This window comes from Priestia sp. SIMBA_032 (assembly GCF_046535215.1).
Taxonomy (GTDB): Bacteria; Bacillota; Bacilli; order Bacillales; family Bacillaceae_H; genus Priestia; species Priestia aryabhattai.
The window spans coordinates 57,672-115,342 of record NZ_JAWRXD010000010.1 but is presented as its reverse complement, the minus strand read 5'-3'; the positions used below and the strand labels follow the sequence as shown (position 1 = coordinate 115,342).

Below are 57,671 nucleotides of genomic sequence, written 5' to 3'. Positions count from 1 at the left end.
TTAATTATTAAAAATTTTAGATGTGATGCTTATAAAAAATTGTTATAGCCATATTGAGCATTGTTAAAGGGATATATGATTTAAATGGAGTAAATTCATTAGGGATTAGAGTCTGCCTGAGAGCAAAGATAATACATCCGTAAACTATGTAGATGAGCTTCTTAAGCTGGAGGTTTAAAGAGATAGCTTCTCTACCTTTCTAAATTGAGCCTCTTTCACAGGAACCCTAACCTATCTGACATAACTAAAAGTTCTGAGAAGATTCATATCGATCGAATTTCAAATTTCCAATGTAAAATAACAAAAAAGCTCTGCCTCCAATTTTATACTCATTTTGTGTTTCTCCTCTTATTGTTCTACTTAGAACGTTCGTAAAAGTGCTTAGTTTTCAGAAGACATCCGTAATTTTATTTAAAACTTAAACGGACAATAAAAATGTTAGATTTTTCATTCGAAAGAAAAGTCCGTAAAAGTATACTTTTACGGACAAGATATTTAAATCTATTATAAAATGTTAAAGTAATTATTATCGTTAATAAAAAAGAAAGCTACCCCATCGTTGCAGGACGGATAGCTTTTAGGGAATTTATATGTTTCTATTCATAGAAAAGTCTGAATAATTGTACAACAAATTTATAAATAAGGCAATATAGGACAACCTTGAGCATATTTATAAAAGGTGCACTTCTTATACATTAGTTTCTCATCCACCTACTGAGAAAACGTTAATCAATCAACAATGTATAAAAAGCTGCATACTCCGGAAAAAGGGCTCTTGGCAGAACCGTCCTGCATTAAGGGTCCTTTTTTATGATGTTTTCCGGAAAGAGTGATGAGGGTAACTAACTCTGTATGTTGTATATAGTTAAAACAAAAGTATTAAGCCTTTATTTCTTCGGCTAATTTTTGGATTAATTCTTTGGTGGTTAAAACTGTAGCAAACTCATTGTCTAAAGTAGCTAATGACACATTATGTATTTGTTCAGCTGAATAATACGTATTGTCTGCCCCTTTTATTGCAAATGCAGCTGTTGCATCTGATACTAAGTACGTTTCAAATCCTAAATTACCACTCATTCGAGTAGTAGTTGAGACACAATGTGGAGTTGTTAACCCTACTATTACAACCTTTTCTATTTGGTTTTCTTTTAAATATTTTTCAAGTCCAGTTCCTATAAATGCACTATTTACTTTCTTTTTAAAAATGGGTTCATTTTCAGCTGGGACTGCAATATCTTTAAAATCTGAACTTGGTTTACTAGGATGAAAAATCGAATGGTCGTTATCAGATAAGTGCTTAATATGTATAATTGGGTATTTCTTTTCTCTCCATGTCTTTAGCAGAACTTGAATATTGTCTTCAGCATTGAGATTATTTCTTATTCCCCACTTTTCATCTTCAAAAGCCCTTTGAACATCGATAATAATTAAAGCCGTATTGCTGAAATCTTTTCTCATATGTAATTCTCCTTAACTCTTTTCTACATATTTTAACATTTATGTTAGATTGGTGAATTGAAAATAAGAATTTTATTTAAGTATGTAAACTTCCTAGAAGCAGTATTATATTAGCTATTGGTGCATATTATATACACTTCGAAGAAGAATAGATTTCATAAGTTCAAGATATATAATATAAGATTTTAATTTGATATAATATTATTTTGAATTTTTTACCACAAAAATCAATAGGGGGATACAATCAAATGAGTAAAAGAAAGGCTTTGTTGCTTGTAGATGTTCAAAACATTATGTTTTCTTATCAAGGTGGGTCTTTATGGAATGAACAACAAGTACTTAAAAATATTATTTCTCTAAGGGAAAACGCGCACAAATCTAATATACCAATTATCTATATACAGCATACAGACCTCAGTTCCGATAGTATGCTTAGTAAAGGAAAAGTCACATGGGAAATCCATCGGGATGTTCGCCCCCTACCAACAGACACAGTTATTCAAAAATCTTCTTGGGACGCATTTTATCAAACAACTTTACATAAAAAACTGCAGGAACTTGAAATCGGAAAATTAGTCATTGCAGGTATGCAAACTGAATTTTGTTTGGATACTACTTGTAGAAGGGCATATAGCTTAGGGTACAAAGAGAATATCTTAGTAAAAGATGCCCATAGCACATTTGATACGGCTGTGCTTTCAGCTTCTAAAATAGTAGAACATCATAATAATATGCTAGGTGGCAGATTCGTTACATTAAAAGAAGTAAACGAAATTATATTTTAAGGTAACAAAAAAACAGGATTAGATATTGTCTAATCCTGTTTTTTTGTTAGCTTTGTGCTTTTGTAATATATGTTTTAACTGAAGGAGGTTGATATGTATTGAATTGATCTAATAAACCTTGTGGTTCTGTATCTACAAGAGCCATAGAACGATATTTTTCCTGTAGAAATTGTTCTTCCGTCATGTGATTAAATAAAGAAATAAGTGGTGTGTAATAATCATTAATATTTAATAATCCGCAAGGCTTCTGATGTAACCCTAACTGAGCCCATGTGAAAATCTCAAAGAATTCCTCTAGTGTACCTGGACCACCTGGTAATGTGATGAATCCATCTACAAGTTCAGCCATCTTGGCTTTTCTCTCGTGCATAGATTTAACAACGATAAGTTCTGACAGGTTTTTATGAGAAATTTCTCTTTCTTCAAGGAAAGTAGGCATGACGCCAATGACATGTCCGCCAGCTTCCAACACGGCATCAGCCACAGCACCCATTACTCCAACACTTGCTCCACCATATACAAGCGAAATATTACGTTTAGCAAGTTCTTTTCCCAGATTTTTTGCACCTTGAATATAAAGGTCAGATGCTCCATTACTTGATCCACAAAATACAGCTATTCGTTTCATAAAGATCCCCTCCTATGTAATCACCGTTATTGATTATACATAATAATGGATGATTTGGTAAACTTAGTTGAAGTTAAAAAAGGAAGGTGGAACCATTCAATGAACGTAACAGAATTTCAACAGTGGGTAAAGGACTACTACAAAATGAGAGGTTGGTCAGATTTAGATATCTTTATTCGAATTGGTTTTCTTGCTGAAGAAACAGGTGAAGTAGCAAGAGCTATTAGGGCTTTAGAAATCGGAAGGGATCGACCAGATGAAGTAACTGGAACTTTAGAAGAGAATAAGAAAGAACTAACGGAAGAACTAGGAGATGTGTTAGGTAACTTGATTGTTATTGCTAACAAATATGATATTTCTTTAGAAGAAATATTCAGTTCGCATAAAGAAAAGCTTGCAGAGCGTTATTCTACTAGATGAATATAGATGTGATAAAAGAAGGGAAAGTGAAGTCGTTTTATGAAAATTCATGATTTCATTTATGGATCTTTTCACTTAGAACCAGTCCTAGCAGAATTAATACATACTCGGCCCCTTCAGAGGCTGAAAAAGATCCATCAAGGTGGCGCAAGTTATTTAGTGAATCCAAAGTGGAATGTAACACGATTTGAACATTCTGTAGGTGTCATGCTATTGATTAGAAAATTAGGTGGCTCTATAGAAGAACAAATAGCTGGCTTATTACATGACGTTTCTCATACAGCTTTTTCTCATGTAATAGATTTTGTTTTAGATAATCCAGAACAGGATTTTCACGATCAAATATTTGAAAAAATAATTCAATCATCAGAAATCCCTTCTGTTTTACAAAAGCATGGGTTTAACCTCATGTCTATATTACCTATTGAGAAATGGTCCTTATTAGAACAACCTCTTCCTTTGCTGTGTTCAGACCGTATCGATTACACGCTTCGTGATTTATCTACCTATAATATGATTTCTTTAGACGATGCTTGTAAGTTTGTAGATGAATTAAGAGTGGTTAACGGTAAAGTTTGTTTAAAAACAATTGATCCAGCAGAATGGTTTGTTAAAGCTTATTATACAGAGGTCATTGACTTCTTTCTTCATCCATCAAATGTATATGGGTATGTCATACTAACGGATATATTAAAGATAGCAATGGCCAAGCAGATTATTCATATTGATGACTTATTATCAGATGATGAAACAGTTTGGAAAAAGTTAATTGACAGTACAGACCATGAAGTGCTACAAAAAATGAAAGATATAAGCAAAAAGGTGATAAATGATGAGGGAGATTACGACATACACCAAAAGAAAAAGGTTCGGATTATCGATCCCTTTGTGTTGGTAGGGAACGGCCGAATAAAGAAAGCAACAGAGCTCTCCACCAAAGTAAGAGAATTGAATGAGTATGCTCTAGAAAATTCCCTAAAAGGAACATTCGTTAGAGTTCTTAATACTTAGTAAAGAGAAAAGCACCTTATTTAGTCAAATAAGGTGCTTTTCTTACATGTGTGGCTGATCATAGCTGCTTTGTTGATAAAAGTGAAATATATACATGTACGTATCTAAAATATAGTATTAGGTTATAATTTGTCCAGTCAAAAGGTAAGCAAAATAAAAAGCTCCCTCGGTATGGCAGCGAGGGAACTTTTAAAAGGGTTTACACATATAACAAGTAACGAAAAATGACTGCAAATTAATATTATCATAATTTTCTCATAATGACCATTTTTTTTAGATTTTAGCATATGTATAAAAGGTGCGCTTTTTATACATTTTTAGGTCATTCATACCTACGGTAAAAGCCGTCATATCAAGGATGTATAAAAAGTCGCATAATCCGAAAAAAGAATCCTTGGCAGAAGCTTACTGCCTTAAGGATTCTTTTGCTTACTTGGTTCCTTGAAGAATGATTATGTTAACTAATTTTGCATATGATATACATTTTTTACTGTGTAATAATTTCCTTAAGATATTAGCCTAGGACCCGTACCATTTCTGCTTGCATACCTTTTTGGCCATTCACTACTACAAAAGTAACCTTTTGCCCTTCTTTTAAGCTTTTAATAACAACCCCTTCAGTCCCTTTAGTCCGTTCAATAGCTGTAAAATGGACAAAAAGATCAGGCCCATTTTCTGGTGTAATAAAGCCAAACCCTTTCTCATGATTGAACCACTTAACTGTTCCAACTTGCCTTTCTGCCATATAAATCTTCCCCCTAAAGTATCAGTATTTTTTTGTTTCGATAATGGTGATTATGTTAACTGATCTGTATATTGTATTCATCTCAAGCTTCTTTTTTAATAATAAAATAGTAAAAAGCAGAAATTCCCAAACTGACAAACATAATAGGTAGTACAATCATTGTATGTTCACCTTCTTTTTTATAAGGTTTGTTGGGATAGACGTTTCAGCTGCTACTGGCGAGTCAAAAAACACTCTCTTTAATTTTTTATATTCAAAGAAAAGCAAGGCTATACTCATACAAGTTAATAGGGTGGTAACAGAACGAGCTGGTATCTCAAAACAAAAGTCAAGAATAGTAATATTTACTGTGATAGGTAAGTAAATAATGTTCCCCAAAGTTGCTGTCTTTGGAATTACTAATAGTAAGGCTGCTGTTATTTCTCCAAAAGCAATAAAAAGATTATATGTATCCGAATATCCAAAGAAATGCCATGCTAATTGCATTGCTGAATCCTTTGTCGAGTCATATATAAAGTCGCCAGTAGAAAACTGACCTGGATAGATTTTGGCAATGCCGTAAATCAAGAAAGTTAATGCTAAAGACCATCTAAAAGTAGTAATAATCGTCATTCTAAGCTTTTTTAGAAATGTACTTCTATTCATCGGTTTTCCCACTTTCTGTTTCCGTTTTAATAAACCTATTTTGTATTTCTTTACTAGGAACGAGACAACTTTCTTTTTTCCCAAAGAATCGATATCGGTTCCTTGCAATAAAACGGTACACTTTATCTCTGATTTTTTTAGGTATTATCCAAAAGAGAACGAAGAACCTTATAGGTCCGGTAAGCTTATTTATGATATGTAAGATTGCTGTAGATTCAGTATATATTTGACCTTTATCAATTAAGATAATGGAATCCAATTGCTTATTATTCAGATTGTGATCTGCTATCAATGAGCATGCTAAATCTGATTGAAGAGACAAAAATTTAAATATCCCTTTAGGATCCCTTTTTATAACAAATTGAACCCAATGATTACATACGTTACAAATACCATCAAACATAACAATAGGTTGATTGTCTTTTTTAACCTTCAATATATTTCATTCCCTTATTTAATTGTAAATATTTTCTTCAATTAATTATAATACGAGATTTAATAAAGCTCACCTAACAATAATGTAAGATGGGCTTACAATTTTGTAAGATGAGCTTTTTTTTTGAAAAGAGTTCCTATAAGGGGTTTTATGGTGCGACAAGAAGTCGCTTTTATATAGTGTGGCTCACGCCACTGGTTTAGACGCAAAAACTATCCCCGTCCAAAACTGCGGGTCTGGTAACGGACTTGTGGGTTGCATGCGGAAATGCGGAAACAGAGAGTCAGTGCACGACTCGGAACACTGCTAGGGGAAGATGAGTATGGTGAACATTAGTGAAGGTTTGTAAGCTTCGTAAGTGTTAGCTCAGGATAGTGCACAGATTTACCTGGGTATTGGCAAGAGGAAAAGTAGATTCATAAAGCTGCTGTGACGCGTCCCGTATCTTGCCCGGAGTAAAGAACCCACCTAACCTCGTCGTATCTATAAGATGCGAAACTTGGTAAGCCCTTTGTCATCTGTGTAAACAGTAGGGTGACTGCAAAGTCAAACGATGTGGCAGAGGGTAAAGGATACGAGAGAAAGCAAATGCCATTATCTCGAAAGAGAACAGGAAAGCAGGAAACTGTATAACTGAATGGATACTATCGTCCTTACGGACAAACCCATGATAGGCCCGAAAGGGAGCCTACTTCTCGTTGGTCTCTCGTAGGAACATAAGGTTGTGGCTATCTTCTGACGAAAGAAACGTACTGTTATGTATACCTCCACTTGGAGCGTCGGCGTACGTTTTACTTACCGTTATGGTATGTGATGAAGATACGACAGCAAATGGACCTGCAATGGGAGGCTTGAGCCGTATGAGTTGAAAGGCTCACGTACGGTTCTTAGGGGAGTCAGGGGCAGTGATGCCCCTCGCTTACCCGACTTAACTAAAAATGTATGAAGTATACAGGCTATGATAGTGCAGATTATAAGAAAATAAGCTTCTTTTCATTGAAGGAATCCCTATTAAATTGTATGATAAATCTTATATTTTACATATATTCCAAAAAAGAGAAGAGGATTTATTTTGAGTACATTACCATTAGAAAATATCCAAGCAATATTTATAGATCGCGATGGAACCATTGGTGGAGATAATACTGTTCATTACCCAGGAGAATTTAGTTTGTTTCCCTTCACTAAAAAAATTATTGAAATTCTTAAAGAGAAAAATATTAAGATTTTATCTTTTACGAACCAGCCTGGTATTTCTAGAGGTGAAGCAAGTAAAGAGGATTTTATTAAAGAGTTAAAAGCATTTGGCTTTGATGGTATTTATGTATGTCCACATAGTCATACTGAGGGTTGTTCTTGTAGAAAGCCAGGGATAGGAATGCTTTTAAAAGCAGCAGATGATTAGAACTTAGATTTAACTAAATGCGTTGTTATTGGAGATCGTTGGACTGATATTGTAGCAGGATCAAAGGTAAAAGCTAAAACAATACTTGTGCAAACTGGGGCAGGACAGGAAGCCTTAAATGAACATAGGGAAAAATGGGAAGACATTGATCCAAGCTATATTGCAGAAGATTTAAATGATGGTATCAATTGGCTACTAAATAAATAAACCATAGAGTTCATTCTATGGTTTATTTATTTAACGGTTATTATGGTAACTAAAGTTATGTATTCTTTTTCTAATTCATTGAAAGTGACACCTTAGATTATTTGAAATCTGTCGCTTTTATTTTAAGTTAATCCATATACAATTTAATTTATCAAACAAATGTAGAGGATGTTATAAATGATGAATTCTTTATTTAGCCAAAATATTAAATTAGAAAATTCTAGAGTCTCAATAGTTCCTTTTGAAGAACAATATAGAGAGGGCCTAAAAGATATTATCTTTGATGAATCAATTTGGAGTTATATGGGTATGGTCGTTGAGACAGATCAAGACTTAAAAAATTATATAAATTCAACTTTATTGGAAAGAAATGAAGGTAAATCTTATCCTTTTATCATTATAGATAAAAAAACTAATTGTGTGGCAGGAAGCACAAGACTAGGAAACATAAATTTTCACAATAAAAGATTAGAAATTGGATGGACTTGGTATGGTAAGGAGTTCCAAGGAACTGGTTTAAATCATACTTGTAAATATGAACTTTTAAAATACATCTTTGAAGAAATGAAGTTTAATAGAGTCCAATTAAGTGCAGACATAGATAACATTCGTTCACAAAAAGCGATTTTAAAACTAGGTGCAAAACAGGAAGGTATTTTTAGAAATAATTACATAGATCAAAATGGAAATAAGCGTGATGATGTTTACTTTAGCATTATTTCTGATGAATGGATAAATGTAAAAGAAAAAAACTTTGTAGATTTTAATTTCTACCGATAATACCTGTTATGTAAACTAAAAAAGCATAAAGTATACTTTTACGGACGATGAATTTGATTCTGTTTCAAAACGTTAAAGGAATAAAGTCAAAAGTTCTCTTTGAATTGGTGGAATTTTTTTAATGTCACCAATTCAAAAAAGTAAATTAATCTTTTTTTGAAGAAAAACATCAAATATATGTATCTAATATGCAGAGAAACGCTCTCGTAGGAAATTATCTTTGGTTTAATCTATAACTTGTTTACTCAATACAAATTTCAGCGCTTTAGAAACTTTTATTTTCTTGTTATGACTTATTTTACTAAAAAAACCCAACTCATTTAATAGAACAACGTTAATCAAAGTCAGTTACGATAAAAGATATTCTAAGAAGTAAAAATAGTAATATCTTATAAATGAAAAAATGGAACTGGACATCATGTAGATACCCAGCTCCATTTTTTTAATTCATTTCACCGCCACCACTTACTGGAGTATAACTTCCTGTAATATAGGCACTGTCATCACTTGCATAAAAAGCAATGGCTTTAGCAATATCTTCAGGGCGACCCAGTCTTCCAAGTGGAAGAAAAGTTTCTTGTTGCTCTTTAAACTCTTTTGGTAAGTCAGCTGTAGCATCCGTCTCGACTAAACCTGGAGAAACAACGTTTGCTGTAATTCCTTGCATACCTACTTCTTGGGCAATATATCTCGCAAAACTATTAAGCCCCCCCTTGGATGTTCCATGTGCGATAAAAGCCGGAGCTGGATGGTTACTTAAGCCACTTGATACATACACAAGTTTTCCATACTTTTGCTTCTTCATATAAGGTAAGACTGCTTTAGTTGATACAAATGCAGCCTGAAGCTCATCATTTGTTTTTTGGATGAATTCTTCCCATTGCATATCTTCAAATGATTTTTTAGGGAAGCTCATACCTGCGTTATGAACGAGAATATCGATTGTCCCATATACTTTTACAGTCTCTTCTACGAGTTGACTCATTTGTTCCATATTTCTTGCATCAGCTTGTATAGCGATGGCTTGCCCACCTTTTTCTTGAATAGATGCTACAACTTCCTCTGCTGCAGCAGCACTTCTTGCATAGTTAACAACTACTTTTGCTCCACGTTGAGCTAGTAATTTAGCTGTTTCTGCACCGATTCCTCTACTAGATCCCGTTACAATAGCTACTTTATTTTTCATTTTTCCTCTCTCCTTCAGTGTTTTGATTGATTGAATTTTGTTACTTACTGTGTGTTATATAGATACATCGATTCGAAACACCTTCTAATGAATGTTTCGAATTGTGAAATCTCAAATTATCACGTCATGCTACTTGTTCTTCGTTTCTCTTCTTAGGAACCCAGAATGTGATAATAAGGCTAATAACAGCTATTCCAGCCATGATCCAAAAGATGTTATGAATGCCTGTTGCAAGAGAATGAGAAGCCACTTCTGATGAAGAATCTGTTGAGCCTCCTACATGTTGATTTAAGAATGTTCCTAGAACAGCTACGCCTAATGTCTGTCCGAATGTACGAACAAAGGTATTTGAAGAAGTCGCTACTCCTCTAAGGTTCCATCCCACTGCGGATTGTACCACGATGGTAAAGGTAGTAATGGACAATCCGAACCCGAATCCCATGACCAATATAATACCAAGCATCATCCATATAGGGGATGAGATAGTAATAAACGTTAAAGCAAATGAACCAAGTGCAACAAGACATACGCCAATAAGAGAAACTGGTTTAGGTCCTACTTTAATTAAGAATCGACTACCGATTGTTGCTCCAATTGGCCATCCAATTGACATGGGCAGTAAAATAAAACCTGAAAATGTAGCTCCTTTTAGAAGAACACTTTGAATCCATAAAGGAATATAGGTTGTCAACCCAATCAAAATAGCACTAGCTAAAAAAGAGACAAGGTTAGCTATTAAGATTTCACGATAGTGAAATAGCTTAACCGGAATGATTGGTTCCGTGTGTTTAATTTGAATACGTATAAAGACTGCAAGAAAAATGATAGTAATAATTAAAAGTACGTATGTCATCACAGAATTCCACTGAAAACTGCTCCCCCCAGCAAGAAGGAGGTAAAGTAGTGCTGTCGTTCCAATGGTAAATGTAATGGCTCCACCATAATCAATCTTTCTATCGTGCTTTTCAATTTTTTCTTCTAAATGCTTTCCAATAATCCACATCGATATTAGGCCAAACGGAAGATTAACAAAAAAGATCCAATGCCAACTGACATAATCGACTAAAAACCCTCCAACTAATGGTCCAAATAGTCCGGCTATCCCCCAAACTGAGCTAAATAATCCTTGGACCTTTGCTCGTTGTTCAAAGGTAAAAATATCCCCGATAATGGTAAATGTAATCGGAATAACCGCGCCAGCTCCAATTCCCTGAATCGCTCGAAATAAAATTAATTGTCCCATGGTTTGTGAAAGCCCACATAATAATGACCCAAGCAAAAATAAAGAAGTTCCTACTATAAAGACTTTTTTTCGACCAAACAGGTCAGCTAATTTACCAAAAATGGGGGTGGTAACAGCAGAAGTAAGTAAATATAAAGCAAATACCCAGCTAATAAGATCAATTCCCCCTAATTTTTTTACAATAGCTGGTGTTGCGGTACTCACAATGGTTGCTTCTATCGCAGATAAGAATGTAGCGATAAGTAAAGCACCTGTTATTTTACGTTGGTACGCGCTCATTCTTTTCTTCCTTTCTTTATATTTGATTCAAGAAGCAAGGAATTGACTAAACGTTCAAGCATATCATCAAACTGATCTAGCTCTTTCTCACTAAATTCTGCAAAGGTTGTATTGTTGCTCATTTCTGTTCGAGGCTTCATTTCCGCCATTGTTTCCTTACCTTTAGAGGTAATCCCAACTCTTGTTATACGTTTATCATTTGAGTCGGTCCATGTTGTAATTAACTCTGCTTTATGTAACCGGTCAACTAACCCCGTAATGTTTTGTTTAGTTACAAGCGTTTCTTCGCATAATTTGGCTAAGGAAATACCCTCATTCCGATCAATAATTCCTAATAGCTGCCACTGCTGAACGCTAGCTAGTTTTGTACCTTCTACTAGTTTAATACCAGTTCGGTTAAGTAATGTAGAGGTGCGAAGCAAGTTCATAATAATTTTTACTTTCGAATCCATCACTATTCTCCTTTAAAATAATCAATATGTTGACCATTTTAAAGAACTTAATTTAAAAAGTCAACAAGTTGACCTTTATGGCGTATAAATATATTTTTTTAGACAAAATGTATTAATCTAGTTTACACAATAGATTTTATCAGGAATAAAAGAGCGTAAAACCATTGGAGATAAGGTTTTTTCATTTTTTCATTTCATATAGTTATATCATACGGACAAGATATTCAAAGCTATTACAAGATGTCAAAGTAATTATTAACAAAATAAAAAGCCACCTCCGGTGGCTTTTTGAACATCATCATTATGGAATTTATCTCTTATATATTAACATTTATTTCTAAAAAAAGCTATATATACTGGGGTATTGCATATGTATAAAACATGCGCTTTTTATACATTTTTTTCTCGTTCGTCTCCTACTAAAGCGTTAGTATGTCAAAGATGTATAAAAAGCTGCATAAAGCAGAAAACACTCCTTATCTGGAACTCTTGCCTACCAAGGGTTCTTTTTGGTGGTGTATATCGGAAAGAGTGATTATGCAAACTATCTCTGTATATGATATACAACTCATATACCTCTTATTTTGAGTTTTTTCACTGTCAGCAAATAGATAGGCAATGAAAGTAGGAATGGCAGTATCGATCCTGACACTTGAGATAGAGAACCATTAGGATAATAAGAAGTAGCATGTAGCGTCAACCAACTAATGTTAAATACATTTCCTATTTCATAAAAGAAAAATGTACTAACTAAATACGCAAGCGTCCCTAAAATTTTTATCTTCAAATCATCATCTCCACAACTTTACTTTATTCCTGATTATATATCATATGTAAGTTATTGGAGATGTTTTGAGAGAAAAAAGCTCTTCATGGCATATTTATATAAGCTAAATAAAATAACAAGCCCGTTAAATCTGCAGAAAGCAAGTTTTAACGGGCTTATCACTCCTCTTAGAAACTATTTCTCACGAGTGAAGGTGGAATAGTTTTGAAATAATGATCCATTCACCATCTAGTTTGAGTAATTGATGAAAATCAGTGTATGATTCACCATATGCATCGTTTTCTAAACTTACACGAACAGAAGCAATTGTTCCTTCAACATCTAGAATATCAACTCTTGATTTCAGATTCTTTGCAGGACCAGCTTTATCCATAAAGTCCCATAAGTTATCAATAGATCCTCCTAGAAAGCCATCATTTGTGTTGTAACCGTACATAGTTGCATCTTTATGAAAAGCTTGCTTTACTACTTCTTTGTCACCTGAAATAAGGCCTTTAATATACTTATTCACTACTGTAATGATCTCATCGTAATCTTTTATTGGTGTTTTGCTCATTTTCTCCTCAATCTCCTTTAAGTTATATATAGTCTATTTAACGGTAATCAGGTTTTTTAATTCAGGCTCGTTTTATTTGATTAGAACCTGGAAAAGCTATTCTTATAAATTTCGCAAGGCTTCTGCTATAGGAGTTTTACCATCTTTCATTGTGATGACTTTTCCAATAGTATTACGATCTTGCACAATTTGAACTAACGTGTCCACTACATTTTCTATAGCATTTTCACCAGGGTGATCAATATTAACATCTATTGTTCCAGATCCAGGCTCCTCTTTTAAAACGCCAGGCTGTAAGATTGTGTAGTCTAGCTTGGTATTATTAATTAGCCAATGATCAGCAAAATGTTTGGCAATATTATAGTTTGTTAAACCTTTTAGAAAAGCCTGATCCCACTTGTCTGGTTCAAGAGAAAATACGGAACTAAGCATAATAAATCTTTTTATGTTCTTGCTTTCAACAGCACGCATCACATTGACAGCACCATTTAAGTCAATTTTTAATAAATCTTTTCCTCTAGAACCAGCCACAAAGAAAATGGCTTCTGCGTCATACATATTTTCAGCTATTACGTCAGCGCTAGCTAGTAAATCTATATGGACATAACGAATATTGCTCGAATTGCTTGTGAGGTTATCTCTTCTCGTTCCTGCGTAAACAAAATGTCCGTTTTCAACTAATTTATCAACAAGATGCGAACCTACTCGACCATTCGATCCTACGACCAATACCTTCATTAAAGAACCTCCCTGAAAATTAGTTTGAATTAGTGTTTATTTCATCGTGATAAAAATTATATTAATATGGTCTGACCATATTAATATAATTTTACCCTCTTCAATTTAGTAAAAACTATAAGTGTAAAACTCATTGTCTCATTCTGATAGACTAAATCAAGTATGGCTAATTACCTTTCTTTACTTTTGTCATCAGAAGTCTTTTTTACAAATTAATTAATTACCACACTTGAGCTGTAGGTGTCACAATTACATCGTTAATCATAACGTTCGCTGGCTTATTTACTACAAATCCAATGGTTTCAGCCACATACTCTACGTCAATAGCTACCTCATTCAGTTCTTCTAGCACACCTTTTACATCTTTGTCTGTCACTGTATCCTGCCAATTAGTTGCAATAACACCTGGGGAAACTAAAACAGCTTGTATGTTATGCTTAACAGACATTTCTTTACGTAAACTTTCGGTAATCGCTCTTACTGCATATTTCGTAGAACTATACACGCCATGACCTTCGCCAATTGCATGACCAGCAACAGAGCCTACATTGATAATCTGTCCACTTCCTTGTTTTTTCATATGAGGAAGGACCGCAGCTACTCCATACAGCACACCTTTTACGTTAAGATCAATCATCGTTTCCCATTCGTCTACATGAGCATTATCCCACATGGAGAATAACATCATCCCTGCACTGTTAATTAACGTATCCACCCTTCCGAATTTATCTACTGTAAAGCCTACGAGAGATTGAACATCTTCTTTCACGGTCACATCTGTCACCTTATAGGAAGCCGTTCCCCCATCTTTATTGATTCGATCTGCTAAATTTCTTAGTTTCTCTTCATTTCTGGCAGCTAGAACGACAGAAGCTCCATTCTTCGCAAGGTAAAGTGCTGTTGCTTCTCCAATCCCACTTGAAGATCCTGTAATAATGACTACTTTATCTTGAATATATGACATTTTTTATACTCCTCCTCTAGTTTCTCATCTCAAATTATCTTCTAAAACCATCTGCGTACTGTTTAGGCACAGTCGTCTCTTTTTTCAATGTAGTTGCAGCTTCTAATGCCCAGTGGGGGTTACGTAACATGCCTCGGCCAACAGCTACAAGGTCTGCTTCTTCATTTCCGATTACAGCATTTGCTAATGCAGGGTCATCTAATCTTCCCACTGCAATCACCGGAATATCAAGAGCTTTCTTAATTTCTCTAGCTAATGGTACTTGATAAGCTGCATGTGTACCAGGTTTTCCCCAAGCAGCAATCGGTCCTTCCCCACCTGAAGAGATGTCAAAGATATCTACTCCTGCTTTTTGGTATTTTTTCGCAAATTCAATACTTCCGTTGATGTCATATCCACCTTCTACATATTCTTTGGCAGAAATACGCATCATTAATGGCATATCTTCTGGGATTTCAGCTTTCGCTGCTTCAATAATTTCTCGACCAAACTTTGTAAGGTCTTTTCCATACTCATCTTCGCGTTTATTAGTTAAAGGAGAATGGAATTGATGGATTAAATAACCGTGAGCTCCATGAATTTCAATGGCATCGAACCCTGCTTTTACAGCACGTTGTACAGCCTTACGAAACTTTTCAACCATTTCTTTGACTTCATCTGTTGAAAGAGCTCTTGGTGTTTTTGATTTCTCATCAAATGGAATGGCTGAAGGAGCAACTGGTACTTCTGCGTCTTCTGCTTTACGACCAGCGTGAGCAATTTGGATACCCACTTTTGCTCCGTAACGGTGACAAGCTTCCACAATGCGTGCTAGAGCAGGAATCTGTTCATCTGACCATAATCCTAAATCATAGTCTGAGATACGTCCATCTGGTTCTACATCTGTCATCTCGATCATAATAAAACCAGCACCTCCGATTGCTCGGTTTACATAGTGTAAGTAATGCCAATCTGTAGCAATACCATCTTTCTTTTCAACTGAATATTGACACATGGGAGACATCACAACTCGGTTTTTTAATTCTAAACCTTTGAACTTATAAGAACTAAATAAATGTTGTTCCATTCTAAAAACTCCTTTTGATTAAATTTTAATTTTAGCCAAGTTACATAGTGCCTTATCGAAAGCCATTTATGCGATTATGATTCATAAATGTATGCACATGCATGTAATTTACATGGAATATTTCATATTGTCAACCTTTAAATCTATAATATAAATTTAAAAACAACAAAATAAATGTATGCACACACATATAATTACATATGTTATTTATTTATGTCAACTTAAAAACTTCATGCGCAATATGAATTTAAAGAATAACAAGGTAAAATGCATGCGCACACATAATTCACATATGTTATTTACCTTTGTCAACTTAAAAACTTCATGCGCAATATGAATTTAAAGAATAACAAAACAAAATGCATGCGCGCATTCATAATTTATAATGAGGATTTTAACTTATAACAGTTTCACATTATATTTTTCCCATTAAAAAGTGAAACTCTCGTTGAAGATGTTCTTTTCCTAGAATGGACTGAAGAACTTGATAAAAAGTCTGTAAAGCCCTGTCTAGCTTTTCTTCGCCTAATGGGGTTAAACGTGTATAAATTCCTCTACGATCGTCTTCACATATATGCCGTTGTAAAGCTCCACAACTTTTTGCTTCAAGTCTACCTACTAATCTTGAGAGTGCACTTTGACTTAAGCCTATCATCTCTTGCAGTTGTTGTAACCTCAATTGTTTATCATCGGTTTGAGATAAAAAATAAAGAACATAAAATTCTTTTAATGATAACTTATAGTTTTCTTGCAAAATCATTTCTAATTCATGATTAATATTCGATTGAATATTCGTAATAGATAACCAAGTATTTAAAAGCTCGATTTCTTGATTATTTTTCATACGCTTTCCACCCATTTCTATTTTAATGACATAGTACTGAAGTCAATAATCATAACCCTTTTTCGCATATCTTCAAGTCTTAATCTCCCCTTTTCTAATTTAGTTTATTAAAAATTCAAGGGGGAATTTTATACGATTTTTTTATGGCTGATAACCTTTTTCCTTTGTCATCTAGTTATTATAACATTTGTTAGTTATAACTAAATACCAAAAGTACTACTCTTTAATTTAGTTATATAATTGCCCTTATTGTCTAACTCTTCGCCTTAACATAATCTAACATAGAAAAAAAGAAATGCAAACAATAAACATGCATGCGCAAGCATGTAAAATTAAACCGTGATTCTTTTAATTAGAGATAAATTCCATGAATTACACCATTGCGTCATACTCTTGAATAACTTCTCTAAATAATTGCTTATTTAAATTTAATAATTTGGCAAACTCTGTACTTGTAATCGCCTTATTTATCCAACGGGAATAATTAAGTGTTAAAATTTCTCTCTGTTCCTTTGTTAAAAGACAGAGATTTAGCCAAGGACAGTAAAATTTTTCTTTCATGAACGTTCCCACCTTCTTAATTTTTCTTATTTGCTATACGTTTGTAACGACATAGGTTCTTTTCTTGTAGTAAAGATTGAATATTTGTATAAATACTTCAATCTTATTATGCGATCTAATTGACTCGTTGTTGTTTAACAATTAATATAAGGATCTTTTATTGAATCTAAAATTCGCTTAATAATGATGATAAATACTAGTGAGCGTATTATAAATTTAAAAATTGTAATTTGTCAATTCGCTAATAATAAATACTAACTGAAATATTTGGAATTTAGATCTATTAAGAAACATAAAGAGAATTTTTTAAAGGTTATATAAAAGAGCAACCTTAACAAGCTGTTTTTTTCTTTTAAAGAGAGCATAGTATCAAAACATAAATTTACATTCAACACGTAATCACCCCGTAAAAATATACTTTTACGGGGTGATTACACTTCTTAAAAGTGAATGTTTATAATTTTTTTTGAGATAATGATCCCTTCAACGTTCAGGGTATCCACTCTCAATTTAAGTTTTTGCAGGACCATCCTTATCCATAGAATCCCATTTCTAATTACCAATTAACCCTTTACCGTCAGTCCCTTTATCACCTTTTCCATTCGATACATTGCTTGTTCAATTTCATCGTAGCTTGTTGAATAAGCCATACGAATAAAGCCCTCACCATGACTCCCAAATGCGGAACCTGGTACACAAGCAATTTGTGCTTCTCTCAATAACTTAGTTGCAAGATCCTTTGAAGGGATGCCTAATTCTTTAAAAGAAGGGAAAGCATAAAATGCTCCTTTTGGTACAACACATTGTACTCCGGGCATCTCATTAAGCCTGCTAACAAGAAGCTTTCGTCTTCTATCAAAAGCTTTTACCATTTCTTTAACAGGTTCCTGTGTTCCAAGGTAAGCAGCTGTTCCACCAAATTGTGCAAATGATGTTGCACAAGAAGTGTTATACTGATGCATTTTTAGTATTGGCTGGATAAGTTCTACAGGACCGGCCGCATATCCAAGTCTCCATCCATCCATTGCATATGCTTTAGCAAAACCATTAATTGTAACAGTTCTTTCGAACATACCAGGTAAGGTAGCCATACTAATATGCTTTTCTCCGTCATAAATAAGTTTTTCATAAATTTCATCAGATACCACAAGCAAATCGTGCCTAATTGCAATGACTGCTAATTCTTTCAGATAAGATTCTGGCAATACAGCTCCTGTGGGATTATGAGGAGTGTTAATTAAAAGCATTTTTGTTTTTTTCGTAACTCGATCTCGAACATCATTTGGATCTAAAAGAAACTCATTTTCTTCTAATAGTGGAATGGGAACAGCAACACCACCGGCAAGCTCAACAATATACTGATACTCAAGCCACGCTGGATCGGGAATGAGTACCTCATCTCCTGGGTTGATGAATGCAAAGATAAAATTGAAAATGGCTTCTTTACAACCTACCGTAACAACAACTTCTTTTTGAGGATCTACATTAATTCCGTTCTCAAGTTTCAATTTTTGTGCAATTGCTTCTCGAAATTCAAGCGTTCCACTGTTAGATGTATAATGAACATTTCCTTGCTGTAAAGCAGCTTTTGCTGCATCTTTAATATGTTGAGGTGTGTCAAAATCAGGGCGCCCAATTTCCATGTGCGTAATGTTTAACCCTCTCTTTTCCATTCTTGCTGCTTCTTCAAATATCTCACGGATACTTGAAAAAGGAATTTTAGATAAGCGATCTGAAATAGAAAGATTCATTTTGATAGCTCCTTTTGGTTATAGCTCTAAATTCAAAAATATTATGGTCTGACCAATTTGTTGTTTTAGTTCATATAATTTGTTTATATGCTCAAGTTTTTCTTCTACATTTGTTTTTTTATCTCTCATCTTACTTCTTATAAAGACAACATCTTTCTCATAGCAAAGATTGCTTAAGTAGTATACAAACCACTACTAGTGTCCCTAGTTACAGACAGGTTATTTTCCATTTCAAACAATGGTGATTCTGCTTGAGGTCTTAAGAACTTGATACTTTCTCTTCTTTAGCAATTACAACCTCTTTTTTATGAAACATTCCCTCAGATTTGGCTATTACGACTGTGGCTAATGCATTTCCTACTACATTAGTTGCAGTTCGCGCCATGTCCATTATGAAGTCAACAGCCATGAGTAATGCAATTCCTTCCATAGGTAGCCCTATAACTACAGAAACACTTGTTAACACAACGATTACTCCTGAAGGAACAGAAGCAACTCCTTTTGTGAGTAGCATAAGCAAAAGGACAATATGAATCTGATCTAAAACTGAGAGGTGAATATCATAAGCATTAGCTAAAAATAAGATAGCAGGAGCCATATAGACCATTCCACCATCAAGATTAAATGAGTACCCAAGAGGTAATACAAAGGAAACTATTGAATTTTTAGCACCATAATCCTCTAAACGTGTCGTAAGAGGGGCGAATACAGACTCTGAGCTTCTAGTTGTAAAAGCAATTAACAATAAATCTTTAATTTCATTAAGTAAATCCCAATATTGAATTCGATAGATCCGGGCAATTATGGGGAAGATAATTAATAAAACAATACCTAATCCAGCATATGTAACCAAAATTAAGTCAATTAGTGTGCTTAACTTTCCAAAACCATAAGTAGCCATGCTATAAGCGATAGATCCAAAAACACCAATTGGAGAGAATTTAATTACATAATTTAAAACTTTAAACATTACTTTAGAAAGAGCCTCAAGAACGTCCTCAATTGGCTTTGCTTTTTCCTTTAAGGCACGTAATGCTAAGCCAAAGAAAATACCAAAATAGACAATACCTAAAATATTTCCTTCTGAAAAAGCTACAAAAATATTAGAAGGTATTATATGAAGGATAAATTCTCTAAAGTCAATCTTATTTGCATCAATGCCCTCTAGAGCCTTTATATTTCCTCCGGATAAATCAGCGCCAACTCCAAGGTGTACAGTATTAGCAAGTAGTAAAGACATAACGATGATTAAAGTTGTAACAATCTCAAAATAAAGTATAGCTTTAAGAGAAAGCCTTCCTAATGATCCCGTTGATTTTATTTGAGCAATTCCTAATATAATTAGGGGGAAAATTAATGGTACAATCGTCATTTTAATCATATGAATAAAAGCATCACCTAAGATTTTTGCTTCTACACCTATGGTTTTACTCATAAATCCTAAACATAAACCTAATATAAGAGCTACGACAATCTGGAGCCATAAAGGAATTCTTCTAAGAGCTTGCATTATCTATCCCCTTTCAAAAGTAATAAGGTATGGATTAGCATTAAATAAATGAAGATTCTTTTTTAAATAGCCTTTATCATACCCCCATCAACTAAGAAGGAGCTTCCAGTCATATACGTGCTTGCTTCGGATACCAAAAATGTTACTACATTAGCAAACTCCTCTGGAGTTCCGTATCGCTTCAGTAATATCGTTTCTCGAGATGCCTTTGCGACCTCTTCACGTGTAGTTCCAAGTTTATCTGCTTTGGTTTGGTCTAGAAACTCCACTCTGTCTGTTGCAATTCTACCTGGTGCCACCGTGTTAATTAGTATATTAAATGGAGCTAATTCCTCAGCTAGAGTTTTAGTCAGCCCTACAATTCCTAAACGAAATGTATTGGATAGTATTAACCCTGGTATAGGTTGTTTAATAGATGAAGAAGCTATGTTAATAATTCGCCCTCCTTGTTTTTTTAGATAAGGTAAAGCTCCTCGAATTAAACGAATATAGCTTAATAAATTCAATTCAAATGCCTTTTCCCAGTCCTCGTCCGAAAATTGTTCAAATTTACCACTAGGAGGTCCTCCCGCATTATTAATTAAAATATCAATTTGATCAAATACTTCAATTGTTTTATTTATTAATGTGTGAATATCATCTGCATTAGTAATATCAGCTGGATAATATTCAACTTTTCCTTTTCCTAAACTTTGAAGCTCCTGTTGTAATTTCTCTAATTTTGCACTGTCTCGACTTGTTAACATGATATTTACGCCTTCTTTGACTAGCTGTGTTGCGATGGCCTTTCCCAATCCCTGGCTTGATGCAACAACAAGGGCAACTTTATTTTTTAGATTTAGTTCCATACTTAATTACCTCCATTAACCTTTAAATCTTTTACGTGATTAACTAACTTTTCAAATCCATCAATATGACACTCTACGATATCCCCATCACGTATTACTACAGCTCCTGGAGTACCAGTAGAAATAATATCGCCCGGCAATAGTTTCATAACTTTAGAGTGGAAGGATACTAAATGCCAAGGAAGAAACGACATATTAGAAACAATGTTTTTCCGATGCAGATCTCCATTAATAACGGTAGCAACATTTAAATTGACTACTTCCTCAACTTCTTCAGGTGTAACCAAGTGAGGACCAAAACTAAAAAATGTATCAAAACTTTTTGAGCGTGTTAAATATCTAGGGTTTTTCTGTAAAATATCTTCGGCTGTCATATCAATAATCGTAGTAAAACCGGCAATTACGTTAGGTGCATCTTCTTCTGATACACCTTTACATTCTTTTCCAATTATGATTCCAAGCTCTGCTTCTGCTGTTGTTCGCTCAGATTGTAGAGGAATATTAATAGTATCGTTTGGACCAATAATTGTAGTATCTGGTTTTAAGAAGCTTGCAGGTTCTGTATTAGGTGCTTTTTCGTCTAGGTCAGCTGCGTGCTCTACATAATTTAAACCAATTCCCCATATTTTTCTTGGATGAAGGTATAGAGGAGCATACTCTACTTGTTGAAAGGGAATAAAAGTAGCTTCTAATTCTGCCACCTGTTCTTTCCCTCCTGTTTGATACCATTGTTTTATTTCATCTAACTGACCAGTATTAATGATTTCAAATAAATCTGTTGACCATTCTTGATTAAATTTAGTATTCAAATCTTTAATCGACAAAATTCCATTATGTGCGACCAGTCCAGCTTCTTCTATTCCGTCTCTTGTAATTGTGGCTAATTTCATAATAAATTCCTCCATTTTCTTAAATATTATTAAATTATTATGGTCTGACCATTATAATTTATATATTTTCATAATATAAAGACAATTTTGATTTGTAAAGGATTTATTTTAAAATTGTTAATGATTAAAGAGGAATTTAAATACTTTATATTAATTACGCAACATATTTATCGTAATTCTAAATAGGAAGCAGCCAACAACTCTTCATCTTTGGCTGCTTTTGAATGGTTATTTCTTCATCCTGCAAAGATTACAATAAAAATTGTGAATTCCAATAATTGTTACACAAAAAGAAGAAGTTATTATGGTCTTACCTTTTAAAATGATAAAAATTAAAGATCATGGTTCCAAATCTTTGTTTCATTTTTTTCTAGATGATCTAGCATAGCTAATCGAGCTTCTACTGCATCTCTTTTCTTTAAGGCATTAAGAATGCGCTCATGTTCTTGATGAGTATCTTCTAAATACGATTTCGATAGCCTCTTGGATTGATTCTTACTTACTCTTAAAGCTTCCAAAAATTTTGGAGAAATCATATCAAATATGGTTTGATAGATAGAGTTTCCAGAGGAAATAATAATTAAAGAGTGAAAGCGATAATCTTCTTCTATTCCAATTCCTCCATTATGGTTGACTTCAATCAGTTCTAAATGGGCATTTTCAATTGCTTCTAGTTGCTCTCTAGTAGCTCTTTGGGCTGCTAACGCGGTTGCCTCTATCTCTATCCCTCTGCGGAATTCTAAAATTTCTTTTAGAGTTTGTTCTTCCATCATAAGCTTCTGGGTGAATGGTTCAATAACCTTACTACCATTTATCTCCTTCAATATACTGCCAACCCCAGAACGCTTTTCAATAATTCCTTTCGCCACTAGGACACTAAGTGCCTCTCTAATAGCTGTTTTGCTTACCTGGAATATTTCTACAAATTCATTTTCAGTAGGAAGCTTATCACCGGGTTTAATATTTTCTTCTTGGATATATTGAATAATCTCAGAGATAATTTCTTCATATAAGTTTCTTTTCTTAATATTTCTAAGCACCAATCTTGTCACCTCTTTTTAACATCTATAAGTTAGTATGTTTTTTACATCACTCTAGAGTATCATTTATACCTAATAGTTATTATACTATATAATTATATAGAGTTTATGTAAGAGTCACAAAGGAATTATTATATGTAAAGACTCATGTCCAGGTGAAGTTTTTGGACTCCATATAGAAGCGTTATTTAAATACATTACATAACATCCGTTGTATAATAATCCCGTTAATTAAACACATAAAAAACGAATTGTAATTAATCTAGTCAGAAATTAACGATTAATTTTCTTCCAATAGCTAGTTATTAATTGTTTAGGAGGTTAAATACGTGAAAAGCAGTAGAAATTATAAAGTTCAACAACCACCAAAGATGTATCAACAAGTTATAACTCAACTTGTTGAATATATTGAATCAGAGCAGTTACCCGAGGGTTCAAAAATCCATACTGAAAGAGATTTAAGTGAGTTATTAGGGGTCAGTCGACCTTCCATTAGAGAAGGGATTCGAGGTCTAAAACTTTTAGGATACCTTGATTCAAGACAAGGAGAGGGAACTTTTGTGTCTAAGCCACCTCCATTTTTGATTCCTTCTGAATTATCAAAACAACGGTTAGACCGCATATCTCTTCAAAATTACTATGAGGTATTCATTATGTGCTCCAAACAAATTGTGACACTATCCTTCTCCCTTGATTTATCAAACAAGGAATTAAATGAAAGCACTTCAATTATTAAACATACAGACGATTTTTGGTCAGATTTTCGAAATTGGATAGAACACATTGCTATCAATTTGAAAAACCCATTTTTCCTTTCCTTATGGAAAAATAATTATGACGTATTAGAAGAAAATGACTATTTTTCGACCCTTAAGTTGAACTTACAATTTAATGTGTTTTTAGACTACTATATAGAAAGAAATGGGCCAAAATTAAACGAATTATTGCAGGAATTATCTGAATTGGATAGTATAAACTCTTAAATCTTATACTAAAAACGGTGGTTCTGGTGCGAAAACCATTTGATAGAGACATAGAACCTACATAGTCTGTTCCATTCCAGATTATGATGAAATTCCAAACAACTTATGTATGAATTCAACTTCATTTTGGGCAGACTTCACCTGTCGGTGAAGTTGTCCTTTTTTCACCATATGAATCACTTCAATGCCACTCAATATAGAAGTAGCCGTTTCATATGACTTAAATCCCAACATAGAACGCACACGTTTCTTAATGAAACGGTGATCTTGTTCCACGATATTATTGAGATATCGAACTTGCCTTATTTGTATGCCTTCAGGCATATGTTTCTCTTCTTTTAACTCTTGAATCGCCACAGGATAGGCTGGGTTTTTGTCCACTGTTATAACACACGGTTTACAAATATGAGAAGCAGCCAAGGCTTTCTTGAAAAAGCGCTTGGCTGCTTGTTTGTCTCTTGATTTACTTAGATAAAAATCAATGGTATTCCCTTCTGAATCGACCGCACGATATAAATACATCCATTGCCCTTTTACCTTGATATACGTTTCATCAACTCTCCAGGAGTCATTTGTTATCTTAAGGTGATGTCGTACTCTTTCATCTAATTCAGGTCCATATTGATGAACCCAACGCATAATTGTCGTGTGAGCGATAGATAAGTCTCGCTCCTCCATCATTTCCACCAAATCACGAAAACTTAGGTTGTACCGTAGGTACCATCTCACCGTTAGTAAAATAATATCAGGCTGATAATGCTTCCATTTGAACAAACCTTCTTTTTCCATACCGATCACACACCCTTTTTAGACTGATAGTATCAGTATGTCCAAGATTTAGAGATTCATTGCAATTATCTTGAAGTTTTTGCACCAGAACCGACGACAAAGTCCAAACATAACCCTTTCTTGAATTCTCTTCGCAAAAAAGGATTTTACAACAATTTCTTCTATATCTTTATTCATTTAATTCCCTCCTTCATATTCCTTTATTATACAAATTTTTCATTCATGACTGAAATTACACCAATCCTTTGATAAAATGTAACGATAAGGAAGGAGAAAGAAATAAATGGACACTAATCAACTACCTACAAGAAGTGAAAGACATAAAACTAAAGAGAACTCATCTCATCTTAGTGTTGCTGCGTTTGTATTAGGTACATGTTGGATACTCTTTACCCTGACTCCTGAATCATGGAGGTCATCAGGTGCTTACATGATTATTGGCATAATTGCTTTTTATCTATCAAGTAAATTAGATAAATTTAAATGCTCCCGAACAGTAAAATGGACGCTTGCTCTTTTAGTTTATGTCATTGGATTCATCTTATACGTTCTATAAAGGCAACAAGTAATATACATATAGGGTTTCTTCATTAAAACGGGAAATTATACCATTCGTGAAAGTATACTTTTAAGAACCGTTTAAATTCGCCAAAAAGGAGTTTAGCTTAATTAGAGCAAACCCCTTTTGACGAGCCCCTTCCATGTTTAAATCTATATTTCTCTTTTCAGTAGTTTTTTCCTAATATTTTCTTCATTCTTCTCATATTTACCGTAAAAAAACATAGGAATAACTGCTAAAGTAAAAAGAATTGCTGGCATCCAAACAAAACTAAGTTCAATACCAAACAGTGCTTGAGGTGTTTGAGTACTATTTGGTACATAATTAAAAACACTCATAACTTGTGATGGTAAAAAGGCCCCAATTCCACTCCCTGCCTTAACACAGAAAGCGCTGCCAATTGTAGTTAACAGTCCACTTGCTCTTATACCACTTTTCCAATGGCCAAAATCTACAGCATCTGATAGCATAACAAAAGGCATTGCTGCAGCAACCCCTGTTCCTACAGAACCTATTGCATAAAAGATAATAACTGCAGTAGTATTCATTCCAACAAAAAATATCATCGCATTAGAGATTGCAGACGTTAATAATGCTCCAATCAAAACATACCTTTTATTTGTCAATTTAACCATAAGAGGAATAAGTATCATTCCTATAATTGCAATAGAAGAGAAGGATCCAGCAATAGGAACTAAATTCTTTGCATTAATATTGTATTGAAAGTAGTATATTAACCCTGAACTTCTCACTGTAGTTCCAATCCAATATAATAAATTTGTTAGAACAATTAGAATCCAAGGCCAATTTTGTTTTGTAGCTTTTACACTTTCCTTTAATGGAATAGATTTAACTTCGCTAGTACTAATTTCACGAACATTTGCAAATGCAATTAAGAATGAGATAATTGCTACAATACCTAAAAAAGCTAATGTCAATGAGAATCCCTTTTGATCATCGCCTTTCCCTAGGATTGCAACAAGTGGAAGTACTACACTATTTGCTAAAAGTAATCCGATATTCCCTCCAACCATACGGTACGAATTTAATACAACACGCTCTTTAGGATCTTTTGATAAATTAGGTAAAATTGAAGTCATTGGTGAACTAATTCCCGTATACAATACTCCAGCAAAAATATAGGTAACAGCTGCATATCCGACTTTCCATGTACCCGATAAATCTGGGGTTGTAAAGGTTAACCATGAAAACAAAGCAAATGGAACACACAACCATAAAAAATATGGCCGACTTTGTCCCCATCTTGTACGTGTCCTATCAATTAAGAGTCCCCATATAGGGGCATCAATTCCATCAACAAAACGTGTAATCAGTAATAATGTACCAGCAACTCCTACACTAAGACCAAATACATCTGTGTAAAAGTAAAGCAAATAAGTACTAATAGTAACAAATACTAAATTACCTCCAAAGTCAGTTAAAGAGTAACTGAGTTTTTGATACAATGGAATTTTATTTCCTTGTATTTGCTCTTCTTCACTTATGATAATATCCTCGCGTGCCTGCTCTCCTGCCATTATGTTATCCTCCTATATAAAATAGTGAGTTTAATATTTTTAACACTAACATAGCATGGAGTTAAATTGATTTTCTGCCAGCTTAAACATCCTATTATATCAGCTTCAATGGCTTCATACTTCAATTTATATTCCTTAATCTATTCCAAATAAACATCCAATCTATAATGTGATTTACTGTTTTCTCTCTGATTAATAAGATTCTCTAAAACTTCTACACATGTGTTTGCGATCTCAGAGTATGGCTGTTTAACAGTTGGAAGTGTTGGATAGATTACGTCAGCTATTAGTGTTCCATCGTAACCTACAATCTTTAAATCATCCGGTATAGATTTTCCCCTACTTAAAGCAGTCCTCATAATTGTTGCGGCAACTAAGTCTACTGCAAATATGCCATCAATATCAGGATAAATATCTAGAATTTCATTTGAAATTTTTATATAATCATTAAAGTTAAACTGATTCCACTCCAATTCATAATTAATACATTCTACATTATGCTCTTTCATTATTTTTTCAAATGTGTAATGCCGTTCGTTAGATGGTGTTTTAACTTCAGAATAACCAATTACTTGTAATACCTTTCGACAATCATATTGTAATAAGTGATTTGCTACTAACTCCCCACCTTTTATATGATTTGCAGAAACTACTGGGATAGTTTTAGTCAAGTATTTGTCTAACGCGACAATAGGTAGATTAATATTGTTATATACATCAATGTCTAAAGAATGACTACCTATTATAATGCCATCTACTTTATTCTCTTGTAGCATTCTTAAGCTTTCCAACTCTTTGTCACTAGAATCAGTTGTATTATATAAAAGCATTTTATAATTTTTTTCATGTAAAGCCTCATCTATTTCTTTGACCATTTTAGAGAAAAATGGATGACTCACGTCCGGTACAATAACACCTACAATATTTGTTTTTTGTTTAAATAAATTTCTTGCAATCTGATTAGGTATATAATTTAATTCATCAATAGCTTTATTGACAGCGTCGATTGTTTTTTGAGATAAATACCCACGTTTATTTAGAACACGTGATACTGTATTAACAGATACACCTGCTTTTTTTGCAACATCTTTAATACTTGCCAAAGAAATTTACCACCTTTCCTTATTCTTGTTATTATTTAATATGAAATCTTAATATTAACATGTCAAGAATAATAATAGCAGTAAAGTTCTTATCTAGATCTAATATTTAATTGATCTATAGTGACTTTTCCTTCGCTTTCTATTGAAACTTTGAAACAAAAACTACCACAAAAACATGGTTGAATATATTATTTATGCTCCTGACGTTGGAGTGGCTCTGAATGCATTTATAGTCTTGTCCATAACCACCTGTGCATCACTTCCCGAATCAAGAATCGTATTCTGAAGCGATTCTTTTTCTACCAATACTGTTGTTACGGTAAGCAACTCTGATGCTTCTGTAGTCAACAAAGCGTCTACTTGTGCAGAGAAACAAGAATCACTTATCTTGGCATGAACCTTTGTGGCAACAATATGATTATTAGAAATATAATTTCCATTACCCGAAACAATACGTATGATTACAGGGATTGCACCTACCGGCTTGATGTTCTGTGTATTAATTACTTCAGAAAAGTGATTAGCAATTACAGAATTATTATTGCCACTGATATAGAGGAGACCATACAAATCATCTAAACCATTGTCTATTCCTAGAAAAGGAGTCCAAGGTTCATGGTCACGTAAAAAGTGATTTGAAGAAACCAAGTTTTCCGAACAATTTTCCCTGAATACCACCATTCCTGGATAAAATGAATGAAGTCTATTATTTGTGATGCTGGAACGTGTCACACCATCAAAATAGATACTGCTCGCACCTCGTGGAAAAACATTATTAGCTGTAATCAAAAGTCCACCAAAATTTTGAGCATAAATTGAATATCCTTTAAAACCGGCTCCTATCAAGTTATCAGTTATTTTTGAAGCCTGTCCCCAACCTCGTAGTTCTATACAGTTACCACATTCAGCTATGAAATTATCATGTATAGTCAGTGCATCTGCATGATAAATGGTAATTCCATGCTCTAAATACACAAACCCCATGCCTGTAATCCGAAATGAGTCACAAGCACTTGCGACATAAATACCCGTTTTCCCGTTAGTGTATGTGTTTTCCGGATTTGTTTCACCTGAACCATCTTCAATAAAATGCAAACCATCAATACAGAAGTCAGAAAACTCTACCGAACTTATTCGGGGATTTCCACTTCGTTCAACATAAAATGCAGCTCCTTTATATTCCTCGGCATTTACTTCTAGGGGAATATCTACAAGTATGCGACTTCCTCCCGGCCACAATTCATGCAAATCCTCCCATTCATTCTCAGAAGTATTAAAGCGAATACTCGAAGATGTAAACCCGTGTCCAGAACCCATAATTTTAAGATAACTGATGTCTATAACTACTTGACTGCTAAGATGATAATCTCCTGGTGGAATATAGATAACCGCACCCGGCTTTCCGCCTTTATTCACATTAGTGTCCGTTTGCCTACTTTTAATATCTGCTATAATGCTATTGATTACCTCACCAATATCCTCATACGGATTACCGACAGGCCACTCTGTTACGTCGTAATAATTTTTACTAGGCATAAATAAATTCTCCTATCAATTTAGTGTGTTTGTTCATAGGACTTTATGAACTCACTCAATTCTTATTATCTTTCAGTTAAGATGGAAAGCGCTTTCTACTTGTCGACAACATTAGTATATCACGCTTAAAAATTATTTCAACCGGTTAACATAAATTATTTCAACCGGTTAACATAAATTAATGGATTTTTATTTTTATCACTTAAAAATACGGGATTTCCCACATATTTTATAGAGATGAATTGTAATATTAAGTGCAACATGTAAGAATTTAAATATAAAAAAGAAAGCAGGCTTAAGTCTGTTTTCTTTGGTTCTTATAAAATGTTTTATGTTAACTACAATATATATGATATGCATCTTTAAATAGTCTTTTAAAGGAAACTATCTATACTAAATGTATGTTTTTATGTTAAAATTTGTATGTGGAATGTAAAAACACAATTCGGTTGGTAGTCCGAATGCATTAATATGTATTAATGTCAGTGACCTTCCCCTCCTCGGGATGTCCATCATTTCATAGTATGTTTAGAGGAGGGAATCGTTATGTCACTAACGATTTACCATGATGGCCAGTTTTGGATAGGAATTATCGAAGTTGTAGAAGAAGGTAAATTAAGAGCAATTCGTTATGTATTTGGAGCAGAACCTAAAGATACAGAGATACTGGACTTTATTTATTACAAACTACTAAATATTATTAATCAATCGGTTCATTCAGGTCTTGATGTAAAAGGGAAATCTAATAAAAAGATCAATCCTAAACGTTTACAGCGCCAAGTAGCAAAACAAATAAATAAAGTTGGTGTCTCCACTAAAGCTCAAGAAGCTATGAAGCAAGAATATGAAGAAAAGAAAAAAAGCAAAAAAAAGAGAGCTAAACAATATCGTGAAGAACTGAAGGAACAAAAATACCTAATGAAAAAACAAAAAGCAAAGGCCAAGCACAAAGGTAAATAGAGGACGAATAAAGAGCCTTATCATTCAGGGCTCTTTATTTGTTGTTTCCTGGAAGCGACATTATGTTAACTAAAGATATATATGATATATACCGTTTCCTTAATCCATTTTCTGATAAAATAGTAATTAATAGTGATTTAATTAGAAAGAGGCTGATTAATGTGTCGGTAAATGTTATTTTTAATCCATTTTTTGCTTTAATAATCTTTGTTATAGGGGTATGGATGGGAAGTACAATTGACCAATTGTTTGGATTAATAGCGATTTTGGGAGGTTTATTGCTAGGGTTCTCTAACTTATTCAAAAACGGTATAACAATTAATAAAAAGTCAAAGGTTTTACTTCTTGCCTCTTTTGTTTTCCTATTAAGTTTATTCTCATTAACTTATTTAGTTACATCAGTATTTATCTTTAATTTCTAAAAAACACTTAAAGTAAATAAGCAGTTATAAGGATCTTCTAACGAAAGATCCTTTTTTAGTGCCAATAAGCGTATTATGTAAATTTAATTTGAGAATGATGTAACATATATATTGAATAATGTAATATATATGTTACACTTGATGCAGGAAGGAATTGGTTTATATTGAAAAACAATGTAAAAATATTTCGTGTACGGGCTGATTTAACTCAGCATCAATTAGCTGAAAAAGTTGGTGTTACTCGTCAAACCATTAGTTTAATTGAAAAAGGAAAATATAATCCTACATTAAAACTTTGCTTAGAAATATGTTATGCAGTCAATAAAACCTTGGATGAGATTTTTTGGGTTGATCAGGAGGAGATTTAAATGAAAGTAATAACAGACGAAAGACTTGTTATCAAAAACTTAAAAAATATTCGTTTTGCGTTTGCATTTCAAACTTTAGCACTTGTGGGGATTTTGATATACCACGGTATTACGAAAGGATTCAATAATATTACCAATAATCCTATATGGCTAGTTTTGATACTTACCAGTGTTATATTAGGGTATTTGAACTTAAGTATTTCTGTTGACTCCTATGAAAATGAGAAACGAATTAGAAAAATGCCCTATTACTTATTAGTATTATGTTGTTTAGCTGCCGGAGTTATTTTTGGCTTACTAACAAAGATAACATCTAATAGTAGCTTGGCTGATAGTATAATAATTGGTTCAGTTATATTTTTATGTTTTTTAGGAACTTTTTCATTTGGTTATTTCTTAATAAAAAAACGTTCTAAAGATGATGAAGAATAAGTCATAAATACTTCCTGTGATCCATTTTATGTAAAAATAGGGTGTTTATATATATTAATTATACCGTTTAAAGAGATTCATTCACTAAAAACCATTTTTGTATATAATTGGATAAAGGGAGGTTTTTCATGACTTATAATAAGAATAAATTAAAACTAGTAGGGGCTACTTTATTTGGAGCTGGAATTGGAGCCATCTTAGGAATACTAGCTTATACAAACAATTGGCTAGGATAAGTAATTTATTAGATGACAAAAAAGCCGTTTTCTCTAACGGCTTTTTTTGTGTCATATTTTTATTTTCTCGGAAACTAGTTGTTGAAAAATAAGATTTTTTCCCAATGTAAACTAAGCGTTGTCATATGTATACCAAGGGTTTATAGCTTTATGCGGATTAAGAAAATACACTGAATATGAAGGAGGAAGCTAAGATGAGACTTGGTGAACAAATACGAAAGATACGTAAAAACGAAAATCTTTCACAAGAGCAGTTAGGACAAAAAATGAATGTTACCAGACAAGCTATTTACAAATGGGAAAGTGGAAAAGGATACCCAGACATTCAAAATTTAATTATGCTAAGTGAATTATTTGAAATTAGTCTCGACGAGTTAATAAAAGGAGACAGTTCTTTTCAAGGTAAAATTAAAGTGAAAGGGGGTACAGGTATGTTCTCTAATCGTAGTCTTTTATCAGCATTAAACTATTTTAGCTTGTTTTTTGCCCCAGTTTTTTTTCCACTCGTCACACTGATATTTGGATATAAGGAAATGAAGCAACACGGAAAAAGAGCATTTATATCTCACTTAATTCCGACTGTAACGCTCATTATTATAGCAATTACCTATTACCTGTCTGCAAAAGTAGAAGGGGTAAATACACCTAATCCCATATTAGTTAGTGGATGTACGATTTTAATCTCCCTGATCACAATGGGCGTTATCATATGGAACATTAAGGAAGGCGTGAAGCAACTAAGGGCATAAATATTGAATAATGACTAGATTAATTAATTCTATATTATTGTCGAAAATAGGTTTTATGTTAACTAGAAAGAAAGAAAAAGAAGCAAGCAAGTTGCCTGTTTGCTTCTTTTTCTTTTCAACATAATTCAGCGTAAATAATAGCATACCTAGCATGAGAAGGACTAGAATTAGAACAAATGAGCTCAAACTAAAATATTTCATTAGTCCTTTCTCATGTTTTTCAAAAGCTATTACTCCACATGAAAAGCCAGTCAGATAAATTGTGACTCCTAAATGTAATCCTCATAAAATTCATCATGTTCGCTAGGGATACGACCTTGTTTTCCTGTAACATAATAAATTAAGTAGCCCAGAATATTTAAAAAAATAAACATAAAGAGCCAACCAATTCGTAACCTTTTTTGATGGTAGGCATTAATAATTGCCCAAATAGTAAACAGGGTCCAGTAAACAGTCAATCCCACAAACAAGACGACGGCTTCTAATCGACTAAAGCTTCTATTATCTATTGAAACGAACCATTCTTCATCCCCATTCCCAAATGTGTGAAAGTCTGCTCCTAACCATTTTGGAGCCCAAATGGTCCTTTGATATTGAAAATCTGGCTGCACTGACTTCCAGTGATATTCAACATAATTTTCGCCAGCACGGCTTATTATATTTTTGGATTTATAAACAGTAACCCTAGAAACATAGTTTGTTTCTTCTACTAAAGCTTCTATTTTCCTTTTTATGTCTGTCGTTATCACATCTTTATCCTTTAATTGATATGATATCAGTGCACGTGTGTCAGATATTCCTTCGGCTGTTGATTCTTCCACTTTCCAAAGAAAATAAAAGATAGACATCGTGACAATTAAACATACTACTGCTATGTACAGGACGCGCTTTGCAAATACTTTCTGTATGTCAAATAATTGTCCAATGACGGCACGTATTTCTTTTTCTTCCCCAAACCGTTTGATTGCCTTTGTAATGGCCTGTTGTTCTGTTTTGCCTTGCGCTTTTAATTCATGGACTGCTTCCAATAGATGATTGGTCATTTCTGCTTTTAGCTCATTGATTTCTTGTTGATCTCCTTCTACATTCAGGTACATAGAATCCACAAATTTTTCTATTCTCTTCACTTAGTGCCTCCCCATAAAAAAGAATCCATCATTTTCTTCACAAATTGCCATTCTAAACGCTTTGCTTCAAAGTTTTGGTTACCTAATGCTGTGACTTTATAATATTTTCTTCTTCCACCAGGGCCTTGTTCATCTCCCCAGTAAGAAGAAATCCAATTATTTTTTTCTAATCTCTTTAAAGATAAATAAAGGGTACCTTCTTTTAATTCAAATTGATCTTCACTTTTCTCACGAACAATCTTCGCCAATTCATAGCCATACATATCCCGTTGATGTAATAGGGATAAGATTAGCGTATCAATATGACCCTTCAAAATTTCTCTACTAATTTCCAATTTATCCACCTCTTATGAAATTATAAAAAATAATACCTTTTATTACAAGGTATTATCAAAATTATATTGTTTCAAATATAGAATCAACTCATTCTTTCTTGGAACATGTAGTAAAAAAGTAATTACTCAGAAAGTAATTACTTTTCTTTTTTATAGAAAAATGTGAAATAATTGTATACTTTTTCGCTGCTCATACGTTATAAGACAGGAAGGAGGAAAACATATTTGAAAAATCGGTTATCAAACGACCAACTAAAAATTGTCATGGATCAACTTTACCTATATTTAATCAAACAAGGCGCAAACCCAGAAACAGCTAAAGATATTGTTCAGGAAGCAGTTTGTAAACTACTTGTTCATCTTGAATCGATTGATACCGATAAATATAAATCATGGCTTTTTAAAGTAGCTATAAACTTATATTATGATTACTGTCGAAAGAACAAAAAATCTCAATACGTGGTAGTAGAAGATTACCTTATTACCAATGAGCGATTAATTGAAGAGATGATGATTGCCAAAGAAAATCAGCTTCTAGTAAGAAGAATACTTCAAAAAGTATCTCCCACCTTTAAGCAACTACTTCTTTTAAAGTATGAGTTAGACTGGTCTTATAAACAAATTGCGGAATATGTAGATATGAAACCTGAAGCTGTCAAAACGTATTTAGCTCGTGCTAGGAAAACGTTTAAAGAAATGTATAGGAGAGAATGTAATGAAAAAAACGAATGATGAGTTAGATTCCATTTTTGATGAAAAGTCTTTACATAGAACACTGAAAAAAGCAAAATATATAGCATTTTCAAGAACAGTTTTGATATCAGCACTCGTAGTCTGTTTTGTTATTACTGTACTAATAAAAGGAAACAATTATTTTATAAATACACAAGGAAATAAACTCACTGGACAGTTAATTAAGGAAAACCATGTGAGGATGTCTCCAAATACATTTACTAACACCGATACCATCTCAACAGGAATTTTAAAGGGGACGATTAAGAGTGAAGTATTTAAAGTGATTGAAGATAAAGTGATACCTTGGGGTACAGAAGAAATAACGTATGATTTACTTGGAAACTTTAATGCATCCTTCTCAACACACAGTACGATTGTTAATGACACTACAATGTATCATATTCCTAATGGACAACGTGAGATGTTATTTTACGTACCAAAATATAAATATAAGTTGTATGCGAATGACTTTGATATAATTAAAGATTATCCAAATGACAAATACATGGAGATGGCCATATCTTTCAATAAAAATTACACATTGAAAGAAGTACAAAAGATGTTGCCTAAATCTGCTCATCAAACGTGGTATTGGATAGATAACTACGCAAAGTCTACCGATTACAGAGGAAATCCAGAAAGTGGGCAATGGTTATTAGGTATCTCTAAACCGTCACCACAGCTAGGAGCAAAACTAACGACTACTAAAATTAAAACAGAAGCAGACTTTTTGAATGAGCTCGAAAAAACAGATCCAGGAGAAGTGAAAAATCTAAAAAAAAGACAGGGAAATGGATTGATTATAGGCGTAGTTGTTACAGGAACAAAAGAAGAGATTCTTCCCTTACGTAATAAACCCTATGTTAAAGCAGCTAGTTTAGGAGCAGTAGTCGATAAATATTGAATTTTAGGAACTTGTAACGAGGAAAAGCTTATGGGATTAAACTTCCATAAGCTTCTCTTTCGTTTCCGATAACGGTGATTATGTTAACTAAGAATGTATACCATATACAAAATAAAAACAGAAAAACCTACCCAGGTGGGGACTGACCCCCTATAGTGAGACAAATAAAAATACCTTTAAGTTTCCTAGTGGAATCTATATATATCTTTCAAATGGATGGAATCTTTGTACTAGAACCCCATAGGTTATGCAATAAAGCATAATCTATGCAATTCTAGATAAAATCATAAACAAGAATAACAAGTAAATTAGGTGCAGCCTTATTGTATATATATTGATTGAAGCTTGGCATAAAATTTGCATTACCTTTACTGAAAGCAAAAAATTTATAATAATGTAAATTGTGAGTTTTATTGATATATCTTTATCAAGTCGTTTACAAACATATTTTTTTGTAGATAGGTCTTATTGGATTGTGTTTTTTATTAGGAGGAATGATAAGTGAAACAGGTAGAGTTAAAACGTTCATTAAAATTGTCATCTATTGTATTATTAGGGATAGGTTATATGGGTCCGATGGCTGTATTTGATACCTTTGGAATCGTTTCAGCTCAAACAAGGGGGCATGTTCCGACTGCTTATGTTTTTGCCCTAATAGCTATGCTCTTCACAGCGATAAGTTACGGTAAAATGGTCAAGGTTTATCCTGTAGCAGGGTCAGCTTATACATATACCCAAAAAACCATAAATTCAAATCTTGGTTTTCTTGTTGGATGGTCATCCTTGTTGGACTATTTGTTTTTGCCTATGATCACTGCTGTTTTAACAAAAATATACCTCTCGGCACTTTTTCCTAGTATCCCATCTTGGTTGTTTGTTGTAGGTTTTATAGGGGTAGTTACGGTTATTAACTTGTTTAGTGTTAATGTTACAGCTAACTTTAATAACCTCCTAGTCATCTTTCAAATATTAGTTATCATTATTTTTGTGATTTTGGTTATTACGGGTTTAGCTCATGGGGAAGGAACAGGTAGAATTCTTTCTATTCAACCCTTTTTTCAGGCAGACATGCAGCTATCAAGCCTAATATCAGGGGCAACGATTCTTTGTTTTTCATTCCTAGGGTTTGATGCAGTAACGACGCTGGCTGAAGAAACAGCCAATCCAACAGTCACTATTCCACGCGCGATATTTCTAACAGCTTTTGTGGGAGGAGTATTATTTGTGGGAGCTTCCTATTTTACACAGTCCTTCTTTCCAGATATATCACGTTTTAGTGACCCTGAAGCTACCTCTCCTGAAATCGCTTTATATGTAGGGGGTAAATTATTTCAAGCTTTCTTTTTAGCAGGTACTGTAATCGGAACCTTGGCTTCAGGGCTATCCTCACATGCGAGTGTATCCAGATTGTTGTATGTAATGGGGCGTGATAATGTACTGCCAAAAAGGTTTTTTGGCTATATACATCCTCGGTGGAACACACCCTTTCTGAATGTTCTATTTGTAGGGGCTATTTCCTTATCAGCGATGTTCTTTGACCTGTTGACAGCAACTTCTCTGATTAGTTTTGGCGCTTTAATTGCTTTTACTTTTGTGAATGTATGTGTAGTTGTACATTATGTGATAAGAAAGAAGCAACATAAAACAATTCAAGGTTTTGTGAACTATCTTTTATTACCGATTATAGGAGCTGGAGGAGTGATTGTCCTCTGGGTTAATCTAAGTATTGATTCCTTGATATTTGGTCTTGTGTGGGCAGGAATAGGTCTAGTTTATCTGACTTACTTAACGAAATTATTTACTAGTAAACCTCCTCAATTTCAGTTTGAAGAGGTAAAAGAATTGTAAAGCAGCATTGAAAAATCTAAGGGATAAAAGCTATATAAATAATTTTCAGTTGATTTTTTAGAATATTCGGTATATAATGACAAAAATATTATAAATTCATTGAAGAAGAGAGTAATTTTGATTAAATCTTAAAGCGAGTTAGGGATGGTGAAAGCCTAATAGATTTATTATTATGAACCGCACTTCTGAGAAGCAGCCTGAAATGATTTAAAAGTAGGGTATGCCGGGGAAGACCCGTTACTACCTTGTGAAGAAGGTTCAATTTGAACAATAAGAGTGGTACCGCGGGTAAATCTCGTCTCTGATAAGAGACGGGATTTTTTTGTTTTTTTAAAATAAAAGAGACTAGGTGATGACATGGAATTTGATAAAATATATGCTGAAGAAATAAGCAAAATATTAGAGAATAAACTGACAGTTAAAAGTATTATGAAGTTAATTGAAAAGCCTAAGCATAGTACCCAAGGAGATATTGCCTTTCCTTGTTTCACATTAGCTAAACTACTTAAGAAACCACCTCATGCTATCGCCATAAATTTGGCTGAACAATTAAAGCATCCCTTGTTTGCTAAGATTGTAGCTCAAGGACCTTATGTAAATGGATTCTTTAATAAGGAGATCGTTGGCAAAGAGGTTATAAACAATATCTTACAACAGAAAAGTCACTATGGAACACCTAAAGTAAAAAAGGAAGGGACTATTACTATTGATTTCTCCTCCCCAAATATAGCTAAACCATTTTCCATGGGCCATTTACGATCAACAGTTATAGGAAACTCATTAGCCAACATAGCTGAAAAATGTGGTTACAAGACTGTACGTATAAATCACTTAGGAGATTGGGGAACACAATTTGGGAAGTTAATTGTTGCCTATACATTATGGGGAAACGAAAGCGATATAAAGAAAAATCCAATTCATGAGTTATTAAGCTTGTACGTAAAATTTCATGAAGAAGCTGAGGTGAAACCGGAGCTAGAGAATCAAGCAAGAAAGTGGTTCAAAAAACTAGAAGACAGCAACAAAGAAGCAATAATGCTTTGGCAATGGTTTAGAGAAGAATCACTTAAAGAATTTTCCCGTATTTATCAGCTTTTGGGTGTTCATTTCGACTCATATCAAGGAGAAGCTTTTTACAATAATAAAATGGATAAAACAATTGAGCTATTAAATAATCATGACCTGTTGTCTAACTCAGAAGGAGCTCAGGTAGTGAATCTAGAAAATGATTCTTTACCTCCATGTCTAATTAAAAAGTCAGATGGCGCTACATTGTATGCAACAAGAGATCTAACAGCAGCATTATATAGACAAGAGACCTATCAATTTAAGAAAGCTTTATATGTAGTAGGGCACGAGCAAAGTCTTCATTTTAAACAAGTATTCTTAGTCTTAGAGAAAATGGGGTACGACTGGGCAAAAGAATTAGTTCATGTTCCTTTTGGCTTTATTTTAAAAGAAGGTAAAAAGATGTCTACCCGTAAAGGTAAGGTAGTTCTTTTAGAAAAAGTTATTGAAGAAGCAATAGTCTTAGCTAAACAAAATATTGCTGTTAAAAACCCAACGTTACCGAATCAGGATGAGGTTGCCCAACAAGTAGCTGTAGGTTCTATTATCTTTCAAGATTTAAAAAATGAGCGACTCAATAATATTGAATTTTCAATTGAAGAGATGTTAAAAGTGGAAGGAGAAACAGGACCGTATATTCAATACACATATGCTCGTGCTTGCTCCATTTTAAGAAAAGTAGGTGAACCTTCACATTTCGTATTCAGTGAAGGAGCAAATGAATACAATTGGTTGTTAATAAAACAACTCATGGTATTTCCTAAGATTATTGAGAGAAGTTTTGAGAAGTATGAGCCATCCCATATTGCTAAGTACTTAATTGATGTAGCACAAGAGTTTAATAAATATTATAGTCAAGTCAAAATCCTTATGGAAGACAAGCAGAAGGAAAGTCGCCTTGCTCTGGTAGAAAGTACGACGATTGTTTTGGAAGAGGGGTTAAGACTACTAGGAATTCAGACACCAAAAGAAATGTAATAGATAAGCATTTTTTAAATAAATATGTTTATAAAATCTTTACTACCGAGGGAGTTGGATTGTGGTTTAATAACGATTATAAAGAGAATATCCCATCGGTACTTTGAAATTGCAAGAAGACAAACATATAGTTTAAAATTGCTATTTATAGGAGTGGTAAAGTTGGGCGTCTCTTCTTATAATAGCTAAATATGTGTAGAAGATATGATTTGCAGTCTTTTTAAAGAATTAGGCATAACATTCATATCTTTGCTTACTATTTATTTTTTTTATAAATTAATCTACAAAAAATAAGTAAACTCTAGTATTAAGGGTTTACTTATTTTTGTACCGATAACGTACATTATGGTGCGACAAGAAGTCGCTTTCTTATACAGTGTAGCTAACGCTACTCATCTAGACGCGAAGATGATCTCCATCCGAAACGGCATTCTTGGTAACGAGTCTGTCGGTTGCATGAGGAAATACGGAAACAGAGGACAAATGCATGATTCAGAATACTGCTAGGAGAAGATAGACATGGTAAACGAAAGTGAAGGTTTGTAAGCTTCGTCAGCGTTAGCTTAAGATAATGCACAAGTTTCGCTTAGGTTTTTGTAAGAGGAAAAGTAGATTCATAAAGCTGCTGTGACGCGTCCCGTATCTTGCCCGGAGTAAAGAACCCACCTAACCTCGTCGTATCTATAAGATGCGGAACTTGGTAAGCCCTTTGTCATCTGTGTAAACAGTAGGATGACTGCAAAGTCAAACGATGTGGCAGAGGGTAAAGGATACGAGAGAAAGCAAATGCCATTATCTCGAAAGAGAACAGGAAAGCAGGAAACTGTATAACTGAATGGATACTATCGTCCTTACGGACAAACCCATGATAGGCCCGAAAGGGAGCCTACTTCTCGTTGGTCTCTCGTAGGAACATAAGGTTGTGGCTATCTTCTGACGAAAGAAACGTACTGTTATGTATACCTCCATTTGGAGCGTCGGCGTACGTTTTACTTACCGATATGGTGTGTGATGAGGATACGACAGCAAATGGACCTGCAATGTAAGGCTTGAGCCGTATGAGTTGAAAGGATCATGTACGGTTCTTAGGGGCAGCGATGCCCCTCGCTTACCCGACTTAACAAGAAATGAATATCATATACAGCCTAAAATAGAAAAAACTACTGTCCCTCGCCAACAGTAGTTTTTTCTCATACAGACAATCAGAAAATCGTGTTACGAATACCAACGCCGGAGGGTATTCTAGTTATATTTTGTTCCAATTATCTAAGGGATATACTAATACATATAAATTTAAAAACAAATTTTATAATCGACTCTACTTAGATAGAAACCAACTTTTTCTTTCATCTAAGTATCATTAGTTGTTAAGTAAATATTAAAGTACTTCGTATATTATTAAAGCTTCACCATTTACTCTAAACGACGACAAATGACCATTTTTTCTACAACTTATTTGACTTCTAAATCACAGAATACCAACTATTTTTTACAGTTATCTCTTTTACTGCGACTCTCGTTTTTCTAAAAAAGGTATACTTTTATGGGCAAGATATTTAAATCTATTACAAGATGTTAAAGTATTTATATCGATATATTCTCCTTCCACCTGAATCTTAGGACAAACAAGTCATATCAAGGATGTTTAAAAAGCTGCATAAAGGAAAAACAAAGCACAATTGGGAACCCTTCTCCCAATAGGGATTCTCTTTTTGATGTGTTTCGGAAAGAGGTATTATGGTAACTAGCCATGATTCTTTAAAATTCGAACCATCCTCGGAGACGAGAAGCCTCTACTATTTTTCGAATTCCTTGTATATAGGCCGCAACTTTGAGGTTTGTTCCGAACTTATCGGCTGTATGGACAATGTTTAAAAAGCTTTCTGTCATTTTCTCTTTTAAACGTTCATCAACAAGCGCTGCTGGCCAGTAATAACCTTGATTGTTTTGACACCATTCAAAATATGAAACAATGACACCTCCAGAGTTAGCGAGAATATCTGGAACTACCATTATCCCTTTTTTATCTAATATTTGAATGGCTTCCTTAGAGGTAGGACCATTTGCAGCTTCAATAACAATTTGGCATTGAAGGCGCTCTGCATTTTCTCTTGTAATAACCCCACCGATTGCAGCAGGAATTAATATATCACATTCTTTCTCTAATAATTCTTGATTTGAAATTGTGTCATTATAAAGAGTAGTTACAACACCAAAAGAATCTCTATTTTCCATTAAATAAGGAATATCTAACCCGTGTGGATCGTATAATGCTCCCAATGCATCTGAAACCCCTACTACTTTTGCGCCTAATTCATGTAAATATTCAGCTAAATAACTCCCTACATTGCCAAATCCTTGGATAATAACACGCATACCTGTAATAGGAATATTTTTTATTTCGCTAACTAATTGAATTGTATATAATACCCCTTTAGAGGTTGCTGTCTCTCGTCCTTCTGATCCGCCAAGCACTAAAGGTTTACCTGTGATAAATCCTGGTGAATCAAACTCACGAATATGATCGTATTCATCAAGCATCCACGCCATAATTTGAGAATTCGTATACATATCCGGTGCAGGTATATCTTTCGTGGGCCCTACAATTTGACTGACGGCTCTTACATACCCTCTGCTTAACCTTTGCAGTTCCGATAAACTCATGTTTCTTGGCTCACATACAATGCCGCCTTTTGCTCCTCCATATGGAAGGTCAGTAATACCACATTTTAAGCTCATCCACCCTGCTAGTGCCTTAACTTCTTCGGGTGTAACATCTGGGTGAAATCTTATTCCACCTTTTGTTGGGCCAGTTGCATCGTTGTGTTGAGCACGATATCCTTGAAATATTTGAGTAGTACCATCATCCATTTTTACAGGAATACTTACCTCTAAAAACCTCATGGGCTTCTTCAAAAATTCAAATACTTCTTTTGGATAATTTAGATAACTAATAGCTTCTTTTAATGTTTCTTGAAATTCCTCTAAGGGATTATTTAATTCTACTGATTTCTCATGATGTGAAGTGTTCTCCATTTTTATAAGTTCTTTTTTCATATGGACCCCTCTTTTTCATTTAATAGTAGCTATTTATAATCTCAAATGACTGATTGTCATTCATTGCATAGATTGAGGATATGGCTCGTTTCATCAAATAGAGTAAAAATAAATGTATTTACCATCCACGCTCTTGCATTCTATGCTCAGGTAAAATAGTAGATATTTCAATGCCTTTCATTGCTGTTCCCAATCCTTTTGAAAGGGCAGAAATTAATTCATAATCTTCATAATGAGTCGTTGCTTCTACAATCGAACGTGCAAATTTCACAGGGTTTTCTGATTTAAAGATTCCAGAACCAACAAATACGCCGTCTGCACCTAGTTGCATCATAAGTGCGGCATCAGCAGGTGTTGCTATCCCGCCAGCAGCAAAGTTTACAACCGGTAAACGACCTTCACGTTTAATTTGCAGTAATTGCTCATAAGGTGCGCCTAATAGCTTGGCTTCTGTCATTAACTCATCTTCATCCATGCCCACAACCTTACGTACTTGAGCATTTACTTTTCGCATATGGCGCACTGCTTCAACGATATTTCCCGTCCCTGGTTCACCTTTTGTACGAAGCATTGCAGCTCCTTCAGCAATACGACGAGATGCTTCGCCAAGATCGCGACAACCGCACACAAATGGAACCGTAAATGTATTTTTATTTAAATGAAACTCCTCATCAGCTGGAGTCAACACTTCACTTTCGTCGATATAGTCTACACTCATCGCTTCTAGCACGCGTGCTTCAACGATATGGCCAATACGAGCTTTTGCCATAACCGGTATAGAAACGGCACTCATTACTTCCTCTACAATAGTAGGGTCAGCCATACGAGCCACGCCGCCAGTAGCCCGTATATCAGCAGGAACCCTTTCTAACGCCATAACCGCAACAGCGCCCGATTCTTCCGCAATTTTTGCTTGCTCTCCATTTATAACATCCATGATGACGCCGCCTTTTTGCATTTCAGCCATACCGCGTTTTACTCGATTTGTTCCCTTATTGTTCATTGTAAGTTTTCCCCTTCTATCTTTCATTGTTCAACTCGATTGATATATATTTCAACTCAAGGTATTCATCAATCCCATGATGGCCGCCCTCACGCCCTAAACCACTTTCTTTATAGCCCCCAAAAGGTGCTTGTGCTACTGAAGGTAACCCATCATTTAACCCAATAATTCCATATTCAAGTTCTTCGCTAATACGAAAAGCACGGCTAAGACTTTGAGTAAAAACATAAGCTGCTAACCCATAATTAGTGTTATTAGCTCGTTGAATCACTTCTTCCTCGGTTTTAAATGTGGTAATAGGAGCTAAGGGTCCAAATATTTCCTCTCTCACACATAACATCTGATCTTTTACATTCCTAATAATAGTAGGTGGGTAATAAAACCCATCACTTGATTCAGGCTTAGTGCCGACATAGACAGTTTCCCCACCGTGTAACAATGCATCGTCAACAAACGACTTTACTTTGTCTACGGCTGCCTGATCAATTAATGGTCCAATATCTGTTCCCTCTTCATATCCATTCCCTACCTTTAGTTTCTCTAATTCATTCTTAAAGATTTCAATAAACTCATTTTCAATAGATTCATGTACATATATTCTATTTGTACATATGCAAGTTTGGCCAGCATTCCGAAATTTAGAGTTAATTAATCCTTTTGCTGCTTTTGATAAGTTGGCATCCTCCATTACAATAAAAGGAGCATTTCCCCCTAATTCAAGGGAAACTCTTTTTACATTTTCAGCAGCACCTTTCATTAGTACTTTCCCCACCTCTGTAGATCCAGTAAAAGTTATTTTTCTAACGCGATGGTCATTTAACCACTCTTTACCAATTTCTTGTGAATTACCAGTTACAACATTTAACACTCCCTTTGGAATACCAGCTTTTTCAGCCAGCTCGGCTAATTTCAAAGCTGTTAATGGAGTTTCATTCGCTGGCTTTACAACTGCTGTGCAGCCTGCTGCAAGGGCTGGTGCGACTTTTCTTGTAATCATGGCTGCTGGAAAGTTCCATGGGGTGATGGCTGCAATAACCCCCACTGGTTCTTTACGGATGAGAATCCGTTTATTAGGATGCGAAGCTGGGATTGTCTCCCCATAGATTCGCTTTCCCTCTTCAGCGTACCAAGAAATAAAACTATTGGCATACGTAACTTCACCAATTGCTTCTTTTATCGGCTTTCCTTGTTCTTTAGTCATCATTTTTCCAATTTCTTCTTTAGACTCATCAATTAAATGAAACCACTTCATCAATACTCGACTACGCTCTTCAGCTGTCTTGTGTCTCCATTGCTTTAAAGCTTGATAAGCAGCATCTACAGCCTGTTTGGCCTCATAAAACCCTCCTTGAGGAATGAGCCCAACAACTTCATGTGTTGCTGGATTTACTACTTTCTTTAATTCTTTGCATTCACTACCTATCCAATTTCCGTCAATATACATGCTAAATAGCTGATTTTTTGCTTCTGTGCTACCAGTCTTCATTTTTATTTCTCCTCTCTTAGATATGTTGAACTGTTACTGCAGATTCTATTGATTCTTCTAAAATTACTAACCCTTCCTCAAGCTGTTCATCTGTTATTGTGAGGGGCATTAGAATACGAATCACATTTCCAAATATCCCTGCGCTTAATAAGAGTAGCCCCCTATTTGTTGCTTCCTGTACGATTTTCTGAGTCATTTCTTTATCTGGTTTTTTTGTATACTTATCTGTTACAATTTCTAGCGCACACATTGCCCCAAGACCTCGAACCCCGTCAACCTGCTCAAAACGATTAGATAAATATTCAAATTTATTCAACACCTCTTTTCCTAATATTTTTGCTCGATTATTTAGATTCTCTTTTTCGATAATGTCCAAGACTTCCAATGCTGCACGACAACCTAGTGGACTTCCTGAATAGGTTCCACCCAATTCGCCAGGTTCTGATACATCCATAATTTCTTTCCTACCAATAACCCCACTAATTGGCACTCCGGCTCCCATTGATTTTGAAATTGTAATAAGGTCAGGGGCAATATCAAAATGCTCAATAGCAAAATATTTTCCTGTTCTTGCAAAACCAGTTTGAATTTCATCGGCGACAAATACAATGCCATTTTCTTTACAAATTTCATGTACTCTTTGTACAAATGCTTTGTTAGGAATAATAAAGCCACCTTCCCCTTGTACTGGTTCCATAACAACGGCAGCCACCGTTTGGGGAGAAACCTCTGTTACTAAAAATTGTTCAAATTGTTCGATTATGAATTCACTATATTGTTGATCAGTCATTTCCTTGGGTCTGCGATATTCATATGGATAAGGAGCCTTATATACTTCAGGGGCAAAAGGACCGAATTCATACTTATATGGTTTAACCTTACTTGTCATTGTCATAGTCATTAATGTGCGACCATGAAATCCCCGTGTAAATGAAATAACTCCTTGTCTTTTTGTATATTTCCTAGCTATTTTCACTGCATTTTCTACTGCTTCCGCGCCACTGTTAAAAAAAGCTGCTTGCTTCGAAAAATTTCCGGGTGCCAGTTCTGTCAATTTTTCTGCTAATTCAATATAAGATTCATACATCATGACATTAAAACCCGTATGAATAAAATCTTCTAGCTGTTTTTGGAGAGCCTCTACCACCTGGGGATGGGAATGACCAACGTTTACTGTGCCAATCGCTCCGGCAAAGTCAATAAATTTATTCCCGTCCATATCTTCAACAAGTGCGCCATTTGCCCGTTTAACAAAGGCTGTACATCCATTGCTAATTCCTCTCGGAACTATTCTCTTTCTTCTTTCTAATAGATCTTGGGATTTTGGTCCTGGTATTACGGTATTTAACGTGATATGCTTTTGCATTTTATATGCTCCTTCTATATGAGTTAATAAAATTCGATTTTCCTTGTCTCATAATTTTCTCTATTATGTATTGATCTGGTTACTCCCCCTTTATTTATGAATAATGCAAGAACTATGCCAGGTAGAAGAAGGCGGGTTTCTTTTAATTTTTCATCAGAAATTTGCCCCTCATTATGCATGGATGCATACTTTATGTACAGATGTATAAAAAACAAATAAGCGATACAGATTTACCTCTGCATCGCTTATTTATTATGAAATAATAAAACTATAAAGAATTATTTTCTTGTTGTTCATTTAAAATCTTTTGATATTTTCGACTGACAGAAGATTGACTTATACCGAGGGCCTTTGCTGCTTTAGTAGTAGTCTTATATCTCTTCATTGCTAATAAAATTAATTGCTCTTCTACATAATTCTGTGCTTCATGAAGTGGCATAATTTGAGTAAATGTTGGTTTTGCCTTTTTAAAATGATGACTAGCAGCTAAAAATTCATTTACAAAGCTACCATCGATAGTTGAATCATCAGCAGACACAGCTAATCTTTCAATCATATTTTGAAGCTCACGTATATTCCCTGGCCATGAGTAGACCTCCAATAAGTTAAGTGCATCCGGTGACAAATGATAATTTTTATTGTACTTTTTATTTAATTGTTGTAAAAAATGAAAGGCTAATAAAGGAATATCTTCTGATCGCTCACGTAAAGGAGGAATATAAATAGGAATAACATTTAAACGATAAAATAAATCCTCCCGAAAGGTTCCTTCCTCAACCATTCTCTCCAAACGTTTATTCGTTGCTGCAACAATTTGTACATTAATAGGTATAGGCGTTGTGCTTCCAATGGGAATAATCTCTTGCTCCTGCAAAACCCGGAGTAATTTTACCTGTAAGCTTAGGGGCATCTCACCAATTTCATCTAAAAACAAGATACCTTTGTCTGCTTTTTTAAAATAACCTACTTTTCCATTTTTATCAGCTCCGGTAAAAGATCCTTGAGTGTAACCAAATAATTCACTTTCTAATAAATTTTCTGGAATGGCACCACAGTTTAATTTTAGAAATGGCTGATTTGATCGGCTTCCCAATTGATGAATAGCCTGAGCGATAACTTCCTTTCCTACCCCTGACTCACCATAGATTAAAACTGTAGAAGAAAAATTGGAAATTTTATTTATTTGCTCTACGACTCGTTCCATTTTCGAACTACAATAAATTAACTTTTCAAAAACCTTATTCTTACTCTTAAATGTATCCAGTTCTTGTTTATATTGACTTGAAATCTTTTTAATTTCTCTCAATTGAGTTTTTAACTTAGTGGTTTCCGTGATATCCCTTGATGCAATAATAATTCGTTCAATTTTTCCTTTTTCATCAAGGATAGGGTTTCCCACAGCAAGAATTTTCTTACCATTGGCTGTTTCTTGTACGATTGAAACTTTCTTTTTGTGTTCAATGACTAAACGAGTTACGGATGGACTGAATAGCCCTTTATCCTCTAAATCTATTAAATTTTTCCCAATAAACTCTTTTAAGTCTCTACGCCAGAACTCTGAAATAAAGCTATCGCTGTAACGAATAAGTTCTCCCTTATTGTTTACTACAAGGATCTCATCATATATGGTGGAAAGAATGGCATTTAAATCTTTATTTAAATTTTTTATATGTTCAATTTCCATAGCCATTTTCTCAACCATTGGTAGATCTTGAACAATAATAAGAACCCCTTCCACCTCCTGATTAAAGTTTGTAATAGGACTATAATCCACTAGAACGCTCGTTTTATCAGTAATTTCTAGTTCATTTAAAATGGTTTCATTTGATGAAAATACAGTACTTATATGATTACCATTAAAAAGGGTCTCAGCAGACTTATTCATTACATCCTCGCGAATCATTTTCATCATTTTTATACCTGAATCATTACAATTAACAATTTTCCTCTCTTGATCTACTACAAAAATTCCCATAGGAATAGAAGTGAGAATAATTTTTAATAAATCAAAACTATGTCTATTTTCTTGCTTAAAGAGTTCAACTAATACATCTTCCCTTCTTATATACCCTATCATTTCTCCTTTCCTATCTTTAACAAGAGCGATAGGTTCTCCAATAATTTGAAAAAGAAGGGGTAACGAAATTGCTTCATTTAATTTACATACATTTTCTAATGGAACAGAATTTTCTACTAAGTCTGTAAGCTCAGTACTATCATCCACTTGATTGGTTAATAAAAAATCTTTCAAACGAATATAAGAAAATAGATGACTGTCTTTCATAAGAAAAAGAAACGGATTGGAATGATTTTTTAGTTGGTTTTGCCACCCTTCTTCAGGGCAGTCAATTGATATTGAAATAATTGGTCTTATTTTCTCTTTAGCTAGTAAAAACATTGATGTTCCTCCTTCTATCTTCTTATTTTATCATTTGAAAAAATCTGATTATATAAAAAAATGTGCACTTAACATAATTGTAGTATTTCCCCTCATTAGGAAAAGAGGAGATAGTTATTCCTCCCCTCTTTGGCAGCTTTTCTCTTTACTGATTTTCAATTAAAAAGGAATCTTCCTTAACAAAGGCAAGTACCACGCCTGGTATTACACGATCTCCTTTTTGCACCTCTAAAGAATGTATCTTTCCACTTAGTTCTACCCTTACGGTTTCGATATTTCCTTCCCTATTTCTTATTTTAAACAAAGGTTCCCCTTCATATATTTGTGAGTGAATTTGAATAAGTATATCCTCAATAATTCCATAACACGGACTCATAATAAATTCATGACTAATCATATTATAATCCCCTTTCATTTTACTTACTGAACGTTCTAATAGGAGGTAAAGAATTACGTCTGCTACACAATTAGTTGTAAAAACGCCTGCACTTAATAACATCAACCATCTAGATCCCTAGCTTTTCTATCCATAGTTCCTCATCATCCAGATTATCGCTACATAGTAGCAACATATTTCCTGTTTGGATAGAAACGACCATAACTTTTCCATAAAATATATTTGAGTAAACAATTACAATTCTTTTACCTCTTCAAATTGGAATTGCGGGGGCCTACAAGTAAATAGTTTTGTTAAGTAAGTCAGGTAAACGAGACCAATTGCTGCCCAGATAATTCCTAGTATGAGGGAGTCTGTACTTAGGTTAATCCATAAAACAACTACTGTTCCGCCCCCTATCCCCGGCAGCAAGAGATAGTTTATAAACCCCCAAATTGTCTTATGTTTCTTCTTTCTTATTACATAATGTACAATTACGCATACATTCACAAAAGTAAAAGCAATTAAGGCTCCAAAGTTAATTAGAGAAGTAGCCGTTAATAGATTAAAAAATATTGCCGATAATGAAATGGCTCCTACAAAAAGAACATTTAGAAAGGGAGTATTCCAACGAGGATGTATATAGCCAAAAAACCTTCTTGGCAGTACATTGTCACGCCCCATTACATATAATAGTCGGGATACACTCGCATGTGATGATAGCCCTGAGGCCAGAGTTCCTGTTACAGTACCTGCCAAAAAGAAAGCCTGAAATAATTTCCCCCCTACATATAAAGCAATTTCTGGAGAAGTTGCTTCAACGTCGCTAAAGCGCGATATATCAGGAAAGTAGGACTGTGTAAAATAGGAAGCCCCTATAAATAATATTCCTCCTACAAGAGCCGTGAGGAATATCGCGCGTGGAATAGTGGCTGTTGGATTGGCTGTTTCCTCAGCCAATGTTGTTACTGCGTCAAATCCTAGGAATGAAAAACAAAGAATCGTTGCCCCTGATATTAGGCTGGTTAGCTGCATGTCTGACTGAAAAAAGGGTTGAATAGAAAGAATTCTACCTGTTCCTTCCCCATGATTTAATCCCGTAATAACTAAAATTACAAAAATGATGATAACTAACATTTGGAAGGTAACTAAGAGATTATTAAAGTTAGCTGTAACATTAACACTAAACAAGTTAATAACCGTTACTATTCCTACAAAACCTAACACAAATAACCAAGATGGAATACTAGGAAAGAGTGCAGAAAGATATATCTTTGTTAAAACAGCGTTGATCATGGGTAAAAACAGATAGTCTAACAAGGACGACCATCCAACAAGAAAACCAAGATTTGAATTTATGGTTTTCTGAGTATATGTATAAGCTGATCCTGCTACAGGATAAACTTTAACCATTTTCCCGTAACTTATTGCTGTGAAGAGCATAGCCACTAAGGCCAAAATATAAGCTGTTGGTACATGCCCATTTGTTTTTTGAGCTACAATGCCAAAGGTATCGAATACCACCATCGGTGTCATGTACCCTACCCCTAAAAATACGATTGACCATAACTTTAATGAACGTTTCAACTCCACCTGCTTCACTTATCATTCCTCCTGCTAATAGAAAAAAATAGATAAGCCCATACATACGTTTTCTACCCACTCTAAATACGGATGTTAATAGCTTAAGTAGATATTTTTTGTATAAAAATGGTTTATTTCTTTCTATTTTAAATTTTCTGACTCAATTAAGAACAATGCAATTTTTATACCAGCTTGCAAGGGTTGGATCTACAAGATAATTTCATACCTAATTTACTGATTATCTGCATATGCCTTTCATGGTCTTACCCATATTTGCATAACTTATGCTTTATTACATAATTATTGATAACTCTTATGTAAAGAGTTTATCTGTGGGCATAAAAAAGAGCAGTCCTCCCAGGAGCTACTCTTTTTACTTTAATATAGTGGTATATAAGCGTTAATTTCTCTTTTTAAAAGACGTAATTAAATCTTTAAACTAGGCACTCTACTTGTAGGGATTCAGCTCCTTTGTTTGTTATCCATTCATATAAAGAATCAAGAAGAGCCTTTTTTATATATTGATTTGAAAAAATACTACATGGTTCAGTAACTAGTCCTTGCACATACACGTTTTTCTTTTTTCTACACCAGTTAACGCTTGCCAAAGCTACAATTTGTGTATCATGATAGAGGGCAAAAAATTGATAACCTTGTTTTTGTTTCGTACTTATAAAATCCAAACATGTGTCTAATGTTATATCCTTATAGATATGATTTAAAAATGGAAATGACTGCAAGAATTGATGAGAAACATATAACTCTACAAAATTTTCTACTGGCACTTTCATGGTCATAGTCTTTTCGTCTCCTTGTCCTCAAAATTGAATTAAATAAAGAATCAATCTGGTTTTCATATTACCTACTTTGAATTTCAGGTTGATTGATTTATTTAATTTGCAATATTTATGCCAACTTATAATGTACTGGCAATATATCAGGTTGAATGATTACAGAAGGCATGGTTCGTGTAGTACCAGTAGAAGCTTATTTCTTATTAATCCAATTCTTGTATAAAACTTGCTCCATAACCTGGCTTCTCAACGCCGAAGTTATCTGCTAAAGTAGCTCCAATATCTGAAAATGTTGTACGAAGGGGTATTTCCTTTCCGCCATTTTTCATACTTGGGCTGTAAAGTAATAAAGGAACATACTCACGTGTATGATCTGTTCCATGATGAATAGGATCATTTCCATGGTCAGCTGTAATAATTAATAAATCCTCTTCTTCTATCTTCTGAAATACTTCTAGAAGACGTACATCAAACTCTTGCAGTGCTTTTCCATATCCTTGAGGGTCACGTCTATGGCCGTAGATAGCATCAAAATCAACAAGGTTAACGAAACTTAGTCCTGAGAAATCCATATTTAATGTTTCAATCAGCTTATCCATGCCATCCATATTGGATTTGGTACGTATTGACTCTGTTATTCCTTCACCGTCATAAATATCCGAGATTTTACCGATAGCAAAAACATCATATCCTTCATCTTTTAATTCATTCATAACGGTACGATTAAACGGCTTTAGAGCATAATCATGACGGTTAGCTGTACGTTGGAAATTTCCTGGTTCCCCTAAGAATGGACGTGCGATAACACGCCCAACCATATGTTTTTCCTCTAATGTCAATTCCCGAGCGATCTCACAAATATCATAAAGCTCTTTTAAAGGTATAATTTCTTCATGAGCAGCAATTTGCAATACACTATCAGCAGATGTATATACGATAATCGCTCCATTTTCTATATGCTCTTTGCCAAGTTCTTCAAGGATTTCTGTACCTGAAGCAGGCTTATTCCCGATTACTTTACGACCAGATTTTCTTTCTAACTCTTTAATTAGTTCTTTCGGAAAACCCTCAGGGAATACTTGAAAAGGCTTATCGATGAAAAGTCCCATAAGCTCCCAATGACCGGTCATGGTATCTTTACCTACAGACTTTTCTTGCATTTTTGTATAATAAGCTAACGGTTTTTCCACCTTTTTAATGCCCTTTAATTCATGAATATTTCCAAGACCTAACCTTTCCATATTAGGCATATACAGGCCGTTCATATGCTCGGCTATATGTCCAAGCGTATTTGCACCTTCATCTCCATACTTTTTTGCATCAGGAGCTTCACCGATACCTACAGAGTCCATAACAATGAGAAAAATACGTTTATATTTACTCATGACGTTCCCTCCTATATTTATATAAAAATAACCATTAAGAGTTGTAACAAAAAGTCAGATGTTATAACATAGTCATTTGAAAAATATTTAATTAAGCTTTATCTTTTGCATTGTTGAATTGCTCATAGGTTTTAATTTTATTAAGACGATTTTCATGTCTACCGCCATCAAAAGGGGTTTCTAACCATATTTTAGCTATATCACGAGCTAGCCCTGCACCAATAATACGTTCTCCTATAGCTAATATATTAGTATCATTATGCTCTCTCGTTGCTTTGGCACTAAACGTATCATGTACAAGTGCACAACGAATTCCCTTTACTTTGTTTGCTGCAATACTCATTCCAATACCTGTTCCACAAATCAAAATTCCCCGTGATACCTCTCCTCTTATCACCTTTTCAGCTACTGGAATTGCATAATCTGGGTAATCCACCGAAGTACTACATTCACAACCCAAATCAATGTAACTAATATTCATTTCTTCCAGTAAAGAAATAATTTCTTTCCGAATTGTCATACCCCCATGATCAGATGCGATGGCTACTTTCACTCTTCTTCCTCCTGTGCTTTTATAATTGTATCGCCAACAATATGAACCTTCATCATATTGGTTGTCCCAGTTTCATGTACAGGTAGACCAGCAGTAATTAAAGTTAGGTCTCCCTCCTTAATAACTTTTTTCCTTAGTGCAGTTTGGATAGCATTTTTCATCATTTCATCTGTATTGTCAGTACTTTCAAACAAAATTGGATGTACCCCCCATACTAACTGAAGACGCTTAAGCACTCTCTCATGAGGAGTAAGCGCAATAATTGGACAAGATGGTCGATATTTTGATACGGTATTCGCTGTATAACCACTTTCAGTAGGTGTTAAAATAGCCTTCGCATTTAAATTCTGGGCTGTTACGGTTACAGCTTTTCCCATTGCATCAGTAATGGACACTTTACCGCGAGGTGTATAATTCATCTTATCTTTATAGGCCCAAGAATTTTCTACTTTCATCGCAATTCTATTCATCATTTCGACAGATTCAACAGGATATGCACCTGCAGCTGTTTCACCAGAAAGCATAATAGCGTCGGTTCCATCAAAAATAGCATTTGCTACATCACTAGCTTCTGCTCTAGTTGGTCTGGGATTATGCTGCATTGAATCAAGCATTTGGGTTGCCGTAATAACTGGTTTCCCCATTACATGACAATTTGCTATCAACTTTTTCTGAACAAGTGGAACTTCCTCAATGGGGATTTCTACGCCCAAGTCTCCACGGGCTACCATTAAGCCATCTGCTGCTTCCAAAATTTCATTAGCATTTTCAACACCTTCTTCATTTTCAATCTTGGCAATAATCGATGTAGTTGTTCCATACTCTTCAACTATTTTTCTGATTTCAAGAATATCCGAAGCTTTACGAACAAAGGAAGCCGCAATAAAATCAACATTCATTTGGAGACCGAAAGTAATATCACTAATATCCTTTTCTGTAATTCCAGGAAGTTGTAAAGATACTTTTGGTAAATTTACGCCTTTTTGATTTTTGAGAATACCACCATCCACTACTCGACAATGAATTTCGCTCCCATTGATTGATTCAACCTGTAGTTCAATAAGGCCATCATCTATTAAGATTGTAGCGCCAACATTAATTTCTTCAGCAAGCTTTTCATAGGTGATACTTACTCTTTCTTCATTTCCTATGATTTGTTCTGTAGTCAAGATAAAACAATTCCCTTTTTTTAAGGTGATTTTTCCATTCTCTAAGATACCTGTACGGATTTCTGGACCCTTAGTATCTAACATAATAGCTATATCACGTCCTATCTCTTTCGCACAAGATCTTATTGACTTGATTTGAGCAGCATGTCCCTCATGAGTTCCATGGGAAAAATTTAGTCTTGCAACATTCATTCCTGCCAACATTAATTTCTTTAATATCTCTGGTTTTTCACTTGCTGGTCCAATTGTACAAATAATTTTGGTATTTCTCATTTAGTTTTTCACTCCTGTATAATCCAGTGTCTTCTGAAAAAATAGATTCATATATTAAAAATAAGAAAACCTTTCATGCTTTTTTCTAGAGAAATCCGAGTCATTTTTCATCTTTTTAATTACTTTAATAAAATGAATGACTCTATATTTTATGTGAAAACTAGCCTTCTTTTTAAAAAAGTTGAATCTATAAATCTACATGTCTTAAAGAATCTTTTGTATACCGTTGATTACCAAATAATTCAATAAAAACTCAACTTGATTTTCATTAGAAATTATCAAATCATTAGAGAATCTTTTTAAATTTGGAAATAACATTTTCGACTGTGAACCCATATTCTTCAATTAATTTTTCTCCTGGTGCCGAAGCTCCAAATTCGTCAATTGCTATCAAATCACCTTTATCTCCAATATATTTGTGCCACCCTAAAGAAGCACCCATTTCAATGCCAAGACGTACTTTTATATTTTTTGGAAGTACACTTTCTTTATACTCTTCCGGCTGTTTTTCAAAACGATCCCAGCTAGGCATACTAACAACTGAAACGAAAATATCTTCCTTTTCAAGTGCTTTTTGAGCAGCAACAGCAAGTGCAACTTCAGAACCGGATGCTAATAATAAACCATTAACATTACCATTTGCTTCAGAAACAATATAAGCACCTTTTTTAACACCTTCATAAGCTTTTTCGAACGTTACAAGTGTGGGTAAATCTTGACGTGTAAGCACAAGAGCTGTCGGTTCATTTTTGCTTTCAAGTACTAATTTCCAAGCAGCTGCAGTTTCATTAGCCTCTGCAGGTCGAATAGTTGAGATACCAGGCATTGCGCGTAGAGCTGCTAATTGTTCAACTGGTTCATGTGTTGGTCCATCCTCACCAACAGCAATGCTGTCATGTGTAAATACATAAGTAACAGGTAATTTCATTAATGCAGCTAGACGAATGGCCGGTCTCAAATAGTCAGAAAACACAAAAAATGTAGCCCCGAACACTTTAACACCACCGTGAAGAGCCATTCCGTTAAGGGCAGCACCCATTGCAAATTCACGCACACCAAACCAAATATTTCGTCCACTGTAATCTGTGGGACTGAAGTTACCTTCCCCCTTCATAAGCGTTTTATTAGAGGATGCTAAATCTGCAGAACCACCAAATAGTTGTGGAACATTTTGTGCTAGACCATTTAATACTTCACCACTTGAAGCTCGCGTAGCAAGTTTACTTTCTCCGACACGATAAACGGGAACACTTTCATCCCACCCTGCTGGAAGCTCCCCGTTCATTACCTGTATTAACTCTTCCGCAAGCACTGGATATATTCTCGTATATTCATCTAATAGTTCATTCCATGTTTGTTCTTTTTGTTTTGCTAATTCTTTTAATTTGAAAAAATTTTCTTTTACTTCTTTTGGAACACAAAATTCCTCTTCATAATTCCAACCGTACTGTTCTTTTACAAGCTTTATTTCTTTTGCTCCCAGTGGTGAACCATGTGAATCAGATTTACCACCTTTATTGGGTGAACCATAACCAATGATGGTTTTCACTTCAATTAACGTTGGCTGTTCTATGTTTGTTTTCGCTTTATTTAATGCTTCTGTAAGTGCATTAATATCATTTCCATCCTTTACTTGAAGAACTTGCCAACCATATGCTTTAAAACGTTTCTCTACACTTTCACTAAATGATAAATGAAGCTCTCCATCGAGAGTAATATCATTTGAATCATACATTACAACCAAGCGACCAAGCTTAAGGTGTCCTGCAAGTGAAGCTGCTTCTGCAGATACCCCTTCCATCAGGTCTCCGTCACCACAAATACTATATGTATAGTGATCGATAACATTAAAATTATCACGATTATATGTAGCTGCTAAGTGCCTTTCAGCCATTGCCATTCCTACTGCCATAGCGATGCCTTGACCTAACGGACCTGTCGTAGCATCAACTCCAGGTGTATGACCAAATTCGGGATGCCCTGGAGTTTTACTTCCCCATTGACGGAAATTTTTCAACTCATTTAATGAGAGATTATAACCACTTAAGTGTAATAAGCTGTATAAAAGCATCGATCCATGACCTGCTGATAATACAAATCTATCGCGATTAAACCAAGTTGGATTATTTGGATTGTAATTCAAAAATTTTGTCCAAAGTGTATAGGTCATAGGCGCGGCCCCCATTGGTAACCCTGGATGACCTGATCCCGCCTTCTCTATTGCTTCAATTGATAGCATCCTAATAGTATCGATAGCTAACTTATCGATATTTAATTTTTGTTCATTCACAACTTTTCCTCCTCATAATTCCTTAATTTGTT

54 protein-coding genes, 2 pseudogenes and 1 other annotated feature are annotated in these 57,671 nt (G+C 34.4%); of the genes and pseudogenes, 17 read left to right on the top strand and 39 right to left on the bottom strand.

All coding sequences use genetic code 11. The annotated features are described in order from the left end of the window. Window positions 1-879: 879 nt before the first annotated feature. Window positions 880-1,458 carry a cysteine hydrolase family protein gene (locus SB717_RS23570; RefSeq protein WP_410904899.1) on the bottom strand — a complete coding sequence of 193 codons (579 nt, stop codon included), beginning with the start codon at window positions 1,456-1,458 and terminating at the stop codon, window positions 880-882. 248 nt (window positions 1,459-1,706) lie between these two features. On the opposite strand from SB717_RS23570, the gene SB717_RS23565 reads away from it, so the two are divergent. Then, window positions 1,707-2,243, top strand: a complete 537-nt coding sequence (locus SB717_RS23565; protein ID WP_410904898.1) for a cysteine hydrolase family protein — start codon at window positions 1,707-1,709, stop codon at window positions 2,241-2,243. Between the two features lie 46 nt (window positions 2,244-2,289). On the opposite strand, the gene SB717_RS23560 is transcribed toward SB717_RS23565, so the two are convergent. Further along, window positions 2,290-2,871 carry an LOG family protein gene (locus tag SB717_RS23560; RefSeq protein WP_410904897.1) on the bottom strand — a complete coding sequence of 194 codons (582 nt, stop codon included), beginning with the start codon at window positions 2,869-2,871 and terminating at the stop codon, window positions 2,290-2,292. Window positions 2,872-2,970: 99 nt separating this feature from the next. Between SB717_RS23560 and SB717_RS23555 the strand changes: the two genes are divergently transcribed. Both SB717_RS23555 and SB717_RS23550 read left to right on the top strand, forming a co-directional pair. Then, window positions 2,971-3,291, top strand: a complete 321-nt coding sequence (locus SB717_RS23555; RefSeq protein WP_047751205.1) for a MazG nucleotide pyrophosphohydrolase domain-containing protein — start codon at window positions 2,971-2,973, stop codon at window positions 3,289-3,291. A 39-nt stretch (window positions 3,292-3,330) separates the two neighbouring features. Beyond that, a complete protein-coding gene (locus SB717_RS23550; protein WP_410904896.1) occupies window positions 3,331-4,302 on the top strand; it encodes an HD domain-containing protein in 972 nt (323 codons plus the stop codon). Window positions 4,303-4,816: 514 nt separating this feature from the next. Here the strand turns inward: SB717_RS23550 and SB717_RS23545 are convergent. From SB717_RS23545 to SB717_RS23535, 3 genes are all read right to left on the bottom strand, one after another. Next, the gene (locus tag SB717_RS23545) at window positions 4,817-5,047 is read right to left on the bottom strand and encodes a cold-shock protein (protein ID WP_410904895.1); all 231 of its coding nucleotides are present in this window, start codon (window positions 5,045-5,047) and stop codon (window positions 4,817-4,819) included. 156 nt (window positions 5,048-5,203) lie between these two features. Further along, the gene (locus tag SB717_RS23540; RefSeq protein ID WP_410904894.1) at window positions 5,204-5,692 is read right to left on the bottom strand and encodes a hypothetical protein; all 489 of its coding nucleotides are present in this window, start codon (window positions 5,690-5,692) and stop codon (window positions 5,204-5,206) included. Then, window positions 5,685-6,095: a thiol-disulfide oxidoreductase DCC family protein gene (locus SB717_RS23535; RefSeq protein ID WP_410904907.1), complete on the bottom strand. Its 411-nt coding sequence runs from the start codon at window positions 6,093-6,095 to the stop codon at window positions 5,685-5,687. The genes SB717_RS23540 and SB717_RS23535 overlap by 8 nt, the downstream gene beginning before the upstream one ends. Before the next feature lie 755 nt (window positions 6,096-6,850). On the opposite strand from SB717_RS23535, the gene SB717_RS23530 reads away from it, so the two are divergent. The 3 genes and pseudogenes from SB717_RS23530 (at window position 6,851) to SB717_RS23520 (ending at window position 8,520) form a co-directional block, all read left to right on the top strand. Continuing rightward, window positions 6,851-6,997 (top strand): hypothetical protein, encoded by a 147-nt coding sequence (locus SB717_RS23530; RefSeq protein WP_156376615.1) that lies wholly within the window; start codon window positions 6,851-6,853, stop codon window positions 6,995-6,997. A gap of 200 nt (window positions 6,998-7,197) precedes the next feature. Then, window positions 7,198-7,740, top strand: a pseudogene (locus tag SB717_RS23525) (HAD-IIIA family hydrolase). Between the two features lie 177 nt (window positions 7,741-7,917). Beyond that, window positions 7,918-8,520, top strand: coding sequence for a GNAT family N-acetyltransferase (locus SB717_RS23520; RefSeq protein ID WP_410904893.1), 603 nt, complete (start codon window positions 7,918-7,920; stop codon window positions 8,518-8,520). A 442-nt stretch (window positions 8,521-8,962) separates the two neighbouring features. Here SB717_RS23520 and SB717_RS23515 read toward each other — a convergent pair whose 3' ends face one another. The 14 genes from SB717_RS23515 to SB717_RS23450 all read right to left on the bottom strand — a co-directional run bounded on the left by SB717_RS23515 (window position 8,963) and on the right by SB717_RS23450 (window position 23,235). Next, a complete protein-coding gene (locus SB717_RS23515) occupies window positions 8,963-9,706 on the bottom strand; it encodes an SDR family NAD(P)-dependent oxidoreductase (protein WP_410904892.1) in 744 nt (247 codons plus the stop codon). A 124-nt stretch (window positions 9,707-9,830) separates the two neighbouring features. Continuing rightward, a complete protein-coding gene (locus SB717_RS23510) occupies window positions 9,831-11,228 on the bottom strand; it encodes an MDR family MFS transporter (protein WP_410904891.1) in 1,398 nt (465 codons plus the stop codon). Next, on the bottom strand, window positions 11,225-11,680 hold the full coding sequence (locus SB717_RS23505; RefSeq protein WP_410904890.1) for a MarR family winged helix-turn-helix transcriptional regulator: 456 nt from the start codon (window positions 11,678-11,680) through the stop codon (window positions 11,225-11,227). The genes SB717_RS23510 and SB717_RS23505 overlap by 4 nt, the downstream gene beginning before the upstream one ends. Before the next feature lie 968 nt (window positions 11,681-12,648). Then, the gene (locus SB717_RS23500; RefSeq protein ID WP_410904889.1) at window positions 12,649-13,023 is read right to left on the bottom strand and encodes a nuclear transport factor 2 family protein; all 375 of its coding nucleotides are present in this window, start codon (window positions 13,021-13,023) and stop codon (window positions 12,649-12,651) included. Between the two features lie 102 nt (window positions 13,024-13,125). Beyond that, window positions 13,126-13,761 (bottom strand): NAD(P)H-binding protein, encoded by a 636-nt coding sequence (locus tag SB717_RS23495; RefSeq protein ID WP_410904888.1) that lies wholly within the window; start codon window positions 13,759-13,761, stop codon window positions 13,126-13,128. Between the two features lie 220 nt (window positions 13,762-13,981). Continuing rightward, window positions 13,982-14,725, bottom strand: a complete 744-nt coding sequence (locus SB717_RS23490) for an SDR family oxidoreductase (protein ID WP_410904887.1) — start codon at window positions 14,723-14,725, stop codon at window positions 13,982-13,984. A 34-nt stretch (window positions 14,726-14,759) separates the two neighbouring features. Next, on the bottom strand, window positions 14,760-15,791 hold the full coding sequence (locus tag SB717_RS23485; protein WP_410904886.1) for an NADH:flavin oxidoreductase/NADH oxidase: 1,032 nt from the start codon (window positions 15,789-15,791) through the stop codon (window positions 14,760-14,762). A gap of 415 nt (window positions 15,792-16,206) precedes the next feature. Then, the gene (locus SB717_RS23480; protein WP_328246352.1) at window positions 16,207-16,635 is read right to left on the bottom strand and encodes a MarR family winged helix-turn-helix transcriptional regulator; all 429 of its coding nucleotides are present in this window, start codon (window positions 16,633-16,635) and stop codon (window positions 16,207-16,209) included. Between the two features lie 372 nt (window positions 16,636-17,007). Then, window positions 17,008-17,196, bottom strand: a complete 189-nt coding sequence (locus SB717_RS23475; protein WP_098287756.1) for a hypothetical protein — start codon at window positions 17,194-17,196, stop codon at window positions 17,008-17,010. Window positions 17,197-17,759: 563 nt separating this feature from the next. Next, window positions 17,760-18,947: a pyridoxal phosphate-dependent aminotransferase gene (locus SB717_RS23470; protein WP_410904885.1), complete on the bottom strand. Its 1,188-nt coding sequence runs from the start codon at window positions 18,945-18,947 to the stop codon at window positions 17,760-17,762. 259 nt (window positions 18,948-19,206) lie between these two features. Further along, a complete protein-coding gene (locus tag SB717_RS23465) occupies window positions 19,207-20,457 on the bottom strand; it encodes a dicarboxylate/amino acid:cation symporter (RefSeq protein ID WP_410904884.1) in 1,251 nt (416 codons plus the stop codon). Window positions 20,458-20,519: 62 nt separating this feature from the next. Continuing rightward, window positions 20,520-21,305: an SDR family oxidoreductase gene (locus SB717_RS23460; RefSeq protein WP_410904883.1), complete on the bottom strand. Its 786-nt coding sequence runs from the start codon at window positions 21,303-21,305 to the stop codon at window positions 20,520-20,522. A gap of 2 nt (window positions 21,306-21,307) precedes the next feature. Further along, entirely contained in the window at window positions 21,308-22,195 is an 888-nt protein-coding gene (locus tag SB717_RS23455) for a fumarylacetoacetate hydrolase family protein (protein ID WP_410904882.1), read from the bottom strand. Window positions 22,196-22,527: 332 nt separating this feature from the next. Beyond that, window positions 22,528-23,235 carry a FadR/GntR family transcriptional regulator gene (locus SB717_RS23450; protein WP_230185150.1) on the bottom strand — a complete coding sequence of 236 codons (708 nt, stop codon included), beginning with the start codon at window positions 23,233-23,235 and terminating at the stop codon, window positions 22,528-22,530. A gap of 329 nt (window positions 23,236-23,564) precedes the next feature. On the opposite strand from SB717_RS23450, the gene SB717_RS23445 reads away from it, so the two are divergent. Then, window positions 23,565-24,218, top strand: a complete 654-nt coding sequence (locus tag SB717_RS23445) for a FadR/GntR family transcriptional regulator (protein WP_410904881.1) — start codon at window positions 23,565-23,567, stop codon at window positions 24,216-24,218. A gap of 81 nt (window positions 24,219-24,299) precedes the next feature. Here SB717_RS23445 and SB717_RS23440 read toward each other — a convergent pair whose 3' ends face one another. Beyond that, complete coding sequence (locus tag SB717_RS23440) at window positions 24,300-25,007, bottom strand: IS6 family transposase (protein ID WP_410904880.1); 708 nt, start codon at window positions 25,005-25,007, stop codon at window positions 24,300-24,302. 48 nt (window positions 25,008-25,055) lie between these two features. Further along, window positions 25,056-25,184 carry a hypothetical protein gene (locus SB717_RS23435; protein WP_410904879.1) on the bottom strand — a complete coding sequence of 43 codons (129 nt, stop codon included), beginning with the start codon at window positions 25,182-25,184 and terminating at the stop codon, window positions 25,056-25,058. Window positions 25,185-25,290: 106 nt separating this feature from the next. On the opposite strand from SB717_RS23435, the gene SB717_RS23430 reads away from it, so the two are divergent. After that, complete coding sequence (locus tag SB717_RS23430; protein WP_410904878.1) at window positions 25,291-25,563, top strand: hypothetical protein; 273 nt, start codon at window positions 25,291-25,293, stop codon at window positions 25,561-25,563. A gap of 155 nt (window positions 25,564-25,718) precedes the next feature. On the opposite strand, the gene SB717_RS23425 is transcribed toward SB717_RS23430, so the two are convergent. From SB717_RS23425 to SB717_RS23415, 3 genes are all read right to left on the bottom strand, one after another. Continuing rightward, the gene (locus tag SB717_RS23425; protein ID WP_410904877.1) at window positions 25,719-27,104 is read right to left on the bottom strand and encodes a glycoside-pentoside-hexuronide (GPH):cation symporter; all 1,386 of its coding nucleotides are present in this window, start codon (window positions 27,102-27,104) and stop codon (window positions 25,719-25,721) included. Window positions 27,105-27,244: 140 nt separating this feature from the next. Then, window positions 27,245-28,207 carry a LacI family DNA-binding transcriptional regulator gene (locus tag SB717_RS23420; RefSeq protein WP_410904876.1) on the bottom strand — a complete coding sequence of 321 codons (963 nt, stop codon included), beginning with the start codon at window positions 28,205-28,207 and terminating at the stop codon, window positions 27,245-27,247. Between the two features lie 192 nt (window positions 28,208-28,399). Then, a complete protein-coding gene (locus tag SB717_RS23415; protein WP_410904875.1) occupies window positions 28,400-29,743 on the bottom strand; it encodes a NosD domain-containing protein in 1,344 nt (447 codons plus the stop codon). A 546-nt stretch (window positions 29,744-30,289) separates the two neighbouring features. Here SB717_RS23415 and SB717_RS23410 point away from each other — a divergent pair. The 5 genes from SB717_RS23410 to SB717_RS23390 all read left to right on the top strand — a co-directional run bounded on the left by SB717_RS23410 (window position 30,290) and on the right by SB717_RS23390 (window position 32,910). Next, window positions 30,290-30,703 carry a YjdF family protein gene (locus SB717_RS23410; RefSeq protein ID WP_410904874.1) on the top strand — a complete coding sequence of 138 codons (414 nt, stop codon included), beginning with the start codon at window positions 30,290-30,292 and terminating at the stop codon, window positions 30,701-30,703. Window positions 30,704-30,765: 62 nt separating this feature from the next. Next, complete coding sequence (locus tag SB717_RS23405; protein WP_410904873.1) at window positions 30,766-31,125, top strand: hypothetical protein; 360 nt, start codon at window positions 30,766-30,768, stop codon at window positions 31,123-31,125. Window positions 31,126-31,289: 164 nt separating this feature from the next. Beyond that, window positions 31,290-31,493 carry a helix-turn-helix transcriptional regulator gene (locus tag SB717_RS23400; protein ID WP_410904872.1) on the top strand — a complete coding sequence of 68 codons (204 nt, stop codon included), beginning with the start codon at window positions 31,290-31,292 and terminating at the stop codon, window positions 31,491-31,493. Then, entirely contained in the window at window positions 31,494-31,925 is a 432-nt protein-coding gene (locus SB717_RS23395) for a branched-chain amino acid ABC transporter substrate-binding protein (protein WP_410904871.1), read from the top strand. It abuts the gene before it with no gap. Window positions 31,926-32,355: 430 nt separating this feature from the next. Beyond that, complete coding sequence (locus SB717_RS23390; protein WP_410904870.1) at window positions 32,356-32,910, top strand: helix-turn-helix domain-containing protein; 555 nt, start codon at window positions 32,356-32,358, stop codon at window positions 32,908-32,910. Window positions 32,911-33,179: 269 nt separating this feature from the next. Here SB717_RS23390 and SB717_RS23385 read toward each other — a convergent pair whose 3' ends face one another. Both SB717_RS23385 and SB717_RS23380 read right to left on the bottom strand, forming a co-directional pair. Continuing rightward, complete coding sequence (locus tag SB717_RS23385) at window positions 33,180-34,037, bottom strand: permease prefix domain 1-containing protein (RefSeq protein ID WP_410904869.1); 858 nt, start codon at window positions 34,035-34,037, stop codon at window positions 33,180-33,182. Further along, window positions 34,034-34,372 (bottom strand): PadR family transcriptional regulator, encoded by a 339-nt coding sequence (locus SB717_RS23380; RefSeq protein ID WP_410904868.1) that lies wholly within the window; start codon window positions 34,370-34,372, stop codon window positions 34,034-34,036. The genes SB717_RS23385 and SB717_RS23380 overlap by 4 nt, the downstream gene beginning before the upstream one ends. A 225-nt stretch (window positions 34,373-34,597) precedes the next feature. On the opposite strand from SB717_RS23380, the gene SB717_RS23375 reads away from it, so the two are divergent. The 4 genes from SB717_RS23375 (at window position 34,598) to argS (ending at window position 39,905) form a co-directional block, all read left to right on the top strand. Beyond that, window positions 34,598-35,104, top strand: coding sequence for an RNA polymerase sigma factor (locus tag SB717_RS23375; RefSeq protein WP_410904867.1), 507 nt, complete (start codon window positions 34,598-34,600; stop codon window positions 35,102-35,104). Beyond that, window positions 35,088-36,011, top strand: coding sequence for an anti sigma factor C-terminal domain-containing protein (locus SB717_RS23370; RefSeq protein WP_410904866.1), 924 nt, complete (start codon window positions 35,088-35,090; stop codon window positions 36,009-36,011). The genes SB717_RS23375 and SB717_RS23370 overlap by 17 nt, the downstream gene beginning before the upstream one ends. A gap of 501 nt (window positions 36,012-36,512) precedes the next feature. Next, window positions 36,513-37,859, top strand: coding sequence for an APC family permease (locus SB717_RS23365; RefSeq protein WP_410904865.1), 1,347 nt, complete (start codon window positions 36,513-36,515; stop codon window positions 37,857-37,859). Between the two features lie 90 nt (window positions 37,860-37,949). Beyond that, window positions 37,950-38,165 (top strand) — a binding site (T-box leader). A 51-nt stretch (window positions 38,166-38,216) separates the two neighbouring features. Next, window positions 38,217-39,905: an arginine--tRNA ligase gene (gene argS / locus SB717_RS23360; RefSeq protein WP_410904864.1), complete on the top strand. Its 1,689-nt coding sequence runs from the start codon at window positions 38,217-38,219 to the stop codon at window positions 39,903-39,905. A 1,758-nt stretch (window positions 39,906-41,663) separates the two neighbouring features. Here the strand turns inward: argS and SB717_RS23355 are convergent. The 13 genes and pseudogenes from SB717_RS23355 to tkt form a co-directional block, all read right to left on the bottom strand. Continuing rightward, a complete protein-coding gene (locus SB717_RS23355) occupies window positions 41,664-42,941 on the bottom strand; it encodes a Glu/Leu/Phe/Val family dehydrogenase (RefSeq protein ID WP_410904906.1) in 1,278 nt (425 codons plus the stop codon). A gap of 139 nt (window positions 42,942-43,080) precedes the next feature. Then, window positions 43,081-43,965, bottom strand: coding sequence for a pyridoxal 5'-phosphate synthase lyase subunit PdxS (pdxS, locus tag SB717_RS23350; protein ID WP_410904863.1), 885 nt, complete (start codon window positions 43,963-43,965; stop codon window positions 43,081-43,083). Window positions 43,966-43,981: 16 nt separating this feature from the next. Continuing rightward, the gene (locus SB717_RS23345) at window positions 43,982-45,451 is read right to left on the bottom strand and encodes an NAD-dependent succinate-semialdehyde dehydrogenase (protein WP_410904862.1); all 1,470 of its coding nucleotides are present in this window, start codon (window positions 45,449-45,451) and stop codon (window positions 43,982-43,984) included. A 16-nt stretch (window positions 45,452-45,467) separates the two neighbouring features. Continuing rightward, window positions 45,468-46,817, bottom strand: coding sequence for a 4-aminobutyrate--2-oxoglutarate transaminase (gene gabT / locus SB717_RS23340; protein ID WP_410904861.1), 1,350 nt, complete (start codon window positions 46,815-46,817; stop codon window positions 45,468-45,470). A 268-nt stretch (window positions 46,818-47,085) separates the two neighbouring features. Next, window positions 47,086-49,215, bottom strand: coding sequence for a sigma 54-interacting transcriptional regulator (locus tag SB717_RS23335; RefSeq protein WP_410904860.1), 2,130 nt, complete (start codon window positions 49,213-49,215; stop codon window positions 47,086-47,088). A 145-nt stretch (window positions 49,216-49,360) separates the two neighbouring features. Next, window positions 49,361-49,612, bottom strand: coding sequence for a biotin/lipoyl attachment domain-containing protein (locus tag SB717_RS23330; RefSeq protein ID WP_220495993.1), 252 nt, complete (start codon window positions 49,610-49,612; stop codon window positions 49,361-49,363). A gap of 109 nt (window positions 49,613-49,721) precedes the next feature. Continuing rightward, window positions 49,722-49,814, bottom strand: a complete 93-nt coding sequence (locus SB717_RS23325; protein WP_410904859.1) for a hypothetical protein — start codon at window positions 49,812-49,814, stop codon at window positions 49,722-49,724. 32 nt (window positions 49,815-49,846) lie between these two features. Next, on the bottom strand, window positions 49,847-51,193 hold the full coding sequence (locus SB717_RS23320; protein WP_410904858.1) for an APC family permease: 1,347 nt from the start codon (window positions 51,191-51,193) through the stop codon (window positions 49,847-49,849). Window positions 51,194-51,609: 416 nt separating this feature from the next. Continuing rightward, window positions 51,610-51,972 (bottom strand): hypothetical protein, encoded by a 363-nt coding sequence (locus tag SB717_RS23315; protein ID WP_410904857.1) that lies wholly within the window; start codon window positions 51,970-51,972, stop codon window positions 51,610-51,612. 200 nt (window positions 51,973-52,172) lie between these two features. Then, window positions 52,173-53,354, bottom strand: a complete 1,182-nt coding sequence (gene deoB, locus SB717_RS23310) for a phosphopentomutase (RefSeq protein WP_410904856.1) — start codon at window positions 53,352-53,354, stop codon at window positions 52,173-52,175. Between the two features lie 91 nt (window positions 53,355-53,445). Continuing rightward, the gene (gene rpiB, locus SB717_RS23305; RefSeq protein WP_410904855.1) at window positions 53,446-53,907 is read right to left on the bottom strand and encodes a ribose 5-phosphate isomerase B; all 462 of its coding nucleotides are present in this window, start codon (window positions 53,905-53,907) and stop codon (window positions 53,446-53,448) included. Between the two features lie 11 nt (window positions 53,908-53,918). Continuing rightward, window positions 53,919-55,349, bottom strand: a pseudogene (gene pyk, locus SB717_RS23300) (pyruvate kinase); the annotation flags it as partial. A 286-nt stretch (window positions 55,350-55,635) separates the two neighbouring features. After that, the gene (gene tkt / locus SB717_RS23295; RefSeq protein WP_410904905.1) at window positions 55,636-57,588 is read right to left on the bottom strand and encodes a transketolase; all 1,953 of its coding nucleotides are present in this window, start codon (window positions 57,586-57,588) and stop codon (window positions 55,636-55,638) included. Window positions 57,589-57,671: the final 83 nt, after the last annotated feature.

Excerpts from the sequence above, each read along its gene's own strand:
- SB717_RS23570 (WP_410904899.1), bottom strand. The coding sequence starts at position 1,458 with ATGAGAAAAGATTTCAGCAATACGGCTTTAATTATTATCGATGTTCAA.
- SB717_RS23565 (WP_410904898.1), top strand. The coding sequence starts at position 1,707 with ATGAGTAAAAGAAAGGCTTTGTTGCTTGTAGATGTTCAAAACATTATG.
- SB717_RS23560 (WP_410904897.1), bottom strand. The coding sequence starts at position 2,871 with ATGAAACGAATAGCTGTATTTTGTGGATCAAGTAATGGAGCATCTGAC.
- SB717_RS23555 (WP_047751205.1), top strand. The coding sequence starts at position 2,971 with ATGAACGTAACAGAATTTCAACAGTGGGTAAAGGACTACTACAAAATG.
- SB717_RS23550 (WP_410904896.1), top strand. The coding sequence starts at position 3,331 with ATGAAAATTCATGATTTCATTTATGGATCTTTTCACTTAGAACCAGTC.
- SB717_RS23545 (WP_410904895.1), bottom strand. The coding sequence starts at position 5,047 with ATGGCAGAAAGGCAAGTTGGAACAGTTAAGTGGTTCAATCATGAGAAA.
- SB717_RS23540 (WP_410904894.1), bottom strand. The coding sequence starts at position 5,692 with ATGAATAGAAGTACATTTCTAAAAAAGCTTAGAATGACGATTATTACT.
- SB717_RS23535 (WP_410904907.1), bottom strand. The coding sequence starts at position 6,095 with ATGTTTGATGGTATTTGTAACGTATGTAATCATTGGGTTCAATTTGTT.
- SB717_RS23520 (WP_410904893.1), top strand. The coding sequence starts at position 7,918 with ATGATGAATTCTTTATTTAGCCAAAATATTAAATTAGAAAATTCTAGA.
- SB717_RS23515 (WP_410904892.1), bottom strand. The coding sequence starts at position 9,706 with ATGAAAAATAAAGTAGCTATTGTAACGGGATCTAGTAGAGGAATCGGT.
- SB717_RS23510 (WP_410904891.1), bottom strand. The coding sequence starts at position 11,228 with ATGAGCGCGTACCAACGTAAAATAACAGGTGCTTTACTTATCGCTACA.
- SB717_RS23505 (WP_410904890.1), bottom strand. The coding sequence starts at position 11,680 with ATGGATTCGAAAGTAAAAATTATTATGAACTTGCTTCGCACCTCTACA.
- SB717_RS23500 (WP_410904889.1), bottom strand. The coding sequence starts at position 13,023 with ATGAGCAAAACACCAATAAAAGATTACGATGAGATCATTACAGTAGTG.
- SB717_RS23495 (WP_410904888.1), bottom strand. The coding sequence starts at position 13,761 with ATGAAGGTATTGGTCGTAGGATCGAATGGTCGAGTAGGTTCGCATCTT.
- SB717_RS23490 (WP_410904887.1), bottom strand. The coding sequence starts at position 14,725 with ATGTCATATATTCAAGATAAAGTAGTCATTATTACAGGATCTTCAAGT.
- SB717_RS23485 (WP_410904886.1), bottom strand. The coding sequence starts at position 15,791 with ATGGAACAACATTTATTTAGTTCTTATAAGTTCAAAGGTTTAGAATTA.
- SB717_RS23480 (WP_328246352.1), bottom strand. The coding sequence starts at position 16,635 with ATGAAAAATAATCAAGAAATCGAGCTTTTAAATACTTGGTTATCTATT.
- SB717_RS23475 (WP_098287756.1), bottom strand. The coding sequence starts at position 17,196 with ATGAAAGAAAAATTTTACTGTCCTTGGCTAAATCTCTGTCTTTTAACA.
- SB717_RS23470 (WP_410904885.1), bottom strand. The coding sequence starts at position 18,947 with ATGAATCTTTCTATTTCAGATCGCTTATCTAAAATTCCTTTTTCAAGT.
- SB717_RS23465 (WP_410904884.1), bottom strand. The coding sequence starts at position 20,457 with ATGCAAGCTCTTAGAAGAATTCCTTTATGGCTCCAGATTGTCGTAGCT.
- SB717_RS23460 (WP_410904883.1), bottom strand. The coding sequence starts at position 21,305 with ATGGAACTAAATCTAAAAAATAAAGTTGCCCTTGTTGTTGCATCAAGC.
- SB717_RS23455 (WP_410904882.1), bottom strand. The coding sequence starts at position 22,195 with ATGAAATTAGCCACAATTACAAGAGACGGAATAGAAGAAGCTGGACTG.
- SB717_RS23440 (WP_410904880.1), bottom strand. The coding sequence starts at position 25,007 with ATGGAAAAAGAAGGTTTGTTCAAATGGAAGCATTATCAGCCTGATATT.
- SB717_RS23435 (WP_410904879.1), bottom strand. The coding sequence starts at position 25,184 with ATGAATAAAGATATAGAAGAAATTGTTGTAAAATCCTTTTTTGCGAAG.
- SB717_RS23430 (WP_410904878.1), top strand. The coding sequence starts at position 25,291 with ATGGACACTAATCAACTACCTACAAGAAGTGAAAGACATAAAACTAAA.
- SB717_RS23425 (WP_410904877.1), bottom strand. The coding sequence starts at position 27,104 with ATGGCAGGAGAGCAGGCACGCGAGGATATTATCATAAGTGAAGAAGAG.
- SB717_RS23415 (WP_410904875.1), bottom strand. The coding sequence starts at position 29,743 with ATGCCTAGTAAAAATTATTACGACGTAACAGAGTGGCCTGTCGGTAAT.
- SB717_RS23410 (WP_410904874.1), top strand. The coding sequence starts at position 30,290 with ATGTCACTAACGATTTACCATGATGGCCAGTTTTGGATAGGAATTATC.
- SB717_RS23405 (WP_410904873.1), top strand. The coding sequence starts at position 30,766 with ATGTTAACTAAAGATATATATGATATATACCGTTTCCTTAATCCATTT.
- SB717_RS23395 (WP_410904871.1), top strand. The coding sequence starts at position 31,494 with ATGAAAGTAATAACAGACGAAAGACTTGTTATCAAAAACTTAAAAAAT.
- SB717_RS23390 (WP_410904870.1), top strand. The coding sequence starts at position 32,356 with ATGAGACTTGGTGAACAAATACGAAAGATACGTAAAAACGAAAATCTT.
- SB717_RS23370 (WP_410904866.1), top strand. The coding sequence starts at position 35,088 with ATGAAAAAAACGAATGATGAGTTAGATTCCATTTTTGATGAAAAGTCT.
- argS (WP_410904864.1), top strand. The coding sequence starts at position 38,217 with ATGGAATTTGATAAAATATATGCTGAAGAAATAAGCAAAATATTAGAG.
- SB717_RS23355 (WP_410904906.1), bottom strand. The coding sequence starts at position 42,941 with ATGGAGAACACTTCACATCATGAGAAATCAGTAGAATTAAATAATCCC.
- pdxS (WP_410904863.1), bottom strand. The coding sequence starts at position 43,965 with ATGAACAATAAGGGAACAAATCGAGTAAAACGCGGTATGGCTGAAATG.
- SB717_RS23345 (WP_410904862.1), bottom strand. The coding sequence starts at position 45,451 with ATGAAGACTGGTAGCACAGAAGCAAAAAATCAGCTATTTAGCATGTAT.
- gabT (WP_410904861.1), bottom strand. The coding sequence starts at position 46,817 with ATGCAAAAGCATATCACGTTAAATACCGTAATACCAGGACCAAAATCC.
- SB717_RS23335 (WP_410904860.1), bottom strand. The coding sequence starts at position 49,215 with ATGTTTTTACTAGCTAAAGAGAAAATAAGACCAATTATTTCAATATCA.
- SB717_RS23330 (WP_220495993.1), bottom strand. The coding sequence starts at position 49,612 with ATGATTAGTCATGAATTTATTATGAGTCCGTGTTATGGAATTATTGAG.
- SB717_RS23325 (WP_410904859.1), bottom strand. The coding sequence starts at position 49,814 with ATGGTCGTTTCTATCCAAACAGGAAATATGTTGCTACTATGTAGCGAT.
- SB717_RS23315 (WP_410904857.1), bottom strand. The coding sequence starts at position 51,972 with ATGACCATGAAAGTGCCAGTAGAAAATTTTGTAGAGTTATATGTTTCT.
- deoB (WP_410904856.1), bottom strand. The coding sequence starts at position 53,354 with ATGAGTAAATATAAACGTATTTTTCTCATTGTTATGGACTCTGTAGGT.
- tkt (WP_410904905.1), bottom strand. The coding sequence starts at position 57,588 with ATGCTATCAATTGAAGCAATAGAGAAGGCGGGATCAGGTCATCCAGGG.